Source organism: Agrobacterium sp. LR_9, from assembly GCF_041954855.1.
GTDB lineage: Bacteria > Pseudomonadota > Alphaproteobacteria > Rhizobiales > Rhizobiaceae > Agrobacterium > Agrobacterium leguminum.
Genome location: NZ_JAVAYA010000026.1, coordinates 1 through 55,031, shown reverse-complemented (window position 1 = coordinate 55,031; position 55,031 = coordinate 1). Strand labels below are relative to the sequence as shown.

Annotated in this window: 47 protein-coding genes; 27 read left to right on the top strand and 20 right to left on the bottom strand. The window is 60.5% G+C overall.

All coding sequences use genetic code 11. The features are described from left to right. Positions 1–100: 100 nt before the first annotated feature. The 3 genes from RAC79_RS22155 to RAC79_RS22145 form a co-directional block, all read right to left on the bottom strand. Entirely contained in the window at positions 101–1,606 is a 1,506-nt protein-coding gene (locus tag RAC79_RS22155; protein ID WP_374997543.1) for a diguanylate cyclase domain-containing protein, read from the bottom strand. Between the two features lie 166 nt (positions 1,607–1,772). Continuing rightward, on the bottom strand, positions 1,773–2,597 hold the full coding sequence (locus RAC79_RS22150) for a bifunctional allantoicase/(S)-ureidoglycine aminohydrolase (RefSeq protein ID WP_078052735.1): 825 nt from the start codon (positions 2,595–2,597) through the stop codon (positions 1,773–1,775). Positions 2,598–2,689: 92 nt separating this feature from the next. After that, positions 2,690–3,736, bottom strand: coding sequence for a class I SAM-dependent methyltransferase (locus RAC79_RS22145; RefSeq protein ID WP_161987804.1), 1,047 nt, complete (start codon positions 3,734–3,736; stop codon positions 2,690–2,692). Positions 3,737–4,052: 316 nt separating this feature from the next. Between RAC79_RS22145 and RAC79_RS22140 the strand changes: the two genes are divergently transcribed. Further along, positions 4,053–6,047, top strand: coding sequence for a bifunctional diguanylate cyclase/phosphodiesterase (locus RAC79_RS22140; RefSeq protein ID WP_174039851.1), 1,995 nt, complete (start codon positions 4,053–4,055; stop codon positions 6,045–6,047). 43 nt (positions 6,048–6,090) lie between these two features. Here the strand turns inward: RAC79_RS22140 and RAC79_RS22135 are convergent, their stop codons facing one another. Together RAC79_RS22135 and RAC79_RS22130 are read right to left on the bottom strand one after the other, a co-directional pair. Then, positions 6,091–7,167: an Ldh family oxidoreductase gene (locus RAC79_RS22135; RefSeq protein ID WP_174039852.1), complete on the bottom strand. Its 1,077-nt coding sequence runs from the start codon at positions 7,165–7,167 to the stop codon at positions 6,091–6,093. 92 nt (positions 7,168–7,259) lie between these two features. Then, a complete protein-coding gene (locus tag RAC79_RS22130; protein WP_174039853.1) occupies positions 7,260–9,935 on the bottom strand; it encodes a DNA translocase FtsK in 2,676 nt (891 codons plus the stop codon). 374 nt (positions 9,936–10,309) lie between these two features. Here RAC79_RS22130 and RAC79_RS22125 point away from each other — a divergent pair, with 374 nt between their 5' ends. The 10 genes from RAC79_RS22125 to RAC79_RS22080 all read left to right on the top strand — a co-directional run bounded on the left by RAC79_RS22125 (position 10,310) and on the right by RAC79_RS22080 (position 18,052). After that, positions 10,310–11,920, top strand: coding sequence for an ABC transporter substrate-binding protein (locus RAC79_RS22125; protein ID WP_174039854.1), 1,611 nt, complete (start codon positions 10,310–10,312; stop codon positions 11,918–11,920). A 9-nt stretch (positions 11,921–11,929) separates the two neighbouring features. Then, complete coding sequence (locus tag RAC79_RS22120) at positions 11,930–12,919, top strand: ABC transporter permease (protein ID WP_174039855.1); 990 nt, start codon at positions 11,930–11,932, stop codon at positions 12,917–12,919. After that, entirely contained in the window at positions 12,916–13,746 is an 831-nt protein-coding gene (locus RAC79_RS22115) for an ABC transporter permease (RefSeq protein ID WP_174039856.1), read from the top strand. Before RAC79_RS22120 ends, RAC79_RS22115 begins: the two co-directional genes overlap by 4 nt. After that, positions 13,743–14,546, top strand: coding sequence for an ABC transporter ATP-binding protein (locus RAC79_RS22110; RefSeq protein WP_142844576.1), 804 nt, complete (start codon positions 13,743–13,745; stop codon positions 14,544–14,546). Before RAC79_RS22115 ends, RAC79_RS22110 begins: the two co-directional genes overlap by 4 nt. Next, complete coding sequence (locus tag RAC79_RS22105; RefSeq protein ID WP_142844577.1) at positions 14,543–15,322, top strand: ABC transporter ATP-binding protein; 780 nt, start codon at positions 14,543–14,545, stop codon at positions 15,320–15,322. The genes RAC79_RS22110 and RAC79_RS22105 overlap by 4 nt, the downstream gene beginning before the upstream one ends. A 9-nt stretch (positions 15,323–15,331) precedes the next feature. Next, positions 15,332–16,450: an alanine--glyoxylate aminotransferase family protein gene (locus RAC79_RS22100; protein ID WP_142844578.1), complete on the top strand. Its 1,119-nt coding sequence runs from the start codon at positions 15,332–15,334 to the stop codon at positions 16,448–16,450. A gap of 164 nt (positions 16,451–16,614) precedes the next feature. Beyond that, entirely contained in the window at positions 16,615–16,803 is a 189-nt protein-coding gene (locus RAC79_RS22095) for a hypothetical protein (RefSeq protein WP_003506556.1), read from the top strand. A gap of 66 nt (positions 16,804–16,869) precedes the next feature. After that, positions 16,870–17,352, top strand: a complete 483-nt coding sequence (locus RAC79_RS22090) for a helix-turn-helix domain-containing protein (RefSeq protein WP_125146291.1) — start codon at positions 16,870–16,872, stop codon at positions 17,350–17,352. A 14-nt stretch (positions 17,353–17,366) separates the two neighbouring features. Then, positions 17,367–17,771 carry a VOC family protein gene (locus RAC79_RS22085; RefSeq protein WP_003523747.1) on the top strand — a complete coding sequence of 135 codons (405 nt, stop codon included), beginning with the start codon at positions 17,367–17,369 and terminating at the stop codon, positions 17,769–17,771. 56 nt (positions 17,772–17,827) lie between these two features. After that, positions 17,828–18,052, top strand: a complete 225-nt coding sequence (locus tag RAC79_RS22080; protein ID WP_236781174.1) for a hypothetical protein — start codon at positions 17,828–17,830, stop codon at positions 18,050–18,052. Between the two features lie 124 nt (positions 18,053–18,176). On the opposite strand, the gene RAC79_RS22075 is transcribed toward RAC79_RS22080, so the two are convergent. Next, a complete protein-coding gene (locus RAC79_RS22075) occupies positions 18,177–19,997 on the bottom strand; it encodes an IlvD/Edd family dehydratase (RefSeq protein WP_174039857.1) in 1,821 nt (606 codons plus the stop codon). Positions 19,998–20,519: 522 nt separating this feature from the next. Here RAC79_RS22075 and ytfQ point away from each other — a divergent pair. From ytfQ to RAC79_RS22050, 5 genes are all read left to right on the top strand, one after another. Beyond that, positions 20,520–21,479 carry a galactofuranose ABC transporter, galactofuranose-binding protein YtfQ gene (gene ytfQ / locus RAC79_RS22070; RefSeq protein ID WP_065655501.1) on the top strand — a complete coding sequence of 320 codons (960 nt, stop codon included), beginning with the start codon at positions 20,520–20,522 and terminating at the stop codon, positions 21,477–21,479. A 75-nt stretch (positions 21,480–21,554) separates the two neighbouring features. Next, positions 21,555–23,078: a sugar ABC transporter ATP-binding protein gene (locus tag RAC79_RS22065; RefSeq protein WP_174036757.1), complete on the top strand. Its 1,524-nt coding sequence runs from the start codon at positions 21,555–21,557 to the stop codon at positions 23,076–23,078. Continuing rightward, positions 23,078–24,121 carry an ABC transporter permease gene (locus RAC79_RS22060; protein WP_161987805.1) on the top strand — a complete coding sequence of 348 codons (1,044 nt, stop codon included), beginning with the start codon at positions 23,078–23,080 and terminating at the stop codon, positions 24,119–24,121. Before RAC79_RS22065 ends, RAC79_RS22060 begins: the two co-directional genes overlap by 1 nt. Then, complete coding sequence (yjfF, locus tag RAC79_RS22055; protein ID WP_080857224.1) at positions 24,118–25,098, top strand: galactofuranose ABC transporter, permease protein YjfF; 981 nt, start codon at positions 24,118–24,120, stop codon at positions 25,096–25,098. Before RAC79_RS22060 ends, yjfF begins: the two co-directional genes overlap by 4 nt. 18 nt (positions 25,099–25,116) lie before the next feature. Then, positions 25,117–25,851, top strand: coding sequence for a FadR/GntR family transcriptional regulator (locus RAC79_RS22050; RefSeq protein WP_003523755.1), 735 nt, complete (start codon positions 25,117–25,119; stop codon positions 25,849–25,851). Positions 25,852–25,897: 46 nt separating this feature from the next. On the opposite strand, the gene RAC79_RS22045 is transcribed toward RAC79_RS22050, so the two are convergent. Next, positions 25,898–27,115 carry an MFS transporter gene (locus RAC79_RS22045; protein ID WP_035239784.1) on the bottom strand — a complete coding sequence of 406 codons (1,218 nt, stop codon included), beginning with the start codon at positions 27,113–27,115 and terminating at the stop codon, positions 25,898–25,900. A 182-nt stretch (positions 27,116–27,297) separates the two neighbouring features. On the opposite strand from RAC79_RS22045, the gene RAC79_RS22040 reads away from it, so the two are divergent. Further along, entirely contained in the window at positions 27,298–28,236 is a 939-nt protein-coding gene (locus tag RAC79_RS22040) for an AraC family transcriptional regulator (protein WP_020809454.1), read from the top strand. Between the two features lie 9 nt (positions 28,237–28,245). Here the strand turns inward: RAC79_RS22040 and RAC79_RS22035 are convergent, their stop codons facing one another. From RAC79_RS22035 to RAC79_RS22025, 3 genes are read right to left on the bottom strand one after another with little or no spacing between them, the layout of a single operon-like run. Further along, positions 28,246–31,521, bottom strand: coding sequence for an error-prone DNA polymerase (locus RAC79_RS22035; RefSeq protein ID WP_174039858.1), 3,276 nt, complete (start codon positions 31,519–31,521; stop codon positions 28,246–28,248). Next, positions 31,518–33,035: a DNA polymerase Y family protein gene (locus RAC79_RS22030; protein ID WP_174039859.1), complete on the bottom strand. Its 1,518-nt coding sequence runs from the start codon at positions 33,033–33,035 to the stop codon at positions 31,518–31,520. Before RAC79_RS22030 ends, RAC79_RS22035 begins: the two co-directional genes overlap by 4 nt. After that, a complete protein-coding gene (locus RAC79_RS22025) occupies positions 32,950–33,714 on the bottom strand; it encodes an ImuA family protein (protein ID WP_125146298.1) in 765 nt (254 codons plus the stop codon). The genes RAC79_RS22030 and RAC79_RS22025 overlap by 86 nt, the downstream gene beginning before the upstream one ends. Before the next feature lie 228 nt (positions 33,715–33,942). Here RAC79_RS22025 and RAC79_RS22020 point away from each other — a divergent pair, with 228 nt between their 5' ends. The 3 genes from RAC79_RS22020 (at position 33,943) to RAC79_RS22010 (ending at position 35,939) form a co-directional block, all read left to right on the top strand. Beyond that, complete coding sequence (locus RAC79_RS22020; RefSeq protein ID WP_078052716.1) at positions 33,943–34,296, top strand: DUF1304 domain-containing protein; 354 nt, start codon at positions 33,943–33,945, stop codon at positions 34,294–34,296. Positions 34,297–34,300: 4 nt separating this feature from the next. Then, positions 34,301–35,572 (top strand): glycerate kinase, encoded by a 1,272-nt coding sequence (locus tag RAC79_RS22015; protein ID WP_174039860.1) that lies wholly within the window; start codon positions 34,301–34,303, stop codon positions 35,570–35,572. 118 nt (positions 35,573–35,690) lie between these two features. After that, positions 35,691–35,939: a hypothetical protein gene (locus RAC79_RS22010; RefSeq protein ID WP_142844586.1), complete on the top strand. Its 249-nt coding sequence runs from the start codon at positions 35,691–35,693 to the stop codon at positions 35,937–35,939. A gap of 72 nt (positions 35,940–36,011) precedes the next feature. Here the strand turns inward: RAC79_RS22010 and RAC79_RS22005 are convergent, their stop codons facing one another. The 6 genes from RAC79_RS22005 to RAC79_RS21980 all read right to left on the bottom strand — a co-directional run bounded on the left by RAC79_RS22005 (position 36,012) and on the right by RAC79_RS21980 (position 42,658). Further along, positions 36,012–37,199 (bottom strand): Gfo/Idh/MocA family protein, encoded by a 1,188-nt coding sequence (locus tag RAC79_RS22005; RefSeq protein ID WP_078052713.1) that lies wholly within the window; start codon positions 37,197–37,199, stop codon positions 36,012–36,014. A gap of 21 nt (positions 37,200–37,220) precedes the next feature. Beyond that, on the bottom strand, positions 37,221–38,273 hold the full coding sequence (locus RAC79_RS22000) for a sugar phosphate isomerase/epimerase (RefSeq protein ID WP_078052737.1): 1,053 nt from the start codon (positions 38,271–38,273) through the stop codon (positions 37,221–37,223). Positions 38,274–38,418: 145 nt separating this feature from the next. Next, entirely contained in the window at positions 38,419–39,492 is a 1,074-nt protein-coding gene (locus tag RAC79_RS21995; protein ID WP_174039861.1) for an ABC transporter ATP-binding protein, read from the bottom strand. A gap of 17 nt (positions 39,493–39,509) precedes the next feature. Further along, entirely contained in the window at positions 39,510–40,358 is an 849-nt protein-coding gene (locus tag RAC79_RS21990) for a carbohydrate ABC transporter permease (RefSeq protein ID WP_078052712.1), read from the bottom strand. Continuing rightward, positions 40,351–41,289 (bottom strand): carbohydrate ABC transporter permease, encoded by a 939-nt coding sequence (locus tag RAC79_RS21985; RefSeq protein WP_078052711.1) that lies wholly within the window; start codon positions 41,287–41,289, stop codon positions 40,351–40,353. Before RAC79_RS21985 ends, RAC79_RS21990 begins: the two co-directional genes overlap by 8 nt. Before the next feature lie 67 nt (positions 41,290–41,356). Continuing rightward, a complete protein-coding gene (locus tag RAC79_RS21980; RefSeq protein ID WP_065655516.1) occupies positions 41,357–42,658 on the bottom strand; it encodes an ABC transporter substrate-binding protein in 1,302 nt (433 codons plus the stop codon). A 195-nt stretch (positions 42,659–42,853) separates the two neighbouring features. Here RAC79_RS21980 and RAC79_RS21975 point away from each other — a divergent pair, with 195 nt between their 5' ends. From RAC79_RS21975 to RAC79_RS21965, 3 genes are read left to right on the top strand one after another with little or no spacing between them, the layout of a single operon-like run. Continuing rightward, a complete protein-coding gene (locus RAC79_RS21975; RefSeq protein WP_065655517.1) occupies positions 42,854–44,053 on the top strand; it encodes an ROK family transcriptional regulator in 1,200 nt (399 codons plus the stop codon). A 52-nt stretch (positions 44,054–44,105) separates the two neighbouring features. Then, entirely contained in the window at positions 44,106–45,206 is a 1,101-nt protein-coding gene (locus tag RAC79_RS21970) for a Gfo/Idh/MocA family protein (RefSeq protein ID WP_174039862.1), read from the top strand. A 17-nt stretch (positions 45,207–45,223) separates the two neighbouring features. Next, positions 45,224–45,865 (top strand): ThuA domain-containing protein, encoded by a 642-nt coding sequence (locus RAC79_RS21965; RefSeq protein WP_125146304.1) that lies wholly within the window; start codon positions 45,224–45,226, stop codon positions 45,863–45,865. A gap of 174 nt (positions 45,866–46,039) precedes the next feature. On the opposite strand, the gene RAC79_RS21960 is transcribed toward RAC79_RS21965, so the two are convergent. Beyond that, entirely contained in the window at positions 46,040–47,398 is a 1,359-nt protein-coding gene (locus tag RAC79_RS21960; protein ID WP_174039863.1) for an amidase, read from the bottom strand. Positions 47,399–47,741: 343 nt separating this feature from the next. On the opposite strand from RAC79_RS21960, the gene RAC79_RS21955 reads away from it, so the two are divergent. From RAC79_RS21955 to RAC79_RS21945, 3 genes are all read left to right on the top strand, one after another. Next, on the top strand, positions 47,742–50,060 hold the full coding sequence (locus tag RAC79_RS21955; protein WP_125146306.1) for an EAL domain-containing protein: 2,319 nt from the start codon (positions 47,742–47,744) through the stop codon (positions 50,058–50,060). Between the two features lie 30 nt (positions 50,061–50,090). After that, a complete protein-coding gene (locus tag RAC79_RS21950; protein WP_065655521.1) occupies positions 50,091–50,984 on the top strand; it encodes an amino acid ABC transporter substrate-binding protein in 894 nt (297 codons plus the stop codon). Positions 50,985–51,055: 71 nt separating this feature from the next. Further along, complete coding sequence (locus RAC79_RS21945) at positions 51,056–51,958, top strand: amino acid ABC transporter substrate-binding protein (RefSeq protein ID WP_174039864.1); 903 nt, start codon at positions 51,056–51,058, stop codon at positions 51,956–51,958. Positions 51,959–52,000: 42 nt separating this feature from the next. Here RAC79_RS21945 and minE read toward each other — a convergent pair whose 3' ends face one another. The 3 genes from minE to minC are packed head-to-tail and all read right to left on the bottom strand — an operon-like array spanning position 52,001 to position 53,836. Continuing rightward, a complete protein-coding gene (gene minE, locus RAC79_RS21940; protein ID WP_020809474.1) occupies positions 52,001–52,261 on the bottom strand; it encodes a cell division topological specificity factor MinE in 261 nt (86 codons plus the stop codon). Continuing rightward, on the bottom strand, positions 52,258–53,073 hold the full coding sequence (gene minD / locus RAC79_RS21935; RefSeq protein WP_003506498.1) for a septum site-determining protein MinD: 816 nt from the start codon (positions 53,071–53,073) through the stop codon (positions 52,258–52,260). The genes minE and minD overlap by 4 nt, the downstream gene beginning before the upstream one ends. 34 nt (positions 53,074–53,107) lie before the next feature. Then, positions 53,108–53,836 (bottom strand): septum site-determining protein MinC, encoded by a 729-nt coding sequence (gene minC / locus RAC79_RS21930; protein WP_161987806.1) that lies wholly within the window; start codon positions 53,834–53,836, stop codon positions 53,108–53,110. A gap of 405 nt (positions 53,837–54,241) precedes the next feature. Here minC and RAC79_RS21925 point away from each other — a divergent pair, with 405 nt between their 5' ends. Next, complete coding sequence (locus RAC79_RS21925; protein ID WP_080857235.1) at positions 54,242–54,928, top strand: HAD-IA family hydrolase; 687 nt, start codon at positions 54,242–54,244, stop codon at positions 54,926–54,928. Positions 54,929–55,031: the final 103 nt, after the last annotated feature.

The following is a 55,031-nucleotide window of genomic DNA, read 5'->3' as shown; positions in this document are numbered from 1 at the left end:
CTGCAACCGATTGATTTTATTAGACGTGACTAAATCCTCGGCACGGGGCCGAGGATGGCGTCGGGGCTGAGGGAATGCCCCACGACGCCCTCACTACCCCTTAGGACAGACGCTTCAGCGAGGAGGCTTCCGGCTGCGGGCCGGGTTTCGTCGTGTCGTTATTGTCGGCGGATCTGTTGCGCAGCGCCGCATAATAGGCGTTCTTCTGCTCGTACATGTTCATATCGGCACGGCGCACCAGCGATTCCATCGTCTCTCCGGCCTCGCTGGTCGCCACGCCCAGTGACAGGCTGAGCGGCGCGCTGGAATAGAACTGGTTGTTGATCTTCAGCAGCTCATAAACGGTTTCGACCATGGCGGCGGCCACCTGCCTGTCGGCGCCGGGAAGAAGTATGGCGAATTCGTCGCCGCCAATGCGCGCCGCATGGTTCGGCGCGGTCACCACGCCGTTCAGCACCTCGCCCACACGCCGCAACAATGCGTCGCCGGCATCGTGTCCGAGCCTGTCATTGGCGTCCTTCAGGCCGTTGAGATCGATGACGATGGCCGAAACCGGCCTGAGCGCGCTGCGCTCCAGCCGGTTCAGCTCGTCCGAATAGAAGGCGCGGTTGTGCAGCTTGGTCAGAACATCGTGCTTGCCGAGATATTCGAGATAGGCCTCCGCCTTCTTGCGCGCGGTAATGTCCGTCAACGCCACCTGCACCAGCGACCAGTCGCGCTCATGGCCGGGGAAGACGGAAAAATGCAGGAGCACGTGCCGCTCCGAACCGTCAAGCGCGTAATTCACCACCTCGCGATGGTGGGTGAGATTGCCGTTCCAAAGCTCCATCAGCTGTTCCCGGAACGGCTTTTCCATCTCGCCACGGAAAATATCGCCGAGTCGCTGCAACAGAACCTGCCGGTCCGGCGCGCAGAACAGGTCGAGCGTGGCGCGGTTGACGTCGATGACGCGGATTTCGCTCATGCATTGCCGCACGAATTCGGGATGCACATCCATGAACACGCGGAAATCGATGATACCGCGCTCCCTGACCTCCTCGATCAGCCGCCGCACCCGGCTGAAATCCTCCACCCACAGGGAAACGGGCGAATGTTTGAACATGCCTTCGGCGTAACGGCGGTTGAGAAGCTCCTTGCGGCGCGCCTCCTCCCGCTCCGTCACATCCTCGGTGGTCAAAAGCAGCCGCCCGAGGGTTTCTTCATGGCCGGGTATGACCGCGCCGCGCAACTGGATATCCAGCCGCTTGCCGCCGATTGAATAATTGACCGCGTTGCTGGTGAATTCCGTCTTGCCCGCCCAGAGCTCGGAAAGCTCGTTCACATGGCTCTCCAGCATGTCGTCACGAAAAATCCGGTGTAGATTGTCGACGAGATGCGCCTGATCGCGGGCCTCGAACAGTTCCAGCGTCCTGGCGTTGACCTTGATCACGCGGATTTTCTGCGAGCAGGCCGCCACCCTCGATAAATCTTCCAGAAGAAACGCCCGGATATCCTCGACGCCTTGCGATCGCCAGATATCGAACTGGCTTTTCACCTCGCTGAAATCCTCGATCCACATCGCCACGGGGGCAAGATTGAAGACATTGGTATCGATTATCTCATTCATACGGGAGGTCTTCTCAAGGATAGCAGGCGAATGCCGAAACGGTGCGCAACGGCGATAGCCGTCCGCATAACCGGATTTATTAGTGATATTCGATCTAACGCAAGCATTTATCGCGCAAACCGCCGGATTGCGCGATAATTCATGGGTTTTGCCGATATGACGCCCGTTACCAGAGCTTCACGTGCCGGTTCACATCCTTATAGAGCAGGTAACGGAAGCGGCCCGGCCCGCCCGCATAGCAGGCCTGCGGGCAATAGGCGCGCAGCCACATGAAGTCACCCGCCTGCACTTCCACCCAGTCCTCGTTCAGCCGGTAGACGGCCTTGCCTTCCAGCACATAAAGGCCGTGTTCCATCACATGGGTTTCCATGAAGGGAATGGTCGCGCCCGGCTCGAAGGTGACGATGTTGAGATGCATGTCGTAACGCACGTCTTCCGGATCGATGAAGCGGGTCGTCGCCCATTTGCCGTCCGTATCCGGCATGGCCGACAAAGCGTGCTCATCCTCATGCGTGAAGATAGCCGGCGGCGGCTCCAGCCCGTCGACCGCCTGAAACGCTTTGCGGACCCAGTGGAACTTGACGGGCGCCTTGCCCGAATTGCGAAGCTGCCAGCGGGAACCGGCCGGCAGGAAGGCGAAGGAGCCCTCCCGCAAGGCATGCGGCACGCCCTCGAATTCCACGGTCATTTCGCCGTCGACAACGAAGATCGCCGCTTGCGCCCTTGCGTCCGGTTCCGGCCGGTCGCTGCCGCCGCCCGGCTGCACCTCGACGATATATTGCGCGAAGGTTTCGGAAAAACCCGTCATTGGCCGGGCGATGATCCAGGCCCGGGTGCCGGTCCAGTGCGGCAGCACGCTCGTCACGATATCGGACATGACGGTTTTGGGGATGACCGCATAGGCGGTCTTGAACACCGCCTTGCTCGACAGAAGTTCCGTCTGTCCCGGCAGACCACCCATATCCGAATAATATCTCTTCATTTCAGCCATTCCATTCTGCAACGCATTCGGCGCGGATTCTTAGGCCCGCGCCGGCGTTTAATCAAATGGTTATTGGCAAGCAGAGACTGGCCCGAAGGATGTCACGCCTTCTTACGCATCGTAGCGTAGACGATATTGTGGTTCTCCCCGAAGAACACATCCGCCTCGATGCCTGCAGGATCGGCGCTGGCATTGACGATCCGCCACATATCCGCCTTGGAGCGCAACAGCAGCGCCCAGTTCATGAAGGTTTCCATGTAACCGTCGACGACGATGTCCTCCGAGAAATTGGCGAAGAGGAACATGCCGCCGGGCTTCAGCATTTCCATGCAGCGCCGCGTGAGTTTGATCGCCACGCGGTCGTTCAGATAGTCGTAGAGACCGGCCGCATAGATCAGATCGAAAGTGCCGAGTTCCTGCGTGCGCAGGACGATATCGCGCACGGAACCGTCGATCGCCTCGATGCAGCTGCCGTTGAAATCGCGGGCGACGGAACCGACGCTCAAGGGGTCCTGATCGAGCGCTACCCAGCGCTTGATCTTGCCCTCCTTCAGCGCCACGGAGGCATCCGCCTCACGCAGATGACCGGAAGCGATGGTGAGGATTTCCGTCTCACTACCGTGCCGGGCCGCAGCCTCATCGACGAACCGCGTCAGCAAATCGCGCCGCTCGCGCACGGCGACCGAGGAACTGGCATCCTTCGTGTAGTCGTAAAGGGCCGCACCGAGCGGCGTGGCTTTATTTACCAGTTCGGCAACACTGTCGTGGCCATAAATGAAATCGAGCAGCTGCGCATCGCCCGAATAACCCCGCGGCTTTTCGAAAGACCAGCGCGTGAACGGGTCCTCCAGAAAATGGACCGAAACAGGGTGATTCTGCACCAGCGGAATCAGTTCAGCCCACACGCTGGAGTGGAGCTTCTCACGCAGACCATGCAGTGCGCCCGCCGTTCTATGTATTATCTCACGTGCTGAAATACGATTGTCGAACTGCTGCTGTGCCAATTCGAGAATGAGCGCAATCTCTGCTTTCGCAACGGCGAACTGCTCATCGAATGTTTCCGTTCTGCGTTCAAAAATCTCTTTTGCGACAGTATCCGGGGTAATCAGACTTGCCCCGTCAAGATTTTTCTTCTTTACCCGCACCACTTCAGCCTCCAGTATTAACACATTGTTAACTATACGTTTCTGGGAGGCGGAAGGCCACTCGCTTTCGATTTTTGAGCGGTGTAGGGATACATTAGTAAATTAGCGTATTTTTTTGGTCACACTCGTGAGGACGGGAGAAAGCAGATACGCGATTTAGTGAAACTTAATGTTGCGAACGTATGATGCGTTCTTCCTTTCCATGTTCTCCGCACGCATCGGCAGAGATCGACGGGAACCCGCACTGGGTGCGACAGCACACGGAAAAGTGGAATAAGCAGTTACTTAATAAAGTATACGCAACACTATGGGAAAGTGCATGAAGCACACATTGGGAGAGGTGAGTGGACAGCAAGACTATCGGCGGCCGGACTCCCGGTTTTCTGATGAACTCCTTGCCCTTTACCAGCAGGAAGGTGAGCGCAGCCGCCGCGGTTCTATCCGGCGCGGCCTGTGGACCGCTGTCTTCATCTATCTGCTGTTTGCCGCAACCGACATCATTCTGATACCCGACGTCGCTTTTTACACCATTATCGCACGTCTGATTGTTGTGTTGTCATCCCTGCTGACGCTGGAGATTCAGCTAAGCAAGGGCGCCAGCACCGCGGCGCTCGATCTCACCTGCGCCACCGCTCTCGTCATGGGCTATATCGGCTGGCTGCTGCCGTCGCTGTTGACCGACAATACCGAAAACATGTCCTATTACATGGTTTTCGGCGCGATCTTCATGATGGGCGCCAATCTGTTTTTCACCTTCCGCTTCCATCTGTCGCTGGTGTCTTCAGGCATTATTCTCGTCACCTATTTTCTGGCGGCAACGCAGTTTCCCGAAGACAGCTTCTACAAGTTCGCCTTTGGCACCTTCTACATATCGTGTTTCGTCTTCACTTCTTACGTAAACTGGAATCTGAACCGGGAGCGCTACCACGTCTTCGTCAACGGGCTGGAGGCGAAGGCCCAGCAGAAGGCGGCTGACGAACGTGGCCAGGCGCTACTGCGGCTTTCCAATACCGATTCCCTGACGGGCCTGCAGAACCGCCGCGCCATCGACCACCATCTGCGCCTGCTGTGGGACAACTGGATCAGGAAGGAAGAAGGCTTTGCCGTTTTCCTGATCGATGTCGACTTCTTCAAGAAATACAACGACCGTTACGGCCACCAGGAAGGCGACAAATGCCTGGTGACGGTAGGCAAAGCCCTGCAGAATGCGATCACCGAACATGGCGCTTCCATCGGCCGCTATGGCGGCGAGGAATTCATCGTGCTGGCGCCGTTCAAATCCAAGCAGCAGGTGGGTGAGCTTGCCGAGACGATCCGCCACACCGTTGAAGACCTGTCGCTTGCGCATGACCAGCGCCGGGATGGCACCTTCATCGTCACCGTCAGCATCGGTGCGTCCTTCACCCGTCCCAACGTGGACGGCAAGCTGGAAAAGATCATCAACGAGGCCGACCGCGCGCTTTATATCGCCAAGGGCAATGGCCGCAACTGCATGAAGCTGTTCGACCCGGACGATCCGCAGACCAGCGACGAGACGGAAAACATTGCCGCCCTGCTGAAAATCGCTGTCGCGGAAGATCTCGTTTCCCTCGTCTATCAGCCTATTCTCAACGTTTCGACCAACGAGACCGCGGGGGTCGAGGCGCTGATGCGGCTTCGCCTGCTGGATGGCAATCCAGTCGCACCCGGTATTTTCATTCCGATTGCCGAACGCACCGGCACGATCATGGAACTGGGCCTGTGGACCATCAAGACCGTCTGCAAGCAGATACTGGCCGATGACAAGGTGGCGGTCGTCAGTGTCAACGTGTCGCCGATGCAATTGAAAAATCCGGGTTTCGCCACCTCGGTGGCCGCCATTCTCGTGGAGGCGGGAATTGCCGGCAACAGGCTTGCCTTCGAAATCACCGAAGGCGTCGACATGGAAATGCATTCGGACGTGCTGCGTTGTCTGAACGACCTGAAAACGCTCGGCATCAATATCTGGCTGGATGATTTCGGAACGGGTTTTGCCGGCCTTTCGTGGCTGCGCATGACGGATTTCGATACCGTCAAGATCGACCGCTCCTTCCTGCATGACAGCAAGACCCCGCGTGGCCGGGCGATGCTGCAGGACATGATCCGCCTCATCCGCAACCGCGGCCACAAAATCCTGATCGAAGGCGTAGAGACCGAGGAACAGTTGAGGCTCGTGCGTCAGATGGAGATCGACTACGCGCAGGGTTATTATATCGGCCGTCCCATTGGGGCCGAAAGGCTGGGCGCGGCGGCAGCGCCCTATCCGCGCCCGAATATGCTGCTGCGACCCGCCTGAACACGGGATGACGGCGGAACGACGCCGTCAGCCGCAGGCCGCTTTAATGATAAGCAGGCGGGTTGACCGAGAATTTTACGGCAAGCTCCGAGAAGGCCGCCCGCGTGACGGGATCGACAGGAGCCCCTTCCCTCTCCCGCCTTGCCGCCACCGCCCACTCCCGGTCACCCGGCGCCATCACCTTGCAATCTTCCCGAACGGGGGATCCGCGCAGGACCTCGAGATAACGTTTCATGCCCTCGTCGAACACCTCGCGTTCCAGGAAGGCTTCCGGCTTCAGCGCCAGAACGAAAGCCCCAAGCCCGCGCGGCGTGGAAAAATCCGGCCCGCCCATGGGAGCGATATCGAAGCTGAGTTTCATGCCCGTGAGAACAGCGCTGAAAATCTCGACCATTCCCGCAAGTGCGGCCCCCTTGAAACCGAACTCGCCGCCGACCGGGGCAAGCATTTCAACGGCATGGGGATCGCGGGTATCGACGCCGTCGCCGTCAGAGGCCACACCTTGCGGCAATTGCTGGCCGAGGCTCCGGTAAAGCAGGACACGGTTATAGGGCACCGCGCTGGTGGCCATATCCAGCAGCCAGGGCATGTCATCCGCTGCCGGCACACCGATGGCGATTGGATTGGTGCCGTGGAAACGCATGGCGCCATCGTGCAGGCGCACGAAACTGTCGGAATTGCAGAAGGTGAGGCCAATATAGCCCTGCCGCGCCGCTTCCAGCGCATATGCGCCGGCCGGGCCGAAATGCGATGAGTTGCGGATCGCCACCGCGCCAATGCCGATTTTTTCCGCGAGCACCATGGCGCTGTCCATCGCCGCATAGGTGGCGCGGGCGCCATGGGCGTGGTCGGCGTCGATCGTCTCCACCGCGCCGAAGCCCGAAACGCGGCGGATCTGCGGCCGCCGATTGAGACGCCCGCCTTCGAGAGCGGTAATATAATGTGCGAGGAGGCGCACACCGTGGCTGTCCACACCGAGCCTTGTGCCGTGCATCATGGCGCGGGTCGCCGCATCGGCCGTTTCGTCATCGGTGCCGGCGGCCAGAAAAACGGTGCGGCAAAACCGCTCCAGCTCACCCAGGCTCGCCAGAACGGTGGCTTTTTCATTGCTGTGCGCCATGAGGGAATCCTCCCAATTCCAGAATCCATGCCGCACAAGCTATTCACGGGGCGCGTTTTTGCAATCGAATATCGCGCGCCCCGAGGGCTCAATCAGTCTTCCGCTCCCATGGCATCGTAAGAAGAGCGTTCGCCGGCGATAATCGCGCGTTTGCCGACATGGTTGGCAGGCCCGACGATGCCTTCCTGTTCCATACGCTCGACCAGCGAAGCGGCACGGTTGTAACCGACGGACAGGCGGCGCTGGATATAGGATGTGGAGCACTTCTTGTCGCGCATCACCACCTTGACGGCCTTTTCATAAAGATCGTCGCTATCGTCCTCACCCATGGCGGTCTTGTCGAAAACAGCGGCTTCCTCTTCCGCCTCTTCGTCGGTTTCGTCAGCGTCTTCGGTAACGGTGCCGAGATATTCCGGACGTCCCTGCGTCTTCAGATGCGCGACCACCTTTTCCACTTCCTCATCCGAAACGAAGGGACCGTGGACACGGGCGATGCGGCCGCCGCCCATCATGTGCAGCATATCGCCCTGGCCGAGCAGATGCTCCGCGCCCTGTTCACCGAGGATGGTGCGGCTGTCGATCTTCGAGGTCACCTGGAAGGAGATACGGGTCGGGAAATTCGCCTTGATCGTACCGGTGATGACATCGACCGACGGGCGCTGGGTTGCCATGATGAGATGGATGCCGGCCGCACGCGCCATCTGCGCCAGACGCTGGATCGCGCCTTCGATTTCCTTGCCGGCCACCATCATCAGGTCTGCCATTTCGTCGACGATGACGACGATATAAGGCATGGCCGTGAGGTCCATTTCCTCCTGCTCGTAGACCGCCTCGCCGGTGGCGCGGTCAAAACCACTCTGCACGTTGCAGAACACCGTCTCGCCCTTGGCGCGGGCGGCAGCGGCCCTTGCATTGTAGCCGTCGATATTGCGCACGCCTAGACGCGACATCTTGCGATAACGGTCTTCCATTTCGCGCACGGCCCACTTCAACGCCATGACCGCCTTTTTCGGATCGGTAACCACAGGCGTCAACAGATGCGGAATACCGTCATAAACGGAAAGCTCGAGCATCTTGGGATCGACCATGATGAGACGGCACTCTTCCGGCTTCAGACGATAGAGCAGCGACAGGATCATGGTGTTGATGGCGACCGACTTGCCGGAGCCGGTGGTGCCGGCGACCAGCAGATGCGGCATCTTCGCCAGTTCGGCGATGACAGGTTCGCCGCCGATGGTCTTGCCGAGGCAAAGTGCGAGCTTCTGGCGGGTCTCGGCATAGTCTGTCGCTTCGATCAGTTCGCGCAGATAAACCGTCTCGCGCACCGGGTTCGGCAGTTCGATGCCGATGACATTTCGGCCTGGCACAACGGCGACACGGGCCGAGAGCGCCGACATGGAGCGGGCGATATCATCCGAGAGACCGATGACGCGCGAGGACTTGACGCCGGGGGCGGGCTCGAACTCATACAGCGTGACGACGGGGCCCGGACGGACATCGATGATCTCGCCCTTGATGCCGAAATCCTCCAGCACGCTTTCGAGAAGCCCGGCGCTCTGCTCCAGCGCTTCCGGCGTCATGGTCGTGGTCTGCTGGACGCGGGCCTCCTGCAGAAGATCGATGGAGGGATATTCATATTCCCCTTCGGCGAAAACAGGCGCTTCGCGGAACATCGGCTGCGAGGCCTGGATGGGCGCGCGTGGCGTGAAGCGCGGCTCGGCCGCAATTCTCTCAACCGGCTGAACCTGCTCCACAGGTCTCGGCGTCTCGACAACCATCGGCGCTTCCGCGACGGGCAGCGGCGCGACTTCCTGTTCTACCGCCGGAAGGGCGGCAGGAACGACGGACTGACGCACGCCAATCTCGCGGTAAAGCCGGATTGCGGAACCGCCCGGCACGGTGACGACCGGAGGTTCGGACGAAAGCACGATCGCAGCCGCTGCCGGCGACACGACGGCCGCCGGCGCGACTATCGTTGGCGCCGTGACGACCGAATTTGCAAGAACGGCGCGCGTGGACGCAGAAACGCCCTCGCCGGCACTGCCCGGCAGATCGAGCGTCATCACTTCCCAGAAAAGCTCATCCGGCAGATGGGCGGCGAAAGCAGGAATGGCGGCCTGAGCGGCCTCGACAGCAGGCGCGACGGATTGCGGCTGAACCGACGGGGATACCTGCGGCACAGGCGCTTCCACGGCTACGGAGATACCCTCCTGAACCGGCATCTGCGCAGCGGCAGCCGCCTCTTCCGCCTGCTTGCGGGCAAGCTCCAGCCGCAATTTGTAAGTCAGCGCCCTGGCGCCCCGGGCCTCCGGCGGCTGCGGCAGAAACGGCATGCGCGGCGGCGGCACGCGCTGTTCAGCGGGCTTCACGACGGGTTGAGGGACAGAAACCTCCTGCTGCACGGCGTGTTCCTGCTCCACCGTTTCAGGCGGGGCGGCAGCTGGGATTTCCTCTTCCGGAATATTGGGTGTCTCGACCGGCATGCGCCGGGCAAAGGCGCTTTCCGGCGTGCGGGTGAAACGCACATTCGGGCCGAGCACGAAAGCATTCTGCCAGCCGGGCATCTCGGCGCGGCCTTCAATGGCATCGGCTGCGCTGACATCGGCATTCGGCCGGGGTGCCGCGCCCGCCTTCATTCCCGCCGTCTGCTGACCGGCAACCGACTGGCCGCCGGCATGACGAGCCTTCTCGCTCCCCTCCCCTACGCTATTGGACGAATTCTGGAATCTGGATCGGGAGAAACTCATGGCAGCGTGCACACTCATCATAAACGTACATATTTCGGTCTCCCTGAAATAGAAAATAAAGGTTAATTACCCCTTTCCAAACGGGGTCACCGCGGCAGATTTTCGCTCCGCCCACAGGGGCAACGGGACACACACGGCCGAAACGCCGGCATCCCAACCACCTAATTTCATTGCGTTAAATCAATTTTCCGGAACATCGCCGCCGGCGGGACCGCAGCAGGAGAAAAGCACATTGCCACCAGAAAGCATATTGTTTCCGCAAAGGCCCACGCAACGTAAAATCATTGCTGTAAAGCCCGCGAATTAACGTGGACACTGCCGAGGTTGCAGTCTTAAGATCGGCCGCCGCGGACCAAGTGGAAAGGCCCGCCCAGCCCTCGTTTCCGGAGTGAATCATGTCGCCTGTCCACCTGTCCCGCCGCTCGCTTCTCAAGACGTCACTCCTTCTTGCCGCAACCACGGGTTTGGCGGGCATCGCCGCCGCGCAGGAGGCGGCACCAGGCGGAAGGCTGATCGTCGCGGCCGATTCGGAGCCGAAGAACCTCAACCCGGCGATCGTCGCCTCAAACGGCGTGTTTTATATTGCCAGCAAGATCGTCGAGCCGCTGGCCGAAGCCTCCTTCGATGGCAAGGATGGGCTCACACCGCGGCTTGCGACCGAATGGCAGGGATCGGATGACGGTCTCAGCGCCACTTTCAAACTGCGCGAAGGCGTGTCCTGGCATGACGGCAAGCCGTTCACCTCGGCGGATGTCGCCTTTTCGGCGCTCTCCATCTGGAAGCCGCTGCAGAATCTCGGACGGCTGGTCTTCGCCAATCTCGAGAAGGTGGACACGCCGGATGAACACACGGCGATCTTCCGCTTTTCCAAGCCGACGCCCTTCCAGCTCATCCGCAACGCGCTGCCGGTCGTCACCAGCGTCGTGCCGAAACATCTTTATGAAGGCACCGATATCGCCACCAACCCGGCCAATACCAAGCCGGTCGGCACCGGGCCTTTCGTCTTTGCCGAATACAAGCCCGGCGAATATTATCGCCTGACCCGCAATCCCAATTACTGGGGCAAGGACGAACCGCAGCTCGAAGAGATCATCTACCGCGTCCTGCCGGACCGGGCGGGCGCCGCTTCCGCGCTCGAAGCAGAGGAAATTCAGCTCGCCGCCTTTTCGGCCGTGCCTCTGGCCGATCTCGACCGCATCTCGAAGGTGCCTGGCATCAAGGTCATTGCCGATGGTTACGAGGCGCTGACCTATCAGCTGGTGGTCGAAATCAACCATCGCCGCAAGGAACTTGCCGATCTCAAGGTCAGAAAGGCCATCGCCCACGCCATCGACAAAAAATTCGTCATCGACAAGGTCTTCCTCGGTTACGCCACGGCATCCACAGGCCCGGTGCCGAAGAACGCACCTGAATTCTACACCGACGATGTCGAGACCTATGATTTCGATGTGGCCAAGGCCAATGCCCTGCTGGACGAGGCGGGTTATGCGCGCGGCCCGAACGGAACACGTTTCTCGCTGAAACTTCTGCCGGCGCCCTATTTCAACGAAACCAGGCAGTTCGGCTCCTATCTTCGTCAGGCGTTGCAGGAAATCGGCATCGATGCCGAGTTGGTCAACAATGATTCAGCTGCTCACCAGAAGGCGGTCTACACCGATCATGCCTTCGACCTCGCCATCGCGCCGCCGGTCTTCCGCGGCGACCCGGCAATTTCCACCACCATTCTCGTGCGTTCCGGCATTCCGGCGGGCGTCGGCTTCTCCAATCAGGGCGGTTACGAGAAAAAGACGCTGGACGAATTGATCGACAAGGCGTCGATAACGGTCGACACCGCCGCGCGCACGGCGCTTTACAAGGATTTCCAGAAGCAGGTCGCCGCCGATCTGCCGCTGATCAACGTTGCCGAATGGGGCTTCATCACGGTGGCGCGCGATACCGTCAAACATGTCGCCAGCAATCCCCGCTGGGCCGTTTCCAACTGGGCGGATACGGCGGTCGATACGTAAGGACGCATCGTGAAGCGTGCAGTAACATTGCTGAAGCGAAGGGCAGTCAGCGCCATTCCGGTGCTGCTGATCGTTCTCATCTTCACTTTCGTACTGCTTGAAAATGCATCCGGAGACGCGGTGGACGCCTATCTCGTCTCCATCGGCGGCGGCGATGCCGGGCTCAGGGATGTGTTGCGCGAGCAATATGGCCTGAACGGTTCGGTGCTGGCCCGTTTCTGGCTCTATGCCAGCTCGGTGCTGCGGCTCGATCTCGGCTGGTCGCTTGCCTTCGACCGGCCGGTGCTGGGGCTGATCCTCGAGCGGCTGCCGAACACGCTTCTCCTGATGGGCAGCGCCACCGCATTCGCCTTCATCCTCGGCACCGGGCTTGGTATTGTGGCTGGCGCGCGTCCCGGAGGGCTGACGGATCGCGTGCTTTCAACGCTTTCGCTGGCGCTTTACGCCACGCCCGGCTTCTGGCTCGGCCTCGTGCTGGCCATCGTCTTTGCCGTTCAACTCAAATGGCTGCCCACCTCAGGCATCGAAACCATCGCCTCGGGCAAGCAGGGATTTGCAAGGGCATTCGATATTGCCCGCCATCTCGTGCTGCCGGTCGCCAGTCTCGGCCTCATTTATCTCGCGCTTTTCCTGCGCGTCATGCGCACTGCCATGGCGGCGGTCTGGCCGCTGGATTTCGTGCTTTTTGCTCAATCCAAGGGACTTTCCAGGAGACGGATCGTGCTGCGCCATGTCGCGCGCAACGCCGCTCTTCCGCTTGTCACCGTGCTCGGCCTGCAGGCTGCAACCATGCTGGGCGGCAGCGTGGTGATCGAAAGCGTCTTCGCCATTCCCGGTTTCGGCCGGCTGGCGCAGGAGGCGGTCAGCGGCCGTGATACGCCGCTTTTGATGGGCATTATTCTGACAAGCGCCGTCTTCGTCATTCTGGTCAATCTCGCCCTCGATATTGTCTATGCCGTTCTCGATCCGCGCATCGGCAGCGGGGAGCGACAGGCATGAGTTTCGCTCTCCGGCTGCTGCGCAGTTTCGAAGGCGCCACGGGCACCATCATTCTGGTGCTGCTTGCCGTGGCGACGCTTGCCGCCCCCCTCCTCTTTCCGGGCGACCCGCTGGCCATTGTCGGCGAACCGCTGATCGCGCCGTTTACGGATGCCACCCTGCCGCTGGGCACCGACCGGCTGGGCCGCAATGTGCTGGCCGAGCTTGCCCATGGCGCGCAGGCCTCCCTGCTCGTCGGCATGGGTGCCGCCGCCGCCGCGCTGGTGATCGGCACCGTCATCGGCACCATCGCCGGTTTTGCGGGCGGCCTCGTGGACGAAACATTGATGCGCGTCACCGACGCCTTCCAGATCGTGCCGAATTTCCTGCTCGCGCTCGCCTTCGTCAGCACCATCGGCCCTTCCATGCCCATCGTCATTCTCGCCATTGCGCTCGGCGCATGGGCGGATCCCGCGCGGCTGATGCGCGCGCAGGTGTTGAGCATCCGCGAGCGCGACTACGTGCAATCCGCCCGCGCCATCGGCATGCATCCGCTGGAAATCGCCTTCCGGCAAATCCTGCCCAACGCTCTGCCGCCGGTTCTGGCGCTGGCCGCCATCATTGTAGCGGCAGCCATCCTCACAGAAGCGGCACTGTCCTTTCTCGGGCTTGGCGATCCCAATATCGTCACTTGGGGTTCTATGATCGCCGAAGGACGCAACGTCCTGCGCTCGGCCGCGTTTTTGTCCGTCATCCCCGGCATCGGCCTTTTGATCACCGTTCTCGGCGTTTATCTTCTCGGCGAAGGCATCAACAGGGCGATGGCGACAAGGAGGCAAGCGCCATGAGCGGAAATGCGCTGTGCCGGATCGACGATCTCAGCGTTTTTTATGCGGCAGGCGATGCACCGGCCTTGCAGAATGTTTCGCTGACGATCCGGCATGGGCAGAGGCTGGCGATCATCGGCGAAAGCGGTTCGGGAAAATCCACGCTCGGCAGAGCCATTGCCGGTCTTCTTCCCGGCAATGCACGGGTTTCCGGCGATATTTCCTGGAGCCGCGATAGCGGCCTGTTTCACGGCAGGCCACAGCCGGGGCGCGATATCGGCACGATCTTTCAAGATACCGGCGCGACACTCAACCCGGTTCTCACCATCGGCGAACAGGTGGCGGAAGGCGCCGTGCGGCATCTCGGCCTGTCATGGAGGCAAGCGCGCGATCTTGCCCGCGATCTTCTAGAGCGGGTGCGGCTGCCGCATCCCTCCCATCTGCTCGCCGCCTATCCGCACCAGCTGTCCGGCGGCCAGAGGCAGCGCGTGGCGATCGCCGCCGCCATTGCCGCCAGTCCTTCGATCCTGATTGCCGACGAGGCCACGAGCGCGCTCGATACGGTCAGTCAGGCCGCCATCGCCACGCTGCTGGCCGATCTGGTGCGGCAGGAAAACAAGACGCTGGTCTTCATCACCCATGATATCGGCCTTGCTTCCAGCCTTGCCGACGAGATCGCGGTTCTCCGCGCGGGGCTGCTGGTCGAACACGGCCCGACGCGGCGGGTGCTTTCCGCACCCAGCCATGACTATACGCGTGCGCTGCTTGCCGACTATCTCGATCTCTCCACCCCGCCGCTCATCAGCGAGGCCGCGTCATGAACGAGGCCCTTCTGAGCGTCAACGGACTGTCGAAAACCTATCGCACCGGCGCAAGAACGGTGGCGGCGCTTTCCGACATTTCCTTTTCGCTTCAGCCCGGCGAGACGCTGGGGCTTGCCGGTCCCTCCGGCTGCGGGAAATCGACACTGGCGCGAATTCTGATGCGGCTGGTCCCGGCCGACGAAGGCACGATCCATTTCAAAGGCCGTGACTGGCTGGCGCTGGGCAGCGGGCACCTTCGCGCCGCCCGCCAGCATATGCAGATGGTGTTTCAGGACACGCATGGCGCCTTCAATCCGCGCGCCAGCGTCGAGGATGCCATCGGCGAGCCCTTGCGCATTCATCACATGGTCAAAAGACGCGAGCGTGCGGCGGAAATACACCGCCTTCTCGAGCGCGTCGGCCTGCCCGCCAGCTATGCCGGCCGCTCGGTCTTCGAGCTTTCCGGCGGCCAAAGGCAGCGTGTCGCGATTGCACGGGCGATTGCGCTCAAACCGTCGCTTCTCATTCTGGACGAAGCCGTCTCCGCGCTCGATGTTTCGGTTCGCCGGCAAATCCTCGAACTGCTGGTGGAAATACAGCGGGAGACGGCCGTTTCCTGTATTTTCGTTTCCCATGATCTCGCGGTCATCCGGGCCGTCTGCCACCGCGTCGCCATCATGGAAGCGGGGCGGATCGTTGAAATCGGCAGGACGCGAAATATCGTCTCGGCACCGCAATCCTCGACCGCCAGAACCCTGATCGACGCCGCACCGCGCCTGACCATTGCCACGTAAGGAAAAGACATGCCCGTTCCGGATTATGCATTGCTGCTCGACCCACCTGCCTTTCCCGCGGAGCATTACGCCATTCTGGCCGACCGGCTGGCAGCCTTGATGGGCACGGGGAACGACGTCCTTCTCATACAGGCGGAAGCCGTGCTGGCGCTTGAGGCGGCGGCGACGAGCCTTGCCCGACCGGGTCTTAGAGCGCTCAACATCGTTACCAGCCCCTATGGCGCATGGTTCGGCGGCTGGCTCGCGAGAGGCGGCGCGACGGTGCGCAACCTGACCGCCAGCCCGGCAAAGCCGGTCACGCTGGAGGAGGTGGAACGGGCGCTGAACGAGGGTCCGGGCTTCGATCTTCTCGCCATCGTCCATGCGGAATCGGCAAGCGGCATTCTCAACCCCCTGCCCGCCATTGCCGCGCTTGCTCGGCAAAGGGGTATCGTCACGCTCGTCGATGCCGTCGCCTCCATCGGCGGCCATGCCTTTGAGGTCGACCGGCTGGGTATCGATATCGCCGTGATCGGCCCGCAAAAGGCGCTGGCCGGCCCGGCCGGGATTTCCGCCATTTCCGTCAGTGAAAAAGCGTGGGAGCTTCTTTCGCATGGTGAGGCGCCGGAAAACTCCATGCTCTCGCTTCTGGACCAGAAAAAACTCTGGCTCGATGCCGGCCGCGGCGCGCTGCCCGGAACGCCTGCTCCGCTGGAATTTTACGCGCTGGAGGCCGCCCTTGACAGGATAGAGGCGGAAGGTCTGGCATCGGCCAATGAACGTCATGAAAGAGCGGCGGCGGCCACCCGGAACGGCATCAGGGCGCTCGGTATCCCGACCTGGGTGGAGGAGACACACGCCTCCGCCCTCGTTTCCACGGCGATCCTGCCGGATACCGTGGAAGCAAAGGCGTTCCTCGCTGCTGCATCCCAAAAGCAGGGCGCAGATATTTCCGCCGGTGTCGGCCCCGGCGCGGAACGGCTGATAAGGCTCAATCACACCGGTCTGAGGGCGCATCCGGAGGCAGTAAAAGCCAATATCGCGGCCTTCTCCAGCGCCCTGAAGAGCCTCGGCCATGCCGCAGATACCGATTCCGCACTGGAAGCGACTGAAAAAGCCTATTCTGACGCCCCTGCGAACGGCGTTTAATGCCGCTAATAGACGTTCATTGCGCCAAATCCGGCAGCGTTGGAATGTCAGTCACGACATTGTTGTTAAAAATGGTAGACAAATTCCTCGACCAATCTTGACGAAATCATGGCAACGCGCGAAACTTAACGCTACGTTAACTCGCGTGAAGAAGGGAAACGGCCATGGTAGCAGGGTTCAACATGCTCTCCTTTGACCTCTTTGGCATCGGCCGAAGGATGCCCGTCGTCAATGAGCGGGTGGAGACCGAGTTTCAGGACAAAACACCGCGCAGACCCGATGACGAGTCGCACGATGACGACCGCGATCAGGAATATGAACTGTTCTTCTGGTCGCTTTACCCGGTGATCTGAGCCACTCACAGCGGCTTGCAGGTATGAACCTTGCCAAGGACCGCGGGTTCATTCAATGATTGCCGCATGCGCCGGCCCGAAAAGAACTCTGCGAACAGAGACTTGCAACTGTTGCGCCGCCTTCTGCGGGCCAAGGATCATATGGACGCGGCGCCCCATGAGGCGTGGCCTGTTTCACGCCTTGCAAGCGTCAGCGGCGCCTCGCAGGCGCACTTCGCGAGATCGTTTCGCGATGCTTTCGGCATACCCCCTCACCGCTATCTGCTAACACGACGCGTGGAGCGCGCCGTGGCGCTGTTGCGTGACACGGACCTTCCGATCATCGACATCGCGCTGCAAACCGGCTGGAACAGCATCGGCACGTTCGGCCGTGTTTTCCGCGACGTGACGGGGGAAAACCCGAGTGAATTGCGGCGCAGGATGCGGCTTTTGCCTGCCGAGCTTGAGCAGGTTCCCCATTGCTTCGTCAGCGCCGCGCATCGTCCCCATCTCACAATCGCAGTTTCGGAGAAGCGCCGGCGAACGGAAAGCGATAGGCACGGTGAGTGAAAGGGAGATAGCTCATGAAAAATGGTGTTCAACTTGTCGGGCTTTATGTTCATGACCAGGACGAAGCGCTGCAATTTTATGTCGAAAAAGTCGGATTTCGTCTGCATACGGACGCACGCAACGGCGATTATCGCTGGTTGACCGTGCAGCACCCGGACCAGCCGGATTTCCAGCTGGGCCTGTTTCGGCCGCAGGCCCCGACCGTTGATGAAGCGACGGCACAGGATCTGAATGAAGCCGTGGCCAAAGGCGCCATGCCGCCGCTGGTTCTGGTGGTCGAGGATTGCCAGAAAGCCTTTGACGCCATGCACAAACGCGGCGTCGAATTCACCCAGGAACCGATCGCCCGCTACGGCTCGGTGGATGCGAGCTTCCGCGATCCTTCCGGCAATGGCTGGAAGCTCGTTCAGGCCCGCTGAAGCGCCGATGTGTCACATTCCATCATGGATGTTTTTTCTTGGGGGCGACTTTGATCTTGCGAAACTGGATAAGGCAGGGCCATCGGTGGCTGGGCATTCTGCTGACTGTCACCATTCTGGCGAACTTCGCTTCGATGGCCTTCGGCCCGACGCCACCAGTGATCGTTTATGCTCCGCTGGTGCCGTTGACTTTGCTTGTTCTCAGCGGGCTTTACATGTTCTTCCTGCCATATCTGGGAAAGCCGCCAGCCCCATCGGGGAAGCAGGCAGGTAAGCAATGAGGCTATCGCGCTCTTCGGCCGCCCGCACGGTTCACGCGGTTGCGAAGCATGGTATCCAAAATGTTTCGGCCCCGGGTTTTACCCCGGGGCCGATTAAAACGCGGTCGGCAAAAACTGCCTTGTCTTAGTGGTTGTCGCGCGGCAGGCCCTTGGTCTGCGCGATGCGCTGATACTTCACGGCCGGTTCCAGAACCGCGCCGGTTTCCATCTGGCTGACGATACCGCGCTGGATTTCCTGCCATGGCGTCTGGTGATCGGGGAACTTGTAACCGCCCTCGGCGGAAAGCGCCTCGTAACGCTTGGCCAGTTCCTCGCCGGAAATCAGGATATCCGCCTTGCCACGGCCCACGTCGATGCGGACGCGGTCGCCCGTCTGCAGGATGGCGAGACCGCCGCCGGCCGCCGCTTCGGGCGAAGCGTTGAGGATGGACGGGCTGCCCGACGTGCCAGACTGACGACCATCGCCGATGCAGGGCAGCGAATTGACGCCTTCCTTCAGGAGATAATCGGGCGCGCGCATGTTAACCACTTCCGCCGCACCCGGATAACCGATGGGACCGGCGCCGCGCATGAAGAGGATGGTGTTGGCGTCGATCTTCAGCGACGGATCGTCGATGCGGTGATGGTAGTCCTCCGGACCGTCGAACACCACGGCGCGGCCTTCGAAGGCTTCCGGATCGTTCGGGTTGGAGAGGTAACGGTTGCGGAACTCTTCCGAAATCACGCTCGTCTTCATGATGGCGGAGGAGAACAGGTTGCCGCGCAGGACGCGGAAGCCGGCACGTTCCTTGAGCGGCTGCTCATAGGGACGGATGACCTTCTCGTCCTCGATGATCGCGCCACGGCAGTTTTCGCCGATGGTCTTGCCGTTGACCGTCATGGCGTCTTCCATGATCAGTCCCTGGTTCATCAGCTGATTGACGACAGCCGGAACACCGCCGGCATGGTAATAATCTTCGCCGAGATATTCGCCGGCCGGCTGCAGGTTGACGAGCAGTGGCACGTCTTCGCCATAGGTCTGCCAGTCATCCACCGTCAGCTCGACGCCGACGTGACGCGCGAGGCCGTTCAGGTGGATCGGCGCATTGGTGGAGCCGCCGATGGCCGAGTTGACGCGGATGGCGTTGATGAAGGCATCCTTGGTCATGATATCGGAAGGCTTCAGGTCTTCCTTGACCATTTCAACGATGCGCAGGCCGGTGAGGTAGGAAACTTCCTGGCGGTCACGGTAAGGCGCCGGGATGGCGGCGGAGCCCGGAAGCTGCATGCCGAGCGCTTCGGCAAGCGAGTTCATGGTCGTCGCCGTGCCCATGGTGTTGCAATAGCCGGTGGAGGGAGCCGACGAGGCGACGAGCTTGACGAAGCCCTGATAATCGATCTCGCCCTTCGCCAGCAGTTCGCGCGCCTTCCAGACGATGGTGCCGGAACCGGTGCGTTCGCCGCGGAACCAGCCGTTCAGCATGGGGCCGACGGAAAGGGCGATGGCCGGAATGTTGACGGTGGCCGCCGCCATAAGACAGGCAGGCGTGGTCTTGTCGCAGCCGATGGTCAGGACAACGCCATCGAGCGGATAGCCGTAAAGCACTTCCACGAGGCCGAGATAGGCAAGGTTGCGGTCGAGACCGGCGGTCGGGCGCTTGCCGGTTTCCTGGATCGGATGCACCGGGAATTCGATGGCGATGCCGCCCGCTTCACGGATGCCTTCGCGCAGGCGGTTCGCCAGTTCCAGATGGTGGCGGTTGCAGGGCGAAAGGTCCGAACCGGTCTGCGCAATGCCGATGATCGGGCGGTCGGACTGAAGCTCGGCCTGGCTGAGACCGAAGTTCATGTAACGCTCGAGATAAAGCGCGGTCATATCCGCGTTGGCGGGATTGTCGAACCACGCGCGCGAGCGAAGCTTGCCTCCCTTGCTCTGGGTTGCGGGAAGATTGTCGGATGTAGTCATGATGCGGGTCTCCAGCCGGAAGTGGCCAACGGTAAAATATTACGAAATGCGACAAGCTTATGTTGTGCGCAAGGAAAATGGAATCAGCTTTCGGAGATCACGCATAACCGACAGAGCAGCCCCAGACGAGTGATTTGGAGCTGTTCTTCGGCTTTAGCCGAATATTTTTCGGCATTTACGATGATACCGGCGTCGCGCAACGGCCTCTTCCTCCCTGCCTTGCCGGAATGCGTCTGGCCCGATGGCCCGGCACTCCGCCTCAGTCTGATATCTTTATTTATATTACTATTAGATGCCGTCATTGACTGTCAAGCCACATCGCGGGCCATTTTTGGCGTGTTCATTCAGGGAAAGAGTAAAATTTATTTCCGCCCAAACCATTGATTTATTGTATTTTATGACAAAATTTTGTCCCAGTTCGTGAAAGCCAAATTGCGAAAAGGCTAAAAAACCACTTTTCAAGAGTATTACTATATGCTCATAGTGTCGCCGTCACGCTGACATCATCTCTGGGAGGATAAGATGAGAAAAGCTCTTGCGGCATTCACTGTCGCCGTTTCCGCATGCCTTGCATCCAGTGTTTCCGCACAATCGCTTACCGTCGGCTTCTCGCAGATCGGTTCGGAATCCGGCTGGCGCGCGGCTGAAACAACCGTCACCAAGCAGCAGGCGGAGAAGCGCGGCGTCACGCTGAAATTCGCCGACGCACAGCAAAAGCAGGAAAATCAGATCAAGGCCGTTCGCGGCTTCATCGCGCAGGGCGTCGATGCGATCCTGATCGCTCCGGTCGTCGCAACCGGCTGGGACGCCGTGCTGAAGGAAGCCAAGGAAGAAAATATCCCTGTCATTCTGCTCGACCGCCAGATCGAGGCTTCTGACGATCTTTACCTCACCGCCGTGACCTCCGATCAGGTTCATGAAGGCAAGGTTGCCGGCGACTGGCTGGTCAAGGATGTCGGTTCCAAGGACTGCAAGGTCGTTGAATTGCAGGGCACGACCGGCTCTTCGCCCGCCATTAACCGCAAAAAGGGCTTCGAAGAGGCGATTGCCTCGCACAAGAACATCAAGATCGCACGCTCGCAGACGGGTGACTTCACCCGTACCAAGGGCAAGGAAGTGATGGAAAGCTTCATCAAGGCCGAAGGCGGCGGCAAGGATATCTGTGCGGTCTACGCTCACAATGACGACATGGCCGTCGGCGCGATCCAGGCGATCAAAGAAGCTGGCCTCAAGCCCGGAACCGACATCAAGGTCGTTTCCATCGATGCCGTGCCTGATATCTTCAAGGCCATGGCGGCCGGCGAAGCCAACGCCACCGTCGAACTGACGCCTGACATGGCCGGCCCTGCCTTCGACGCGCTCGAAGCCTACCTGAAGGACAAGAAGGCCCCGCCGAAGTGGATTCAGACCGAATCCAAGCTCTACACGGCGTCTGACGACCCGATGAAGGTCTACGAGGCGAAGAAGGGTCTGGGTTACTGATACCCCATTCTTCGGAAGGAGCGGCGCGTCGTTCGTGCCGCTCCATCATGGCATTCTTCATGCGGAACCTGCTCAATGTCCGAAACGGCACCACTTCTGGAAGCACGCGCCATCGGCAAATCCTTTTTGGGGATCACGGCGCTTGATGGCGTCGATTTTTCGCTTGGACATGGTGAAATCCATGCCCTGCTCGGCGAAAACGGCGCGGGTAAATCGACGCTCATCAAAATCCTGACCGGCGTTTATCACCGCGACAGCGGCTCGATCTTTCTGGAGGGCGCAGAGATTTCGCCCGCCAATGTGGGTGAGGCGCAGGCGCTGGGCATCGGCACGGTCTATCAGGAAGTGAACCTTCTCGAAAACCTGACGGTTGCCGAAAACCTGTTTCTCGGCCGCCAGCCGCGCCGCTTCGGGCTGATCGACCGCGGCACGATGCAGAAGAAATCGCAGGCGCTGCTTGCCCAATACGGGTTGTCCATCGACGTCAACGCGCTTCTCTCCAGCTATTCCGTCGCCATCCGGCAGATCATCGCCATTGCCCGCGCCGTCGATCTTTCCGGCAAGGTGCTGGTGCTGGACGAACCGACCGCCAGCCTTGATGCCCATGAGGTCGAGATGCTGTTTGGCGTCTTGAGAAACCTGCGCGCACGCGGCATCGGCATCGTCATCATCACCCACTTCCTCAATCAGGTCTATGATATCGCCGACCGGGTGACGGTGCTGCGCAACGGCCGTCTCGTCGGCACCCGCGACATTGGCAGCCTGCCGAGATCCGAACTCATTTCGATGATGCTCGGCCGCGAGCTTCAGCACATCACCCATGAACATCAGGCGACCGAAGATACGGTTGCCGAGGGCGAACCGCCGATCCGTTTCGAAGGTTACGGCAAACGCGGCAGCATCGCGCCTTTCGATCTCGGCATCCGGCCGGGAGAGATTGTCGGCGTCGCCGGGCTGCTGGGTTCGGGCCGGACGGAAACAGCCTTCCTGTTGTTCGGCATCGACCGGCCGGATACCGGAAAGGCTGTCATCGACGGCCAGACAGTGGCGATTTCTTCGCCGGAAGCCGCCATTACCGCCGGGTTCGGCTTCTGTCCGGAAGAGCGCAAGACGGACGGCATCATCGGCGACTTTTCCGTCACAGATAATATTGCATTGGCGCTTCAGGCACGGCAGGGCTGGGCACGGCCACTCTCGCGCCGGCAGAAGGCGGAACTGGCCGAAAGCTTCATCAAGTCGCTCGATATCCGCCCGGCCGACCCCGAGCGGCCGATCAAATTCCTGTCCGGCGGCAATCAGCAAAAGGCCATTCTGGCGCGCTGGCTCGCCACCCACCCCCGGCTGCTGATCCTCGACGAGCCGACACGCGGCATCGATATTGGCGCGCATGCGGAAATCCTGAAAATGATAGAAAGACTCTGCAGCGAGGGCATGTCGCTCGTCGTCATCTCCTCCGAACTGGAAGAGCTTACCGCCGTCGCCCATCGTGTGGTCGTGCTCTCCGACCGCCGCCATGTCAGCGAATTGAAGGGCGGCGAAGTGACCGCCGACAATATCATGCGGGCGATTGCCGATGCGGCGAAAACGGAGGCGGCGTGATGGTGGCTGTGACACGACGCCTAAAAAGGCTTGCTCCCCAGCTTGCCGCGCTCTTCATCATTCTGGCAGCGATTACAATCCTTTCGCCGGGTTTCCTGCATGTCTCGTTTCAGAACGGCCGGCTCTATGGCAGTCTGGTGGATATTCTCGTGCGCGCCGCACCCGTGGCGCTTTTAACCATCGGCATGACGCTGGTCATCGCCACCAAGGGCATCGACCTTTCCATTGGCGCCGTCATCGCCATCTGCGGCGCGGTTGCGGCCACGCTCATCAGCAACGGCCATTCCATTCCCTCGGTCATCGTCATCTCGCTTGCGGTGGGCATTGCCTGTGGCCTGTGGAACGGTGTGCTCGTCGCCCTTCTCGACATACAGCCGATCATCGCCACTCTGATCCTGATGGTGGCGGGGCGGGGCATCGCCCAGCTCATCACCGAAGGCGTCATTCTCACCTTCAACAATGACAGCTTTTCCGCTATCGGTTCCGGCTCGTTCGCGGGCATTCCGCTGCCCGTCATCATCTGGGTGGCGGCGGCGCTCACGATCGGCCTTCTGGTGCGCAAGAGCGCGCTCGGTTTCCTGATTGAGGCGACCGGCATCAATCGTCGCGCGGCAGCGCTTGCCGGGGTACGGGCGCGCTTCCTGCTGTTCTTCGTCTATGCGGTTTCCGGCCTCTGCGCAGCCATCGCCGGCATGATCGTGACTGCCGATATTCGCGGCGCGGATGCCAACAATGCCGGGCTTTGGCTGGAACTGGACGCCATATTGGCGGTAGTCATTGGCGGCACCTCGCTGAATGGCGGGCGCTTCTCCATCACCGCCTCGCTGATCGGCGCACTCATCATCCAGACCATCAATACCGGCATTCTCGTTTCGGGCTTTCCGCCGGAATTCAACCTCATCATCAAGGCCGGCATCATCATGGTAGTGCTGACGCTGCAATCGCCGGCGATCATGACGGTGCTTGGCTTCGTGAAAGCGCCCAAGCCACACGCCAAACCGGCGGCCACCAATGGCATGACCAAGGAAGGAACCGCGCGATGATCCACAGCCGCAATCTGCCCTTCCTCACCACGCTGACGATCTTCGTCATCGCCTATCTCCTCTGCGTGCTGCAATATCCGGCGATCTTTTCCACGCGGGTGATCGGCAATCTTCTCACCGACAACGCCTTTCTCGGCATCGCGGCGGTCGGCATGACTTTCGTCATCCTGTCTGGCGGCATCGATCTCTCCATCGGTTCGGTCATCGCCTTCACCAGCGTCTTCGTCGCCGTCATGGTCGGCACCTATAATATCCATCCGCTGCTGGCCTTCGCCATCGTGCTGGTTGTCTCGACATTGTTCGGCTGCCTGATGGGGGCGATGATCCGCTTCCTGTCGATCCCGCCCTTCGTGGTGACGCTGGCGGGCATGTTTCTGGCGCGCGGCGCGGCTTACCTCATCTCCACCCAGTCGGTGCCGATCTCCCACCCGTTCATCGATGCGATACAGGGCTTTTATTTCCGCTTTCCAGGCGGCGGCAGGCTGACGGCATTGGCCATGCTGATGCTTCTCGTCTTCGCCGCCGGCATGCTGATCGCCAGCCGCACCCGCTTCGGCGCCAATGTCTATGCACTCGGCGGCAACCCGCAATCGGCCGAGTTGATGGGCGTGCCGATCGGGGCCACGACCATCGGCATCTATGCGCTTTCCGGCTTTCTCTCCGGCCTCGCCGGCATCGTCTATACGCTCTACACTTCGTCAGGTTATTCGCTGGCGACGGTGGGCGTTGAACTCGACGCCATCGCCGCCGTCGTCATTGGCGGCACGCTTTTGACCGGCGGCACGGGGCTGGTGGCGGGAACCTTCATCGGCCTTCTGATCCAGGGCTTGATCCAGACCTACATTGTTTTTGACGGGACGCTTTCCTCCTGGTGGACGAAAATCGTCATCGGTGTGCTGCTTTTCGTCTTCATCGTGTTGCAGCGCGCAATCATCTGGTATTCAAACAGGAGACTGGCCGGACCGCATCCGGCATAATTGCCAAGGGAGGCTTGCTTGGGGCTGCTCGAAACGACGATAAGCGGGCGAAAACGCCGGAACAGCCACGCCCATGTGGTCTCCGAACTCGGCAGCGCCATCGTCTCGGGCAGAATTGCGGAAGGCTCCCTGCTGCCCAATGACGCGGAACTTTCCATGCGCTTCGGCGTCTCGCGCACCGTGCTGCGCGAAACCATGAAGACGCTGGCGGCCAAGCGGCTGGTCGAACCCAAGGCGAAGGTCGGCACCCGCGTTCTCGACCGCTCAAGCTGGAACTTCTTCGATCCGGATGTGCTGGGCTGGCGCTGCGAGGCCGGCATAGACCAGGAATTCGTCACGCATCTGGCGGAGATCCGCCTGGCGCTGGAACCGGCGGCGGCAGCGGCAGCGGCCCTGCAGGCCTCCAATGACGATATCGTTTCGCTTTACGTCATCGCCGCCAAATTCGACAATCCGAAACATACGCCGGAAAGCATCGCCAAGGTCGATCTCGAATTCCACCTTGCCGTGGCGCATATGTCCGGCAATCCCTTCATGCGCTCGGCAAGCGGGCTGATCGAAGCAGCACTTGCCATTTCCTTCCAGCTCTCGTCGCCGGCCGCTTCGCCTGGCACCATCGCCGAAATCGCGTCCAATCATCTGCGCATCGTGCATGCGATTGCGGCGCGTGACGCGGATGCGGCGGTGAAAGCCATGCGCCACGTGATCGAGGTCGGTAAAGACCGGACGCAGAAGGCGATCAAGACGGTTTGAGGAGTTGTAAGACCCGCAGGAATGCGGGTCCGTTTTCTCCAACCAATTATCCCTGCGATGCCTCGACCTGCGGCACCACGCCACGGCGCGACGCCATCAGCGATGCGCCGAGAAGGGCGGCAATCGCCACGAAGACGAAGACCATCGTCGCCCCCTGAAGATCGATCAACAGGCCGCCCAGAACCGCACCGCTGGAAATGGCGATCTGGAACGTGGTGAGCAGCAGCGCGCCAGCACTTTCCGCCTCATCGGAAGCGGCCCGCGTGATGAAGCTCTGCACACTGACCGGGAGCGCACCGAAGGCAAAACCCCAGGAGGCGATGGCAAGGCCAGCAATCAGGGGTGACGCACCCGCAACGACCAGAACGGAAGCCGATGCCGCGATGAGAGTCGCGGCGAACGTCACTGCCCATGCCGTGTTTTTCTCGGAGAGGAAACCGCCGAAAAGATTGCCGAAAAAGCCGCTGACACCATAAACCAGAAGGACGAGGGAAATCGCCTCGACGCCAAGAAGCGTCACATCTTCCAGAAATGGACGGACATAGGTGAAACCGGCAAAGTGACCCGCAACGATGAATAGCGTCGTCAGAAGGCCGATCCGAACCTGCGGCCGCTGCAACAGCCGGAACATGGTGGAAAGACCGGGTGCGCCAGCCGGCGGCAGCGAAGGAACGGTGAGCAATTGCACGAAAAGTGCGATGACACCGAGCGCACCCGCAACCACAAAGGCCGAGCGCCAGCCAAGCGTCGCGCCGATCCATGCGCCCACCGGCGCTGCACAGACGGTGGCGACCGAAACCCCTGTCAGGATGATGGCCATGGCGCGCGGCATCTTCTCAAGCGGCACCAGCCTCAGCGCCAGCGCCGCAGACATGGCCCAGAAGCCGCCAAGGCCGATGCCGAGCAGGACGCGCGAGGCGAACAGCATGAAAAGACCGTTGGCGAAGGCGGCCAGCGTGCTGGAAATGATCAGCAGCGTGGTCAGCCCAAGCAATGTCCAGCGGCGGTCGATGCTGCGTGTGCCTATGACGACGCCGGGGCCGGCGACCGCCGCGACCAGCGCCGTAACGGTGATGGATTGACCGGCAATGCCGGAGCTGACGGCGAGATCGGCCGAAAGCGGCGTGAGAAGGCTGACCGGCAGGAACTCCGCCGTCACCAGCCCGAAAACGCCGAGCGAAAGCGAAACCACGGCTGCCCATTTCGCATCCGGCTCTGTCTTGCGCGGCACATATTCAAGCTCGTTTATGGTCCGGTTGTTCATGAAAATCTCCTGATGCGCATTCCCGGAATGCGTCCTGAAACGGAAAGACAAAGTGGTGAAACCGGTGGGAGTCCGGTTCAACAACCGCAAATCGATGCGCATAAGCTATGCGTGACATCCCGGCGTTTCCATGCTAGAAAATCCATATTCCTTAACCAAACATCCGAATTTGCGAGAGCGCCATGAATGATGCCCTGACCGAAATGTTGCGTGGCCTGAGGCTCGATGGTGTCGAATACGGCCGGTGCCGCATGGCCACACCCTGGGCGACGGCCTTTCCCGAACAGGAAGCCGCGCGGTTTCATTTCATCGGCGTCGGTCAGGCGAAATTGCAGAAACCTTCCGGGGAATGGCTGACGCTGACCTGCGGTGACGCCGTGCTTCTGCCGCGAGGGCACGCCCACGTGCTGGGCAGCGGCGAGGATGTGAAGCCCACCCTTTTCGACCGCTTCGGCAAGAAGGAAGTCTGCCAGGGCATCTTCGACATGGAATGCGCGAGCGCCGGCGGCGATACCGTCGCCTTTACCGCCTCGATGCGTTTCAACATGGACAATCTGCACCCGCTGCTGCAGCTGATGCCGGATGTGATGCTGACCAGCGATCTGGCCAAAAGCGACCCGGCTATCCCCCATCTGCTTGAAGCCATGACGCGCGAGGTGGAACTGAACCGCGTGGGCGCGGGCGGCATTCTGGCACGGCTTGCCGATGTGCTGACTGCAACATTGATCCGCACATGGGTGGAATATGGCTGCGGCGATTCCAGCGGCTGGCTGGCCGCCGTGCGCAATCCCGAACTCGGGCGGGTGCTGGCCGCCATCCACCTCAACCCCGAAAAGGACTGGAGCGTGGAGGAGCTTGCCTCGCTGATGGGCGCATCCCGCTCCAGTTTCGCGGAACGTTTCACCCGCATAGTGGGCGAAAGCCCGGCCCGTTATGTGGTGCGCGTGCGCATGCATCAGGCGCGGCTGTGGCTGCGCGAAGGCATGCGCGTGACGCTGGCGGCGGAAAAGCTCGGTTACGATTCCGAAGCCTCCTTCAGCCGCGCCTTCAAACGCGTGCTCGGCGCGCCGCCCAGCCAGTTCCGCAGGAAGGACACGGCCGGGCTGGAGGATGCGGCATAAGAATGTGTCTCAGTGGAAATTGCGGGAAATGACCTTTATCCGCTCCACCTCATCTTCATCATCGACTGTAGCCGGCGGGCGTTTCCTAATGGTGCGATGATCTTCCGGCGGCATGCCGTGGTGGAACTCATCGCCGCGCCCATGCGGCAGGGGAAAGGCGCGGTTGCGCTCACCCACACTTGCCAGCGCTTCCGACAAATCGGTCAGCCGGTGGGCGACCAGATGCACCACCTCGCCTTCCCGCTGGATCTTGCCGTAAATGCCTACCATGCCGGCAGACAGCACCACACGCCGGTATTTTTCGAAGGTCTTGACCCAAAGGACAGCATTGGCAATGCCGGTCTCGTCCTCCAGCGTCATGAAGATCACGCCCTTTGCCGAGCCGGGACGCTGGCGCACCAGCACCAGACCCGCCGTTTCCAGCCATGTGCCATCCCGAACGCGCACCGCCTCCGCACAGGTGACGATGCGGCGGCGGGAAAGATCGCGCCGCAGGAAGGTCATGGGATGTTCGCGCAGCGTCAGCCCCACATGACCGTAATCCTGCACCACCTCGCCACCATCAGTCATGGGCCTGAGCGCAACGGAGGGCTCCTGAAGCTCTTCGATAACGGCATCTTCCCTGACGGCAGCGGCGGCGAAAAGCGGCAGCGGCTCATCCCGCAAAGCCTTGATGGCCCAGAGCGCTTCGCGTCTGGCAAGCGAAAGCGACGGCAAAAAGGCATCGGCTTCGGCGAGACAGACAAGGGCGGCGGCAGGAACGCCCGCCCTTCGCCATAGATCGTCGACGGAGGCGAAAGGCCGATCCTGCCGGGCGGCGACGATTTTTGCAGCATGGTCATTGGAAAGCCCTTTCACCATGCGCAGGCCAAGCCGTACGGCATAGCGTTCCTCACCCTCATCATTCTTCTTGCCAGTAGGCTCCAGCGTACAATCGAAGCGGCTGTTATTAACGCAGACCGGACGCACCTCGACACCATGATCACGCGCATCACGCACAATCTGCGCCGGGGCGTAAAAACCCATGGGCTGCGAGTTGAGAAGCGCCGTACAGAAAATATCGGGATGATGGCATTTCAGCCATGAGGAGGCATAAGCAATCAGCGCGAAGGAAGCCGCATGGCTTTCAGGGAAACCATAACTGCCGAAGCCTTCCAGCTGCTTGAAGATGCGTTCGGCGAATTCTTTGTCATACTCGCGCTCTACCATGCCGTCGATCAGGTCCTGCCTGAATTTCGAGATGGTGCCGACATTCTTGAAGGTGGCCATGGCTCGGCGGAGCTGATCCGCCTTGCCGGGGGAGAAACCGGCGCATTCGATGGCGACGCGCATGGCCTGTTCCTGGAAAAGGGGCACGCCGAGCGTCTTGCCCAGCACATTTTTAAGCTCCGGCTTCGGATAATCCTCTTTTTCCTTTCCATCTCGGCGACGCAGATACGGATGCACCATATCTCCCTGAATGGGGCCGGGACGAACAATGGCCACCTGTATGACGAGGTCGTAGAATTTTGCCGGTTTCAGACGTGGCAGCATCGACATCTGCGCCCGACTTTCGATCTGGAAGGTGCCCAGCGTATCGGCCCTCTGGATCATTTTGAAGGTTGAGGGATCATCATCCGGCATGGAAGTGAGATCATATTTCTTCCCATAACGCTCCTCCAGCATATTGAAGCCTCGCTTCATGCAGGAAAGCATGCCGAGCGCCAGACAGTCCATCTTCATGAACTTCACAATATCAATATCATCCTTATCCCATTCGATGATCTGGCGATCATCCATGGCGGCGGGTTCGATTGGCACCAGCTCGTCCAGCCGGTCATGGGTCAGAACAAAGCCGCCCGGATGCTGGCTGTGGTGACGTGGCGTGCCGACAAGCTGATTGGCAAGTTCAAAGGCAAGTTGCAGGCGGCGGTCCTCCATATTGAGGTTCAACTCTTTCACCTGCTTTTCGCCGACCCCCTCGCTCCACCGCCACACTTGCGAGGAGAGAAGTTTGGTCAAATCTTCCGGTAACCCCAGAACCTTACCGACATCCCGCAACGCCCCACGCCCGCGATAACGGGTAACGACCGAACAAAGCGCAGCCTTGTCCCGACCATAGGTGTCATAAACCCACTGGATGACCTCCTCACGCCGCTGATGTTCGAAATCCACGTCGATATCAGGTGGTTCGCGCCGTTCTTCCGAGACGAAGCGTTCGAACAGGAGATCAACCTTTACAGGATCGATGGCGGTTATGCCGAGCACGTAGCACACAACCGAATTGGCCGCCGAGCCGCGTCCCTGGCAGAGAATATCCTTCCTGCGCGCAAATTGGACGATGGCGTTCACCGTCAGAAAATAGGGGGCATATTCCAGCCGGCCTATTAGCCCCAGCTCATGATGCAGCGCCTTTTCCACCTTCTCCGGCAAGCCCTCGGGATACCGCACCGGCACCCTCTCCCAAACCATCTTCTCCAGCGCCTGCTGCGCCGTCAGCCCCGGCATGCTGCGCTCCTCGGGATATTGGTAGACCAGTTCCTTCAGCGAAAATTTGCAGCGTTTCGTAATTTCGAGACTGCGGGCCAGCGCCTCGGGGTAACGGGCAAACAGCCGGTGCATTTCCTCCGGCGGCTTCATATAGCGGTCGGCATGCCGCTCGCGCCGGAAACCAGCCTCGTCGATGGTGCAATTGTGCCTTATGCAGGTGACGACATCTTGCAGCATGCGCCGTTCCGGCACATGAAAAAGCACGTCATTGGTGACAACAGTCGGCACACCAGCCGCTTCGGCCATAGCTGACAGTTCGAAAAGCCGCATCTGGTCGTTGGGGCGTCTTCTGAGGCTAAGCGCCATATAGGCCCGGTCCGCAAAAGCTGTCTTCAGCCGGCGCAGGCGAAGCGCGCATAGATCGTCGGCCAGATCGGCGAGCAGCACCACGATCAGGCCTTCGCCGTAGGCGACGAGATCGTCCCATGCCAGCCGGCACTTGCCCTTGCCGCCTCTTTTCTTGCCGACGGAAAGCAGCCGGCAGAGCCGCCCGTAAGCGGGCCGATCCATGGGATAAACGAGCACGGAAAGATCGTCATCCAGATCGAGCCGGCAGCCGATGACAAGGCGGATGCCATGATTATTGGCGGCTTCGTAAGCGCGGGGAATGCCCGCAAGGCTGTTGCGGTCCACGATACCAAGCGCCTTGATGCCGAGTCTTTTGGCCTGTTCGAAAAGCTCATCGCAGGAGCTTGCACCCCGCAGGAAGGAAAAATGCGTGGTCACCTGAAGTTCGGCATAACGCGGCGCGCTCATGCGAAGACCCCGTGAATGAACCAGCCCTGAGAACCAGTCTCGATATGTTCGCCATCGCCGGAGCGGAAAATCCAGAAGCGCTCGCCGCTTTCATTTTCCACCGTAAAATAATCGCGCACGGCGGCCTTTTCCCGGTCGCGTTTCCACCATTCGCCGAACACCCGCTCCGGCCCGTCGGCGCGCCTGACATTATGGCGCACGCCTTTCCAGAGGAAATAACGCGGCGGATGGTCCGGCAGCAGCGCCAGCGTTTCGATGGGTTCCGGCCTTGCAAAAAGCCTGACCGGGCGCGGCCAGTGGCCGGGCCAGCCGAGCCTATCCTCAGGTGCCAGCGCCGCAACCCGGGCAACGGAGCGTTCCGGCACATCGCTTGCCACCGCCGCATAACGATAGACCCGGTGGCCGCGATTGAGAATGACATCGACCGTATCGGCGATGTCCGCACGGCCTTCCTCCAGAAGCGAGGATCGGGCCTGCGCGGCGACAAGCGGCTCGGCATGGGTGGCGGTCAGCACCATCATCTCGATGCCGAAACCGGGATCGATGGTGTCGATCCGGTCGGTCAAAAGCCGGACAAGCTGTTTGACATCGCGCACCGGTCTGGAGGTGCCGGCCCGCACCGCCTGCAGGCCGCTATCGACCCGGTGCAGCACCAGATCGACACGGCGAGCGCCGAGGCCGCGCTTTTCCAGCGCGACACAAAGCTCCGCAACCAGTTTTTGCGTATAACGGGCAATCGTCTCCGCCGCTGCAATGGGTTCGGGAAAGGCGCGCCGCACCTCCACCAGCTCGGCCACGCGCACCGGTTCGATGGGTTCACCGATCTCCCCCAAAGCCTGAGAAAGACGGCGCACGAGTTCGGGGCCGAAACGCAGGGTGAGCGGCGCACGCTGTGCTTCGGCCAGCTCGCCGATGCTGCGGAAACCGAGCACCTTCAACTCGGACACAATACGCTCTTCCAGCCTGAGCGCGGCAAGCGGCAAGCCGCTGACCGCCACCCGCTGACCGCCCGGCGGCACGATGCTGATCGCCTCACGGCCAAAACGCGCCAGCGCATGGGCCGCTCCCCAGCTATCGGCAATGGCGGCGCGGGCGCTAAAGCCGGCGGCATGAAGGCGGTTGACCATGCCGCTCAGCATCAGCGCCTCATTGCCGTGCAGATGGTCCGCCCCCGCCGTGTCCAGCACCAGCCCGTCCGGCGGGTCGGCGGCGACGATGGGGGCATAGATGCGCAGGAAATGAAAAGCCAGCTGTTGCAGGGCGCGGGAATCTCCATTGGCATCCAGATCTTCCACGATAAGGCCCGGCACCAGCGCCTGCGCCTTGCTGACCGGCGTGCCCGGCCGGATGCCCGCCGCCTTTGCCGCCTTGTCGAGCGCCAGCACCAGCCGGCGGCTGCCCTGGCGGCCAATCATGACCAGCGGCTTTTCAACCGGCGGCGCGTCCTTGCCCGAAAGACGCCGGAAACGATCCGTCGGCCATGTCGGCAGGTAGAGCGAGACGACCCTTTGCATCACAGGCTTCCACTTCAAATTCGGCACTTTCGCCGCCGCGACATCGCAAAAGTTCCAGAAACCAGCGCGGCCTGCCCACCCCCGGTACCGGCAAGGGGGATGAGGGTCGGACGGAGATGCGCCAGCGGGTCATCGCTGCCGTCGGCTCGCCGAACAGCGCCGCATCGGCCGCACGCCGGAAGCGACGAATGGCGATGCCGGTAACACCGGAGGTTTCCGCCGCCAGTTGCAGCCGCCGCGAGGCATTCATCGGCAACTTCGCCAGCTCGCCCATCACCGCGCCGAAACCGTTGCAGCGTAAGCCCTCCTCGAAACAGTCGAGCACACCTTTCTCATCGCGGCATTCAACGATGATGACCCGGTTCTGCGACAGGCCGGCCTGCGTCAGCCCCGGCATGAACAGATCCCGGCGGGTGACACACCATAAAACCTTGCCGGAAAGCCGTGCCGCCACACCGGCCGCAAAAAGGGCGGCCGCCGCGCCATCGGCAGCGCCATTGCCGCCGCCGCTCACCTCATGCAGGCAACCGAGCTTCAGCCCGCCTCCCGGCAGGCGATGGTCGATGGCATCCACGCCGAAAGGCAAGGTCTCGTGCAGGCGCGGAGCGCCGTTACCGATCCTTTCCAGCCTTTCACGCAGCTCTTCGACAACGAGCAACTGATCCGCGCGCTTTTGCATGGCATGACAGGTTTCAATTCCGGTTATTCATCTTTATTGTTCCTGTTTTGTTCCTATTTCAGCAAAGAGTCAAGCAATAGGCTGCCGGTCTTCAACAGTTTGCACGGGAAGAGAGGATTCTGGCCTTGCGGCCCTCTGCCCTGCCGTTAAAACGGAATTGTCCGCTCGCCGCCTGTTTTACCCTGACAGCCGCCGGCAACGGACATCATGGTTTGGAGGAAACCGCCGATGATCGCCAGCATTCTGATTGCCGTGGTTGCGGCCATCCATATTTACATCGTCATTCTGGAAATGCTGCTGTGGGAAAAACCAGCTGGCCGAAAGGCCTTCGGTCTTTCGGCGGATTTTGCCCGGCAGACGAAAGTACTGGCCGCCAATCAGGGACTGTATAACGGTTTTCTCGCAGCGGGGCTGATCTATGGGCTGATGCAGGGCGATGAAGGGCTGAGCTTCAAGGTTTTCTTCCTGACCTGCGTTCTGGTGGCCGGTATTTTCGGCGCCATCACCGCCAATATGAAGATCCTGTTCATTCAGGCATTGCCGGCATTGTTCGCGCTCGGCTTCCTTTGGATCGGAGCATGAACCGATGAGCGCATGGAACGATCACAGCGCAAAAGACGCCCTCAACCGGATTTTCATGGCGGCAGTGGCAAGCGCCGATCCGGCAAAGGTGCTGCAACACCACCTTCCCTCCCCGCCCAAAGGCCGCTGCGTGGTGGTGGGCGCCGGCAAGGCTTCGGCCGCCATGGCTGCCGCGCTCGAAGCGGCATGGCCGCATGTCGATCTTTCCGGTGTGGTGGTGACGCGTTACGGCCATGCCGTCCCGACTGCGCGCATCGAGATCATCGAGGCTTCCCATCCCGTGCCGGACGATAAAAGCGCGGAAGCGGCAAAACGCATTCTCGCAGCCGTTGAAGGCTTGACGGCGGACGACATGGTCATCGCGCTGATTTCCGGCGGCGGTTCGGCGCTGATGGTGGCACCGGCAGAAGGCATGACCCTTGCCGACAAGATGGCCGTCAATCGTGCCCTTTTGGCCAGCGGCGCGACGATTTCCGAAATGAACGCCGTGCGCAAACATCTCTCCCGCATCAAGGGCGGGCGGCTGGCGCTGGCTGCCAAACCGGCCAGGGTCGTTTCGCTGCTGATTTCCGATGTACCGGGAGACGATCCCTCCGAAATCGCTTCCGGCCCGACGGTTGCCGATCCGAGCCATATTGAAAGCGTGCGGGAAATCGTCTCCCGTTATGCGCTCGATCTTCCCGAAAACGTGCGCAAGGTGCTGGAAAAAGGCGAGGAAACCCCCAAGGCGGGCGATATCGAGGAGGATATCCGGCTCATCGCCGCCCCTTCGCTCGCCCTGCAGGCGGCGGCGGATGAGGCGGTGAAACTCGGGCTTACGCCGCTCATCCTCGGAGATTCGCTGGAGGGTGAATCAAAAGATGTCGGCGCTGTCATGGCCGGCATCGCGCTTTCCGCCAGCCGTAAGGGCCTGCCGGTGAAAGGCCCGGCCGTGCTGCTTTCCGGCGGCGAAACCACAGTGACAATCGGCAAGGGACCGGCCGGCAAGGGCGGCCGCAATACGGAATTCCTGCTGAGCCTTGCGCTGACGCTGAAGGGTGCGGACGGCATCTGGGCCATTGCCGGCGATAGCGACGGCATAGACGGCGTGGAGGATGCGGCAGGTGCGGCGGTGACACCGGACACGCTTGCCCGCATGCGCGAAGCCGGTGTCGATCCGCGCCAATCGCTCGTGAGCCACGACAGCTACACCGCTTTCAGGGCAGCAGGAGACCTTGTCGTGACGGGGCCGACGCTGACGAATGTGAATGATATCCGCGCGATTTTGATCGGGTGATAGCGGAGAAGTTCGCAACGATTACGGGCTTTCCCGCGCGTGGATCGCGGAGGGAAGACGTTTTGACTATGCCCTCCGACAGGAGTAATCTGGCGGGATATCCTTTGGAGCCTCAGCCATGCGTCCTGGAGTGCTCATACTTGGCCTGGTCATGGCCCTTATTCCGACTTTGGCGGATGCCCACAATTGCAAATGCCGAAATCGCGGCGTCATGTTCCAGCTCGGCCAGACATCCTGCCTGAAGGTCGATGGCGGCTCTTATCTCGCGCGCTGCGAGATGAAGCTCAACGTTTCGTCATGGACAAAGATTCAGGACGGTTGCCCCACAACAGAAAGGGTGCAAACGCAGTCAACCCGCGTCAATTGATCCCATCGGCAGATGACGCCAAGGGCATCTTCTCCCCGGCATCGGGGAGAAGAAATACGCGGCAACCTAGTCTTACAGCTTCACCCAGCCGCCATTCTTCTTGCCGGACTCGATGCAGGCCGTGACGAAAGCGACACCTTTAACCCCGTCGTCCACGGTCGGGTAAATCACCGCCTTGTCGAGCGCCGAGCCGCTGCGGCGGGCTTCGATGGCATGCGCCGCCTCGGTATAGATGGTGGCGAAGGCTTCGAGATAACCTTCCGGGTGGCCGGACGGAATTCGGGTGACGCGCGCTGCGGCAGCCCCTGCCCCGGCGCCGCCGCGGGTGATCAATTGCTTGGGTTCGCCAAGCCTCGTGAACCAGAGATAGTTCGGGTCCGCCTGCGTCCACTCGATACCGGCCTCGTCGCCATAAACACGAACCTTCAGCCCGTTTTCGTGACCGACCGCAACCTGGCTGCACCAGAGCAGCCCCTTGGCCGCCTGCTTGCCGCCCTTTTGCTTGAAGCGCAGCATCACATGCGCATTGTCGTCCAGCCGTCGGCCTTCGACAAAGGTGTGCACATCTGCCGCCAGCTCATCCGCTTCCAGACCGGAAATGAAGCAACCGAGATTATAGGCATGGGTGCCAATATCGCCGGTGGAGCCGCCGACGCCCGATTGCGCCGGATCGGTGCGCCAGACGGCCTGTTTCGCACCGGTCTGCTCCACTGCTTCCGTCAGCCAGTCCTGCGGATATTCCATCTGCACCAGACGGATATTGCCGAGTTCACCGGCCTCCACCAGTTCCCGCGCGTGCCGCACCATGGGATAGCCGGTATAATTATGCGTCAGGATGAACAGGGCATCGACCTTGTCGGCCACCTGCTTCAGCTTTTTGGCGTCCTCCAGATTGGAGGTCAGCGGCTTGTCGCAGATGACATGGATGCCGCGCTCCAGAAACGCCTTGGCGGCCGGATAATGCACATGGTTCGGGGTGACGATCGCCACCGCCTCGATGCCATCCTCGCGCAGCGCTTCCTTTTCGGCCATTTCCTCGAACGAACCGTAGCAGCGCTCGGGATCGAGCCCCAGTTCACGGCCGGAGGCTAGGGATTTTTCCGGCGTCGAGGACAGGGCCCCCGCCACGAGATCGAAGCGATTGTCGAGCCGCGCCGCCATGCGGTGAACGCCACCGATAAATGCGCCCGAACCGCCACCCACCATGCCAAGGCGAATCCGCCTGTTCGCCTTGTCGGTTGTCTTTCCTTCAATAGCCATAATATCTCCCCTGAAATGCTCTCAAAGCCCAAGCATACGGCGGTTGGCCGCATCGTCCGTGCCGCTCGATGCGAAATCGTCAAAGGCTTTTTCCGTGACGCGGATGATATGCGCCTTGACGAATTCGGCTCCTTCCCGGGCACCGTCTTCAGGATGCTTCAGCGCGCATTCCCACTCGACCACGGCCCAGCCATCGAAATCATTGGCCGCCATTTTCGAGAAGACCGCACCGAAATCCACCTGCCCGTCGCCCAGCGAACGGAACCGGCCCGCGCGGTTGACCCAGCCCTGATAACCGCCATAAACGCCCTGCCGTCCGGTCGGATTGAACTCCGCGTCCTTAACGTGGAACATCTTGATGCGGTCTTTGTAAATGTCGATATTGTCGAGATAATCGAGGCATTGCAGAATGTAATGCGACGGATCGTAGAGCATGTTGGCGCGCTTGTGGTTCTTCACCCGCTCCAGGAACATCTCGAACGTCACGCCATCATGCAGGTCTTCGCCGGGATGGATTTCGTAGCAGACATCCACACCCTGCTCATCGGCATAATCGAGGATCGGCGTCCAGCGTTTCGCCAACTCGTCGAAGGCTGTTTCCACCAGACCGGCCGGGCGCTGCGGCCACGGGTAAACGAAGGGCCAGGCAAGCGCACCGGAGAAGGTCGCATGCGCCTTGATGCCGAGATTCTTCGAGGCTTTCAGCGCCAGCTTCACCTGCTCCACCGCCCATTGCTGACGCGCGTTTGGATTGCCGCGCACTTCAGGCGCTGCAAAACCGTCGAAGGCCTCGTCATAGACCGGGTGAACGGCAACCAGCTGGCCCTGCAAATGGGTGGAAAGCTCGGTCACCTCGACACCGTTCTGGCGCGCGACTCCGGCAAATTCGTCGCAATAATCCTTCGATTCCGCCGCTTTTTTGAGATCGATCAGCTGTCCGGCCCAAGTCGGCACCTGCACGCCGGCATAGCCCTTTTCCGCCGCCCATTTGGTAATGCCATCCCAGCTGTTGAAAGGTGCGGCATCGCCGGCAAACTGACCGAGAAAAAGACCCGGTCCCTTGATCGTTCTCATAAAAATCTCCTCCTGCATCGATACAGTTTCGCGGTAATCCGCTTTTTTTCCCAAGCGCCAAGCTAACCGCTCGTGATTTTCAAACAAGCCCCAAAAGCGGAGGGACGAGAGAATTTCCGCATTTCGTTGAAAATGCGGAAGGCGCTTAAAGCGCCAGTCCGCTCGCCCTGTCGAAGACGTGCACACGCTCATGGTGCACGGTGGCGGCAAAGGGGGTGTTGACCTTGACCGGCTGCTCGCCATCCACGACCGCCGTCACATGATCGCCCGCCAGTTCGAATATCACATGGGTCTGTGCGCCCGTCGGCTCCACCAGCAGTGTCCGGCCGGAGAGAGACACATCACCGCCGATGGCCGAACCGATATGTTCCGGCCTCAAGCCAATCGTCACCGGCTGGCCGCGTTTCACCTTTCGGGAGGCGGCAATGCGGATCGCGGTTCCGTCCTTCAGCCGGGCCGCCGGCTGGTCTCCGTCGCCATCGACCACGCATTCGATGAGGTTCATGGCCGGTGAGCCGATGAAGGCGGCGACGAAGAGATTGGCGGGCGTCTTGTAGAGCTCGAGCGGCGTGCCCTGCTGTTCGATGCGACCGTGATTGAGCACCACGACCCGATCCGCCAGTGTCATCGCCTCGATCTGGTCGTGGGTGACATAGATTGAGGTGGTGCCGACTTTCTGATGAAGCGCCTTGATTTCGCTGCGCATCTGCACGCGAAGCTTGGCGTCCAGGTTGGACAGCGGCTCATCGAACAGGAAGACGGCCGGATTGCGCACCACCGCGCGGCCCATGGCGACACGCTGGCGCTGGCCACCGGAGAGTTGCGAGGGCTTGCGATCCAGCAGCTTGCCGAGATCGAGCATGCGAGCGGCTTCCGCCACGCGCTCTTCAATGACGTTTTTCGGCTGGCCGGCTAGCTTCAGGTTGAAGCCCATGTTTTCGGCCACCGTCATATGCGGATAAAGCGCATAGGACTGAAACACCATGGCGATGTTGCGCTCACGCGGGGTCATGCCATTGACCACCTTGTCGCCGATGAGAATATCTCCTTCGGTGATTTCCTCCAGCCCGGCGATCATGCGCAGCAGGGTGGACTTGCCGCAGCCGGAAGGACCGACCAGGGCGATGAATTCGCCATCCGTAATATCGAGCGAGATGCCGTGAATGACATCAAGCGCGGCATAGGACTTGCGGATATCCCTAAGTTCGACGGAAGCCATGTTTTGCTCCTTTCACGTCACGATTTGACGGCACCGGCCGTCAGGCCCGCGATGATGTGTTTCTGTGCGAGGAAGAAGACGATGACGGTCGGCAGGATCGTCAGCGTGATGAAGGCGAGAACGAGCTGCCATTCCGTACCGAATTCGCCGCGATAGACCATGATGCCGAGTGGCCAGGGATATTTCGATTCCGAGTTCAGCATGATGAGCGGCAGGATATAGCTGTTCCAGCTGCCAACGAAGGAAACGATGCCGACGGTCGCCACGATCGGCCGCGAGAGCGGCACGGAAATGTGCCAGAAGAAGCGCAGATAACCGCACCCATCCACGAAGGCGGCCTGAAACAGCTCCTCCGGCAGATTGCGGAAATAATTGCGGAACAGGAGAATGCTCATGCCAAGCCCGAAGGCCACCTGCGGCAGCACCACCCCCCAATAGGTGTCGAGCAGGCCGAGATCGCGGATGCGGATAAACAACGGCAGGATGGCGGTGGCCGCCGGGAACATCAGTCCCAGCAGGAAATAATTCAGCAGAAAAGATGAGCCGAAGAACTTCACATGCGCGAAGGTGAAGGCGGCCATGGCCGAGACGGTCAGCGTCAGGAACACCGTCAACAGCGCGATGACCAGCGAATTGAAGATTTGCAGCCAGTAGCGTTTTCCGAAGAGAATATCGCCATAATTGGCCCATTGCCATTCGGCCGGGATGCCGAACGGGTTCACACGCAGGTCTCCCAGCGTCTTGAAGCCGCCAAGCGCGGTGGTGAGCAACGGGATGAGCACGATGGCCGCGATCAGGCTCAGCGATATATAAAGGTAGAGCTTGGTTTGCAGCGGCATGCGGACGGAGGTGGATGTGTCAGTCATGGCGCATGAAAATCCTTTTGTAACCGAAGGCGAGCGTCACGCAGATGACGAAGAGAACGACGCCGACCGCGCTGCCAAGCCCCACCTGCATGCGCATGACGCCGTAGGTGTATAGGAAGGTGACCATGGTCTGCGTGGAGTTGGACGGCCCGCCGCCGGTGAGCGGCATGATCATGTCGAAGAGCTGCAGCGAGCCGATGACCGCAAAGAAGACGGACAGGCGAACGGTGGAGCCGAGCATCGGCAAGGTGACGTATCGGAATTTCTGCCAGCCGGAAGCGCCATCGATTTCGGCGGCTTCCAGCACATTCTTGTCGACGGATTGGAGGCCGGCGATGAACAGCATCATGTGAAAGCCGAAATATTTCCAGACGATGACGCCGAGCACGGCATAGATCGCCACATCCTTATCGGCCAGCACATAGGGATTGGCGAAACCGAAGAAATTGGAAATGGCGGCAAACAGGCCATAATCGCCATCATAAACGAAACGCCAGATCAGACCCGCCGCGACGTCAGCGAGAACGTAAGGCAGAAAGAACACCAGGCGGAAGGCGACGACGCCGGGAATGCGGTGCGCCAGCATCATGGCGAGCCAGATGGCCAGCGGAATCTGAATCAGGATCGAAATGAGGATGATGAGGCCGTTATTGATCAGGGCCTGGGAGAATGCGGCATTGCCGAAAAGCACCTGGAAATTCTTCAGGCCGACAAAATCGGTCGGCGTGCCGTAGCCGTTCCAGCGGTAAAGGCTGTACCACGCCGCCTCGCCCATGGGCAGGATGACGAACAGGGTAAAGAGCAGCAGTGCGGGCGGCAGGAAGACCAGAAGGGTCAGCGCCCGGTCATGCGCGACCGAGCTTTGCTTGCGCTTTGTCTTCGCCGCGCCGCGCGCCGGTATGGACGCAGAAGTCATGGAAATATCCGTCATCTCTATCCGCTTTCATGGAGGCAGATAAGCAGCGCCGCACATTCGCGGCGCCGCCATGGAAACCAGATCAGCGCAGTTCGAATGCGTCCTGAATCTGCTGGGCACCCTCTTCGGCAGTCATCTGGCCGGAAACGATCTCAACCGAGATATCGTTGACGACACGACCGACGGCAGCGCCGAGCGTCTGGTCGAAGAAGTTCTGGTGCCAGGTGGAAGCAGCCAGCTGCTTGGCGGAATCCGCCAGCAGCGGGTTCTTCACCGCACCGGCAGCCCCTGTGGCAACCGGCAGGATCATACCGGCGGTCGCCATTTTCTCTTCGCTTTCCTTGCTGGTAAGGAAGGTGGCGAAATCGATCGCTTCCTTGGACGCGTTTTTCGTGACAGCCCAGCCGTTCAGGCCGCCCAGCGTATCTGTGGCCTTGCCCGCACCGCCCTCGACAACCGGGAAGGCGAAGCGGCCGATATTGTCTGCGGCCAGCCCCTTGCCGTCACCGGCATTCTTGCGCTGGTTGGCTTCCGTATTGTCGAAACCGAGAATAATCGCTGCCTTGCCGTCACCGAAGACACCGAGCGCCTGTGGCCAGGTGGAGCCGAGATAACCGGGCTGGAAGGGTTCGAGCTTGCCGAACTCGGCCAGCTGTTCACCCGCCTTGATGATCGCCGGATCCATGAAACCTTCGCCTTCGCCCTTGCGGGCGGCATCGAACACGGCCTGCCCGCCATTGCGCATGACGAGATAGCTCCAGTAGAAATGGATCGGCCATTTTTCACCGCCGCCACCGGCAATCGGGACGATGCCCGCTTCCTTGATCTTCTTGACCGTGGCGCTGAAATCGTCCCAGGTCTTGATGTCATCGGCCTTCACGCCGGCCTTGGCAAACAGCTCCTTGTTGTAAAAGAAGCTGACAAGGCTGACACGGTAAGGCACGGCCCAGACCTTACCGTCGAAAGACAGGCCGTCGATTGCGGATGCATTATAGGCCTGCCGCAGCTTGCCGCCATTGGCGTCGAAAACCTCGGTCAGATCCTTCAGCGCACCGGTCTTGGACTGTTCCTCAAGGACGCCGCCACCCCAGCTATAGAAGAAATCCGGCACGTCGTTGGATTGCAGCAGCGTCGGCAATTTCGCCTTGAAAGCCTCGTTTTCGAGGAACTGCAGCTGAATATCGACATCGGGGTGCTTGGCCTCGTATTCCTTGGCGATCTCCTCCCAGACAGCCACGGATTTTGGGTCCAATTCCACATGCATCCATTTAACGACGGTCGCCGCCGAGGCGCTGGCCGCGCCGAGCATCAGGGCTATGCTTGTCGTTGCGGCAAAAGCGATCCGCCTGCCGCTCAGGCTTGCGCCTGCGTGCCAATAGGTCATGTTCGTGATCCTCCCTGGGGTTCCTCACCATTTATTCCCCAATGCGGATTAATTCACCCCACACCCTGCCCAATGTCAAGGCGGGTTGCTGATTTTTTACCCTGATGGCTTGACACACCCCTCCCGGCAGACGTTATTTAATCCGCAATCCGATATAAATTCGTTTTAGATCGAAGCCGATCGCAGCAGGACCCCATGAAGACCGCAGACCCAGAATTAATGCGCGCGATCAACAGGCTGAGCGTGCTGGACAGCATCCGCCGCCATGGGCCGATCTCGCGGGTGGAAATCAGCGAAAGAACTGAGCTTTCCACCACCACCGTCTCGGCTATTACCGCCTCGCTGCTCGATGACGGGCTTATCCTCACCCGTCATATCGGCGATATCCGCACCGAAGGCGCACGCGGCAGGCCGCGCGTGATGCTGGAACTGAACCCGGATGCCGCCCGCGTGGTGGGCGCCAAGATCGCCGCAAGCCGCATGGTCTTCGTCGTTACTGATTTCTGCGGCAACGTCCTTTCAACGCTTGCACTACCGATCCGTGTCGACCGTCAGCCCATCGGCGTCATCGCCGATCTTGTGGAGGACGGGGTGCGGCGCTGCGTCGTCGATGCCGGTCTTTCGCTGGAAGATGTGGACATGGTCTGCCTGGGCCTGCCCGGCGTCATCGAGCATCGCACCGGGAAAATTCGCAGCAGCCCGATTTTACGCGAAGTGAACGTCAATTTCGCCGAGGAAATGACCGCGCGGCTGAATTCGCCGACCATCATAGAAAGCGACGCCCACGCCATCACGCTCGCCCATCACTGGTTCGGCCATGCGCGCGATCTGGAAGACATGGTGCTGATTTCGCTCGAACAGACGCTGGGGCTTGGCGTGCTGCACCAGAACCAGCTTTTTCGCGGCGCTGGCGGGCTCAGCCACAATCTCGGCGACCTCGTCATCGGCCTTGCCAATGAGGGCACGGTGCGGCTGGCGAGCCAGGCGGGCGAAAACGCCATCCTGGGCTCCCGCCCGGCGGATGGGCGCTTTGCCGAGGCGATCCGGCTCGGCCGCGGCATGCAGCATGCCCATGCATTGATTGCGGCGGAAGACCACGATCTCATCGCGGCAGCCTTGCGCGCCGGCGCAGCGCTCGGCCTGACGCTTGCCAATATCGTCACGCTGTTTGCGCCGCCACGGGTCATCATCACCGGCTCCAGCCTCGAGCTCGGAGAACCCTTCATCGCCAGTATTCGTGACAGCTACAACGCCGCCGTGCCGCCTTCGCTGGCCGGCGTCGCCGAGCTGGTTTTCGACATTGCGAGCGACGAATTATGGGCGCAGGGGGCTGCGGCCGTCGCGCTTTACGAGCTTTACGAATCGCCATGGAACACCACGGGACCGGCGCTTTAACCCACGGGTTGAGCACGGGCTTCGGCATTTCTGATTTACGGGAGGAAATCACATGAACAGGGTCGGTATCGGCATCATCGGCTGCGGCAACATCTCCAGTGCCTATCTCAAGGCCATGGCGTCGTTTCCCATTCTCGACATTCGCGGTCTTGCGGATATGAACGAGGAGGCCGCAAAGGCCCGCGCCGATGAATTCGGCCTCCAGGCAACCAGCATCGACGCGCTTCTCTCCGATCCTTCCGTGGAGATCATCGTCAACCTGACCATTCCCAAGGCGCATGTGGAAGTTGGTCTGCGCGCGCTGGACGCGGGCAAACACGCATATTCCGAAAAACCGCTCGGTATCAATTTCGCCGAGGGCAAGCGGCTTGCGGATGCGGCAAAGGCAAAGGGCCTTCGCATCGGCTCGGCCCCGGATACTTTCCTCGGCGGCGGGCACCAGACCGCACGCCGGCTGATCGATGAGGGCGTGCTCGGCCAGCCGGTCGGTGGAACGGCCACCTTCATGTGCCCCGGCCACGAGCGCTGGCACCCCAACCCGGCCTTTTATTACGAGGTCGGCGGCGGGCCGATGCTGGATATGGGGCCCTATTACATCACCGATCTCGTCAACCTGTTCGGCCCGGTCGCCAAAGTGGCGGGCTTTGCCATCTCGCCGCGCAATGAACGCCTCATTACCAGCGAGCCGAAGAACGGTGAAAAAATCCCCGTCCACGTCGCCACACATGTGTCCGGCGTGCTGGCTTTTGAGAACGGCGCCGTGGTGCAGGTGGGCATGAGCTTCGATGTGGCGGGCCACAAACATGTGCCGCTGGAACTCTATGGCACCGAAGGCACGTTGATCGTCCCCGATCCAAACCATTTCGGCGGCGAGGTGCAATTGCTGAAAAAGGGCGGCCAGTTCGAGCCGCAGGCGCTGTCGTCCCCCTATGCTGACGGCAATTATCGTTCGATAGGCGTCGCCGACATGGCCCATGCGATCCGCGAGAACCGCCCGCACCGCGCCAATGGCGATCTTGCCCTGCATGTGCTGGAGGTGATGGAAGCCTTCCAGACCGCATCGGACACCGGCACCGCCATTTCCATCACCACCAAGGCGGAGCGCCCTGCTCCGCTTGAAACATCGCTGGTCAACGGCCAGCTCGGCAAATAATTCGGAGGAGGAAATAAATGCGCGAAGCACTCATCGTCTGGGGCGGCTGGAGCGGCCACGAGCCGCAGGAATGCGCCACCATCGTCAAGGACATGCTGGAGGAGGACGGTTTCAAGGTCTATGTGGAGCACTCAACCGAGGCCTTCGCCGATCCTTCGGTGCATGATCTGAGCCTCGTGGTGCCCATCGTCACCATGTCGAAGATCGAAAAGGAAGAGATCAAGAACCTGACGGCCGCCGTGGAAAACGGCGTCGGCATTGCCGGTTTTCATGGCGGTGCGGGCGACAGTTTCCGCGAATGTGTGGAATATCAGTTCATGATCGGCGGCCAATGGGTTGCCCATCCCGGCAACATCATCGACTACCATGTCAACATCACCCGCCCCGACGACCCGCTGATGGAGGGGATTTCCGATTTCCCCTATACGTCGGAGCAATATTACATGCATGTCGACCCCTCCAACGAGGTTCTCGCGACGACGAAGTTTACAGGTGAGCACGCATGGTGGATCGACGGCGTAGTGATGCCGGTGGTCTGGAAACGCAAATACGGCAAGGGCCGCGTCTTCTATTCGGCGCTCGGCCATCAGGCCAAGGAGTTTTCCGTGCCGCAGATGAAAACCATGTTCCGCCGTGGCGCGAATTGGGCGGCGCGTTGAGGTTGTCGGTAGGAGGCGGCCAAGTACTCTCTCCGTCATGCCGGACCTGATCCGGCATCCAGCAGCCGCGCGTCTGCGCGGCGTCAGGAGTCTTTCACGATCAAGGACTTGATCGCGCTGGACCCCGGATCAAGTCCGGGGTGACGGAGAATGGCTGTGTGAACCGCCCTCTCCTCAACCCCGAACAATTTCTTCCGCCGCCATCGCCACGCTGAGAACATGATCGTCCGTGCCGTGCAGGCCGGAAAGCAGCAGGCCGACCGGCATGCCCGCATCGCCCGTTCCGCAGGGGATCGAAACACCGCAGAGATCGAAAAAATTGCCGATCTGGGTGTTACGCAGGGTCTTCGCATTCATGGCGAAAAAGGCATCGTCACTCTCGAGAAGCGGCGCGACTTTGGCCGCGACATGCGGCAATGTCGGCGATACCAGCAGCTCTTGCCTGCCAATCATGCCGGAAAACGCCGCCGTCATGCGTTCGCGCGCGTCGATGATGGCGATATAGTCCGGCAGGGAAATATTCGCGCCGAGCCCTGCTCTGGCCACCACGCGCGGGTCCATGCGGGCGGCGTCGGCACCTTCCAGCCGGGTCTTGTGCAGGGCGAAGGCCTCAGCCGTCACCAGCGCGCCCTTTTCCCTGATAAGATCGAACAGTTCCGAAAAAATCGGGAATGCCTGCCGCCGCACCGAAGCGCCGGCGCGGACGAGACGTTCCACCGCCTGCTCGAAAGCGGCTGCGACGCCATCCTCGATGCCATCGAAAAAGACAGTTTCCGGCACCACCAGCGACAGGCCGGAAAGGGGTGCGCGCCTGAGATCGGCAGCCGCCTTACCGCGCATGGCGGCGTCCACCCAGACGGCGTCCTGTACGGTGTGCGTGAGCGGTCCAAGTGAATCGAGGCTTTTCGCCAAGGGATAAACCCCGCGCATCGAATAACGGCCACGACTTGCCTTGTAACCCACCACGCCGTTGAAGGCGGCGGGAATACGCACCGATCCACCGGTATCTGTGCCGATCGCCACCGGCACCAGACCGGCAGCCACGGCGACGCCCGCACCCGACGAAGAGCCGCCCGGCAGACGGTGACCATCCGTAGAAGCAGGATTGCGGGGCGTACCGTAGTGCGGATTGATGCCGAGACCGGAAAACGCGAACTCGCTCATATTGGTCCGGCCGATGCAGATCATGCCCGCCTGTTTCAGCGCCGTCACCACATCCGCGTCGCGCGACGCAGGCTTATCGTTGGCAAGCACCGTCGATCCGGCCGTGGTCGCCATGCCTTCAAGGTCAAACAGGTCCTTCCAGGCCACCGGAATACCATCGAGCACACCACAGGAACGGCCATCACCAAGGCGTTTTGCCGCGGCTTCCGCCTCCGACATCGCACGCGCTGCCGTCAACTCGACAAAAATCGCCTGATCGTCCTCTCCGCCGATCGCATCCAGCGTCTCTTCCACCAGGGCACGCGGATCGAGATGGCCGCTCTGGAGGAGAACGGAAAGCTGCGCGATGTTTTTGCCTTTATGAGCCATGATATCTTCCCTGAAAGCGGCATGTTGCGCACAACATGCCGTTTATCGGCCAGTTGGCAAGGCCAATCGCCGCGCTATCGATCACCGGCATGCCGGATCGGGAAACATGGCAGCGATCGCAGAATTTTGGAGTTTATCCTTGACGATTCATTTCCAACCTCCGATTTTTTCAACCTGGGGTGTAGGAACGCCATCTCTTATATAAGCTACGACTATAAAAAGACGGATTAATTCTTAATCGCATCTAAACTTTGTTGAATTATTTAGCAGACAGCATTGAAATGCATGCCCTATAAAATTCCATAAAACAATTATAACGCGACATCGCGGGGGACTATCGCGAATGGAAGAGACTGCCTATCGCGGGACAGATAGACAGGTTGAACCGGGCCACACGCTTCGCTCGCCAACGCAGCCGGAAACAGGCCGGTTTTCGCGGCGGCGTTCGCTCGCCAGCAAGATAACCCTGATATTCCTCGGCGGCGTGATCTTTTCCTACAGCATCGGTGCGCTTGTCGGCTGGTATATGTTCGTCGCCGCCGCCAGCGAGCAATGGCTCAACCAGGCCCGCGTTAATTCGCAGATCGCCAGCGCCACGCTTCGCAGCATCTACACTTATGTCAGCGTCACCGCCGATGCCGACGGGCAGGTCAACGGCATATTGACCGACAAACCCATCGGCGACGATGAATCCATTCTCGTCACCGGCTTCAACCCCAGCGATGTTCTCGCGCTTATCGGCGCACAGACCAAGAATGCCGTCTGGCTTTTCCGTTATGACGAGGCAGATTCCGGCTTCCGGCAGATCGCGGCGGCTTTCGACAACGCCACCGATGACGATGAAAAGCCGCTCGCCACCGATCCCATCTTTTCCCGGGATGCGGTCGCCGCGCGTTTTTCCACTGGTTTTGCGACCATCGGCGAATCCAGCCATTATATCGGCCTGCTGCCGATCATCAGCACGGAAACGAAGAAACCCATCGGCGCGGTCGCCGTCAGCATCGGCGGCTCGGACGCGCTTTATGGCGCGCAGCGCAAGCTCATCTATAATTCGCTCGCCGCGCTGATCGTGGTCTTGACCGTCACCGGCGTGCTTGTGACCGTCATCGCCCGGCATTTCCTGAAACCGGTCCCGGCGCTGGTGCAGGCGACGCTTCGGATCGCCCGCGAGGAAACGGATGTCGCCACGCCGTTTCAGGAGCGGCGGGACGAGATCGGCGACATGGCCACCGCCATCGAGACGTTGCGTGAGGCGGTTCTGGAACGCGGACGCCTGCGGCAGATTCGCGATATGGCGCAGCAGCTGGAACATATGGCCCATCACGATGCGCTGACCGGACTTCCAAACCGCGTGCTACTGATGAAGACACTGGAAAACCGTCTCGAACAGCTTGCCGCGTCAGGCCAGCCGTTCAATGTCATGCTGCTCGATCTGGACCGATTCAAGGCCGTCAATGACACACTCGGACACGCCGCCGGCGATTCCCTGCTGGTGGCGGTGGCCTCACGGATTTCCGCCGTGCTGGGTGAAAACGACATGGTAAGCCGTCTCGGCGGCGACGAATTCGCGATCATACAATCGGCAAATGGCGACTGCGAGAGCGATGCGGCGATGCTGGCCGCGCGGGTGGTCCATGCCGTCTCGCGCAGTTTCGGTCTCGAAGGCAGCGATATCAGCATCGATACCAGCATCGGCATCGCCTGCGCGCCGGGCCACGGCACATCCGCAACGCAGCTTCTGCAACATGCCGATCTCGGCCTTTACCGGGCGAAATCCATGGGCTGCGGCTATTTCGTCTTTTATGAGCCAGGCATGGACATGGCGGCGCAGCACAAGCATGCGCTGGAAATAGACATGAAATCCGCGCTCGAAAACCAGGAATTCGAGCTGCATTACCAGCCGGTTGTCAATCTGCAGAGCGGTCGCATCGTCGCTTATGAAGCGCTGGCCCGCTGGCGACACAGCAAGCTTGGCCTCATCGCACCGGACCGCTTCATCGCGCTTGCCGAAGAAAACAACTTCATCAAGCCGTTGGGCGAGTGGGTTCTGGCACAGGCCTGCAGGGATGCGATGACATGGCCCAAGGATATCAGGCTTGCCGTCAATCTATCCGCCGTTCAGCTCAGCAATGACGACATCGTACCGATAGTGGACCGGGCGCTTGAAACATCCGGCTTCCCGGCGGAACGGCTTGAACTGGAAGTGACGGAAACGGTCATGCTGGAGCGCGACAACAGCGCCCGAGCCCTGAAACTGCTGAAGGAAAGGGGCGTTCGCCTCGCGCTTGACGATTTCGGCACCGGTTATGCGGGGCTCAGCACGCTCACCCATGTCGCCTTCGACAAGATCAAGATCGACCGGGAATTCGTCTCCGGCCTGCCGTCCAATCCGATGTGTTCCGCCATCGTCAACACCGTCATCGACATGGCTGAACAGATCGGCCTGAAGGTCACCGCCGAGGGCGTTGAAAACAGGGAGCAGGTCGAAGCGCTCAAGCTTTCCGGCTGCGACGAAGCGCAGGGTTATTATTTTGCCGAGCCCGCGCCGCTTGCCCGCATTCTCAAGAACCGCGCCGTCATCACTCCGATCACGCAGGATGAATTCGGCGACATCGGTCGTCCGACACAGGAAACCTATTGCCCGCCACAAAAAGCCATTTGAGAAACCGGCCGCCGGCCCAGAGGACATAAAATGCGTCTTTCAGTATTTTGCCTTTTCCTCACATGCCTTGCTCCCATCACGCCTCTCCAGGCTGCCGGCGAAGGCAATACGCTCCAGCAGATCGCCAAAACCGCAAAGATCCGCATTGGCTATCGCGAAGCCGAACCGCCCTTTTCCTATCAATTGCCGAATGGGGAGGTTACCGGTTTCTCGACCGATCTTTGTCGGGCGATCAGCGAAGATATTCGCAGGAAGCTTAAGCTCGACAGGATCGAACTCGAATACGTCAAGGCGACGCCCGCGACCCGTTTCATCCTTGTCCGCGGCGGCCAGATCGACATTGAATGCGCGGCCACGACCAACAATAGCGAACGCCGCAAGATCGTGGATTTCTCCTATCCCAACTTCATGACCGCGACGCAGTTTCTCTCCCGCAAACAGGACAATCTGAAAAGCCTTGCCGATCTAGCCGGGCGGTCCGTTACATCCGCCTCCGGCACCGTCAATATCGAGCAGCTCAATGCCGTGAACCGGGCAAAGAACCTCAATATCTCTGTGATGCCGACGAAAACCAATGAGGAGGCCTTCGAACTCGTGGTTTCCGGCAAGGCCTCCGCCTTTGTCATGGATGGCATATTGCTCGCGGCGCTGGCGGCGACATCAGAGAATCCGGACCTCTATGCGCTTTCTGAGGAAACGCTGAGCGCGCCCGAACCCTATGGCCTGGTTTTCCGGCGCAACGACCCCGGTTTCAAGGCGGCGGTCAATGAAAGCCTTCGGCATATTTTCACCGGGCCGGTCATTCATGGCCTTTATGAAAAGTGGTTCACCAAGCCCATTCCCCCAAACGGCATGAACCTGAACCTGCCGATGGCCGCCTCTCTGAAACAGGCATACGAACATCCGAGCGAATACCAGGACTGAGAGCGCAAGCCGTCCACCCGTATCGATTTTCATGAGAATGTTTTGACAGATTATTTGGCTGGAGATGCGCGATGCAGAGATCGACACTATGGCTTATGCTCGTATTTTCAAGTCTTCTTCCCGCCCAGGCGGTGAGCGAGGACGCCCAACCGCCGACACTTGAAACCATTGCCAGAACCGGCACCATCAAGCTCGGTTACGCCGATCGCAATATTCCCTTTTCCTATCTCGGCGCCGGCCCGGAGCCTATCGGCTACAGCATCGAGCTATGCCTGAGAGTGGCGGATTCCATCAAGAAAAAGCTCGGCCTGCCGGAACTGAAGATCGAGTTCGTCAAGCGCACGCCCAGCAACCGCATCATGCTTCTCAATGACGGTACGATGGACATGGAATGCGTGGCGAGCACGAATACGGAAGAGCGGCGCAAGGCAGTGTGGTTCTCCTACAGCCACTTCATCACCGGCACCCGTTATGTGGCGCTGAAATCGAGCGGCCTGAACACCGTCGCCGATCTCGCCGGGCGAACGGTGGTGGTGACGACGGGAACCATCAACATAACCCAACTCAACGTGCTCAATCGCAAACTGGGGCTGAACGTCGCTGTTCTGCAAAATGACAGCACCGAGGGCAGTTTTGACATGGTAACGGAAAACCGTGCCTCGGCCTTCGTCATGGACGACATACTTCTGCGATCCTTCGTTGCCGAGACCGGCAAGCCGGAAGACTACGTCATCTCCGACGAATATCTTGCCCCGCCGCAGCCCTATGGCCTGATGCTCCGCCACGGCGATACCGGCTTCCGCGACGCCGTCAACGAAGCGCTCGGCCAAATCTATGAGAGCGGCGAAATCGATAAAATCTACGACAAATGGTTCAACGCGCCGATTCCGCCAAACGGAATCAACCTGAAGCGCCCGCTGCCCGGCGATCTGGCGGAGGCATTTCGAAAACCCGTCGATACGACAGCGGAATAAAAACGCCGCCCGGTGGCGGGCGGCGTTTTTTCAAGACGTATCTTACGCGGCGCGCAGATCGGCACCCAGAGGAATCTCGACATCGATCTCCAAGATGGAGACATGCTCGTCGCGATCCATCTTCACATGCACGCGATCATTGTCGATCTGCACATGTTTGGCGATGACGCCGAGAATTTCTTCCCTGAGGATGGCGACCAGATCTGAGCCCGAGGATGCCCTTTCGTGGGCGAGCAGCACCTGCAGGCGTTCGCGCGCAAGCGGTGCCGACTTCTGTTTGCGGAAAAGACTGAAGATGCTCATGCAGCCCTCCTTGCGAAGATTTTGGAGAAGATGCCACGCTTCTCGCCCGGAATGACCACCGGAATATCCTCACCGGACAGGCGGCGGGCGGCGTCGAAATAAGCCATGGCCGGCGCGCAGCGGGCATCGGCCAGCGTAACAGGCGCACCGACGTTCGAGGCCCGCAGCACATCCGTGCTTTCGGGAATGATGCCGAGCAGCGGAATGGAAAGGATTTCCAGAACGTCGTCGACCTTCAGCATGTCGCCACGCTCGGCGCGGGAAGCGTCGTAACGCGTCAGAAGCAGATGCTTCTCCATGCGCTCACCGCGCTCCGCCTTCAGCGTCTTGGAATCCAGCAGACCGATGATGCGGTCGCTGTCGCGCACCGAGGAGACTTCCGGATTGGTGACGACAACGGCCACATCCGCATGGCGCATGGCCAGCGTCGCGCCGCGTTCGATGCCTGCGGGGCTGTCGCAGATCACCCAGTCGAAGTGCTTCTTCAGCTCGTTGATGACCCATTCGACACCTTCCGGCGTCAGATTGTCCTTGTCGCGCGTCTGCGAGGCAGGCAGCAGGAACAGCGTCTCGAGGCGCTTGTCGCGGATCAGCGCCTGCGTCAGCTTGGCATCGCCCTGGATGACGTTGACGAGATCGTAAACCACGCGGCGTTCAGCACCCATGACGAGATCGAGGTTGCGCAGGCCGACATCGAAATCGACGACCACGACCTTCTCCTTGTTCTGCGCCAGTGCGGCGCCAAGCGCTGCGGTCGAGGTGGTCTTTCCCACCCCGCCCTTGCCGGAAGTTACAACGACTACCTTCCCCATATGGCTCTCCTGTTCCTGTGTTGTTTCTCTGTTATCAGCCGAGCTTTGCGGCCTTGATCGTATCGTTTTCCAGCCAGAGCTGAACGGGCTGGCCGCGCAGCTTGTCGTCAATGTCCTCGGCCACCTTGTAGACGCCGTCGATGGCCAGAAGCTCCGCTTCGAGCTTGCGGCAGAAGATGCGCGCCGAAACATTGCCGAGCGAACCGGCCATGGCGCGACCGCGCAGGGCGCCGTAAATATGCACCGAACCGCCGGCGATGATTTCCGCCCCCGAGGCGACCGAACCGATGACGGTCACGTCACCCTCGGGAAACATGATCGACTGGCCGGAGCGAACCGGCTCGTTGATGACCAGCGACGGCACGACGGCCCTGACCTCACCGGCAGTGCGCGGCTTTTCCTCCGGCAACTCGGCAGCGATGGCGACCGGCTCAACCTCGACATCGGAAGCGGGCTTTCCGCCCTTCAGCGACGGCGGCATGCCCGGCTCGATCATCGAGGGGCGAACGCCCTCGATACCCATGATGCCGACATTGCGCTCCGTCAGCGCCGCCAGCAGCTCCTTCAGCCCCGCCTTGTCAAGCGACAGCTCCGACACATCCAGAACCACCGGACGCGACAGGAAGAAGCCCGCCGAACGGGCGGCGAGATCATCAAGCCTTTCCAGCCATTGATCGACCGGAGATTCGGGGGACAGGACGACTGCGAGGAAGGAGCGGCCTTTGATACGGATCGAACGCTGGTCTGTTAGCACTTTGGTCATCTTGGTAAACAAATCGTTGACAATTAGGTACCTCGAATATGGTTAACAAATGGTTAACGCCACCCCTGAAGCGGCGGATTCGTTAAGAAAATTCCGCTCCGAAAAACTTCATGCGAAACATTCAAAATCCATCGTTACCTTTTGATTTAACGCGTTTCCGGCACTTGTGAAAACTCACGATAGCAGCTCATCCTTGCTGCAACCTGACGCCGGGCATCGCGAGATGGGCACACATGTCCCCTACCCCAACCCGGCGAGTCGCGGAACACGCGAACGTCCGATTCCGGGACAATATCCGCCTTCGGCCAGATGATCGCATTATGCCTTCAAGGTAGAAAAGCGATTCCGTTATCTCCGGCGATGCTGTAGAGACAGGCGTCCCGACAGCTTCAACGGAAGAATGAGATGCACAGCAAAGTCCCGCCGCAGAACCAGATATTTTCGCAAGACTATGCGGCCTTCCTGTTCGACATGGATGGAACATTGCTCAACTCGATTGCGGTGGTGGAGCGGGTCTGGCGCGAATGGGCCGTGGACAACGGCATAGAGCCGAACGCTTTCCTGCAGCGCATCCATGGCATGCGCGCGTCGGAAGTGGTGCGCCGCGAAGCCGTTCCCGGTCTGGATGTCGCGGAACAGGCGGCGATGCTGCTGCAGAAGGAAATGGACGATGTCGACGGCATCCTCCAGATTCCCGAGGCTGCCGCATTTCTCGAAAAATTGCCGGCCGGCAAATGGGCAATCGTCACCTCCGCCGCCCGCGCGCTCGCCGAGCGCCGACTGGCGGCCGCAGGCCTCACCCCGCCTGCGGTGATGATCTGCGCCGAGGACGTGGTGAACGGCAAGCCCGATCCGGAAGGATATAAAAAGGCGGCGGAAAAGCTCGGCGTCGCGCCTGAAAACTGCGTCGTCTTCGAGGACGCCCCCGCCGGAATTCAGGCCGGGGAAAGCATGGGCGCCACCGTGGTCGTCATCAACGCCACCCACTCCCATCTCATCGAAACGCCGCATCTTTCCATAGGCGGATATGGTGAGCTGGATGTCGTCATCGGCGAGAACGGCGCCCTGAGGCTCGCAGGTGGCAGGGGCTGAAAAGCCGATCTTTCTATCCGCTAACAAGCCATCCCACCCGGCGTCATCCTCGGCCTGTCCCGAGGATCTAACCACCTATCGTAAAACTGACCGGTAGCAGATG

Excerpts from the sequence above, each read along its gene's own strand:
- RAC79_RS21980 (WP_065655516.1), bottom strand. The coding sequence starts at position 42,658 with ATGACCTATTGGCACGCAGGCGCAAGCCTGAGCGGCAGGCGGATCGCT.
- RAC79_RS21955 (WP_125146306.1), top strand. The coding sequence starts at position 47,742 with ATGGAAGAGACTGCCTATCGCGGGACAGATAGACAGGTTGAACCGGGC.
- RAC79_RS22125 (WP_174039854.1), top strand. The coding sequence starts at position 10,310 with ATGTCGCCTGTCCACCTGTCCCGCCGCTCGCTTCTCAAGACGTCACTC.
- RAC79_RS21975 (WP_065655517.1), top strand. The coding sequence starts at position 42,854 with ATGAAGACCGCAGACCCAGAATTAATGCGCGCGATCAACAGGCTGAGC.
- minE (WP_020809474.1), bottom strand. The coding sequence starts at position 52,261 with ATGAGCATCTTCAGTCTTTTCCGCAAACAGAAGTCGGCACCGCTTGCG.
- RAC79_RS22090 (WP_125146291.1), top strand. The coding sequence starts at position 16,870 with ATGCGCCGGCCCGAAAAGAACTCTGCGAACAGAGACTTGCAACTGTTG.
- RAC79_RS22040 (WP_020809454.1), top strand. The coding sequence starts at position 27,298 with ATGAATGATGCCCTGACCGAAATGTTGCGTGGCCTGAGGCTCGATGGT.
- RAC79_RS22075 (WP_174039857.1), bottom strand. The coding sequence starts at position 19,997 with ATGACTACATCCGACAATCTTCCCGCAACCCAGAGCAAGGGAGGCAAG.
- RAC79_RS22030 (WP_174039859.1), bottom strand. The coding sequence starts at position 33,035 with ATGCAAAGGGTCGTCTCGCTCTACCTGCCGACATGGCCGACGGATCGT.
- RAC79_RS22140 (WP_174039851.1), top strand. The coding sequence starts at position 4,053 with ATGAAGCACACATTGGGAGAGGTGAGTGGACAGCAAGACTATCGGCGG.
- RAC79_RS22130 (WP_174039853.1), bottom strand. The coding sequence starts at position 9,935 with ATGATGAGTGTGCACGCTGCCATGAGTTTCTCCCGATCCAGATTCCAG.
- RAC79_RS22135 (WP_174039852.1), bottom strand. The coding sequence starts at position 7,167 with ATGGCGCACAGCAATGAAAAAGCCACCGTTCTGGCGAGCCTGGGTGAG.
- RAC79_RS22065 (WP_174036757.1), top strand. The coding sequence starts at position 21,555 with ATGTCCGAAACGGCACCACTTCTGGAAGCACGCGCCATCGGCAAATCC.
- RAC79_RS21925 (WP_080857235.1), top strand. The coding sequence starts at position 54,242 with ATGCACAGCAAAGTCCCGCCGCAGAACCAGATATTTTCGCAAGACTAT.
- minC (WP_161987806.1), bottom strand. The coding sequence starts at position 53,836 with ATGACCAAAGTGCTAACAGACCAGCGTTCGATCCGTATCAAAGGCCGC.
- RAC79_RS22150 (WP_078052735.1), bottom strand. The coding sequence starts at position 2,597 with ATGGCTGAAATGAAGAGATATTATTCGGATATGGGTGGTCTGCCGGGA.
- RAC79_RS21945 (WP_174039864.1), top strand. The coding sequence starts at position 51,056 with ATGCAGAGATCGACACTATGGCTTATGCTCGTATTTTCAAGTCTTCTT.
- RAC79_RS22010 (WP_142844586.1), top strand. The coding sequence starts at position 35,691 with ATGCGTCCTGGAGTGCTCATACTTGGCCTGGTCATGGCCCTTATTCCG.
- RAC79_RS21960 (WP_174039863.1), bottom strand. The coding sequence starts at position 47,398 with ATGGCTCATAAAGGCAAAAACATCGCGCAGCTTTCCGTTCTCCTCCAG.
- RAC79_RS22085 (WP_003523747.1), top strand. The coding sequence starts at position 17,367 with ATGAAAAATGGTGTTCAACTTGTCGGGCTTTATGTTCATGACCAGGAC.
- minD (WP_003506498.1), bottom strand. The coding sequence starts at position 53,073 with ATGGGGAAGGTAGTCGTTGTAACTTCCGGCAAGGGCGGGGTGGGAAAG.
- RAC79_RS22025 (WP_125146298.1), bottom strand. The coding sequence starts at position 33,714 with ATGCAAAAGCGCGCGGATCAGTTGCTCGTTGTCGAAGAGCTGCGTGAA.
- RAC79_RS21965 (WP_125146304.1), top strand. The coding sequence starts at position 45,224 with ATGCGCGAAGCACTCATCGTCTGGGGCGGCTGGAGCGGCCACGAGCCG.
- RAC79_RS22035 (WP_174039858.1), bottom strand. The coding sequence starts at position 31,521 with ATGAGCGCGCCGCGTTATGCCGAACTTCAGGTGACCACGCATTTTTCC.
- RAC79_RS21995 (WP_174039861.1), bottom strand. The coding sequence starts at position 39,492 with ATGGCTTCCGTCGAACTTAGGGATATCCGCAAGTCCTATGCCGCGCTT.
- RAC79_RS22045 (WP_035239784.1), bottom strand. The coding sequence starts at position 27,115 with ATGAACAACCGGACCATAAACGAGCTTGAATATGTGCCGCGCAAGACA.
- RAC79_RS21985 (WP_078052711.1), bottom strand. The coding sequence starts at position 41,289 with ATGACGGATATTTCCATGACTTCTGCGTCCATACCGGCGCGCGGCGCG.
- RAC79_RS22100 (WP_142844578.1), top strand. The coding sequence starts at position 15,332 with ATGCCCGTTCCGGATTATGCATTGCTGCTCGACCCACCTGCCTTTCCC.
- yjfF (WP_080857224.1), top strand. The coding sequence starts at position 24,118 with ATGATCCACAGCCGCAATCTGCCCTTCCTCACCACGCTGACGATCTTC.
- RAC79_RS21990 (WP_078052712.1), bottom strand. The coding sequence starts at position 40,358 with ATGACTGACACATCCACCTCCGTCCGCATGCCGCTGCAAACCAAGCTC.
- RAC79_RS22115 (WP_174039856.1), top strand. The coding sequence starts at position 12,916 with ATGAGTTTCGCTCTCCGGCTGCTGCGCAGTTTCGAAGGCGCCACGGGC.
- RAC79_RS22105 (WP_142844577.1), top strand. The coding sequence starts at position 14,543 with ATGAACGAGGCCCTTCTGAGCGTCAACGGACTGTCGAAAACCTATCGC.
- RAC79_RS21950 (WP_065655521.1), top strand. The coding sequence starts at position 50,091 with ATGCGTCTTTCAGTATTTTGCCTTTTCCTCACATGCCTTGCTCCCATC.
- RAC79_RS22110 (WP_142844576.1), top strand. The coding sequence starts at position 13,743 with ATGAGCGGAAATGCGCTGTGCCGGATCGACGATCTCAGCGTTTTTTAT.
- RAC79_RS22005 (WP_078052713.1), bottom strand. The coding sequence starts at position 37,199 with ATGGCTATTGAAGGAAAGACAACCGACAAGGCGAACAGGCGGATTCGC.
- RAC79_RS22155 (WP_374997543.1), bottom strand. The coding sequence starts at position 1,606 with ATGAATGAGATAATCGATACCAATGTCTTCAATCTTGCCCCCGTGGCG.
- RAC79_RS22015 (WP_174039860.1), top strand. The coding sequence starts at position 34,301 with ATGAGCGCATGGAACGATCACAGCGCAAAAGACGCCCTCAACCGGATT.
- RAC79_RS22000 (WP_078052737.1), bottom strand. The coding sequence starts at position 38,273 with ATGAGAACGATCAAGGGACCGGGTCTTTTTCTCGGTCAGTTTGCCGGC.
- RAC79_RS22020 (WP_078052716.1), top strand. The coding sequence starts at position 33,943 with ATGATCGCCAGCATTCTGATTGCCGTGGTTGCGGCCATCCATATTTAC.
- RAC79_RS22060 (WP_161987805.1), top strand. The coding sequence starts at position 23,078 with ATGGTGGCTGTGACACGACGCCTAAAAAGGCTTGCTCCCCAGCTTGCC.
- RAC79_RS21970 (WP_174039862.1), top strand. The coding sequence starts at position 44,106 with ATGAACAGGGTCGGTATCGGCATCATCGGCTGCGGCAACATCTCCAGT.
- RAC79_RS22095 (WP_003506556.1), top strand. The coding sequence starts at position 16,615 with ATGGTAGCAGGGTTCAACATGCTCTCCTTTGACCTCTTTGGCATCGGC.
- ytfQ (WP_065655501.1), top strand. The coding sequence starts at position 20,520 with ATGAGAAAAGCTCTTGCGGCATTCACTGTCGCCGTTTCCGCATGCCTT.